Consider the following 40776-nt stretch of genomic DNA (forward strand, 5'->3'; position numbering starts at 1 on the left):
GCTAACCGATCTACCGGAGACCTCAACCTTTAGCGATCACCGCCACGCCGGGCCCACCTCACCGCCCAACACGGCCCTTACGAAACACGGGCTAGAGCGACTCCCCCAGGTAGGCCTCTTGCACGGTGGGGTTGGCCATCACCGTCTCCGGGGTGTCGCAGGCCAGCAGCGCGCCGTGGTGCATGACGGCGATCCGGTCGGCCAGCTCCAGGATGACGTCCATGTGGTGCTCGACCATGAGCACCGACCGGCCGCTGTCGCCGGTGAGCGAGCGGATCACGGCGACCAGTTCGGGCACGTCCTCGGCGCTGACCCCGGCCATCGGCTCGTCGAGCAGCATGACCCGGGGCTCCCCGGCGAGCAGCAGGGCGATCTCCAGCTTCCGCTTCTCGCCGTGGGCGAGGGTGCCGGCCAGCGCCGTACCCCGGTGGGCGAGGCCGACCCGGTCGAGCGCCGCGTCGGCGGCGGCGGCGACCTCCCGGTCGGCCGCCGCCCGCCGCCACAGCTTCATCGAGCCCCCGCGGTGCGCCTGCACGGCGAGCCGCACGTTCTCCCGCACGCTGAGCGAACCGAAGACCGAGGATGCCTGGAAGGTACGGCCGAGGCCGAGACGGGCCCGCTTGTGCGGCGGCAGGTCGCCGATGTCCTGCCCGTCGAGGGTGATCCGTCCTTCCGTGGCCCGGCGCACGCCGGTGATCAGGTTGAACAGCGAGGTCTTGCCGGCGCCGTTGGGCCCGATGACGCCGAGGAACTCCCCGGGCGCCAGGTCGAGGTAGACGCTGTCGACGATGGCGACCTCACCGATCCGCCAGGTCAGACCGCGGGTGGCGAGCATCTGTTGTCAGCCCTTCATCGCCACGGCCGGCGGCGCGGTCTCGTCCCCGGTCAGCGCCTTCTGGGCGGTGGCGGTGAACGTGGTGCCGCTGCCGGTCAGCTTCGCCTGGAACATCGGCTGGAGCAGGGCGTGGTCCTCGGGGCGGATGGTCATCTTGCCCTTCACGCCGTCGAAGCTCCAGCCCTCCAGCGCGGTGACCATCTTCTCGACGTCGTCGCCACCCTCGGAGGCGGCGCGGACGACCATCTGCGCGGCGGCGAAGCCGTCCGGGTGGAACAGGTCCACGGTGCCCACCTTGGCCTTCAGCGCCTTCGCGGCCTCGTTGTCGGAGGCCCCGTCGAAGTAGTGCGACAGGAAGGAGATCTTGGCGCCGGCGGCGCCGAAGGTCGGCCACGAGGCCCGGATGTCCAGGCCGGTCACGACCGTCGTGGAGGAGAGCACGCCCTGCTGGTCGAGGGTCTGCCACATCGCCGGGGCGGTGGTGCCGGCCCAGGCGACGAAGAGCAGGTCCGGCTTGGCGGACTTGATCTGGCTGGCGAACGGGGTGAACTCGGTGGCGCTGGCCGGGGCCCGGACGCTGCTGACGGCCGCGCCTGCGCCGCCGATGACGGCCTTCACGGCGGCCTCGTTGGCGTCGCCGAAGGCGCCGTCCTGGGCGAAGACCACGACCTTCTTGCCGGCCGGGTCCCCGATGAACGACTTGGCGGTCACCACGTCCTGGTACGACTGCCGCCCGGAGCGGAACGTGTACTTGTTCGCGCCGGTGACCGCGTCGGTGGCGGCCGGGCCGGAGACGAAGAGGACCTTGTTCTGCGCGGCGATCGGGGCGACCTGGAGGGCCACGCCGGAGGCCGTCGAGCCAGCGATGATCTTGTTGCCCTTGCCGATCAGGTCCTTGGCCGCGGAGACGGCCTTCGCCGGGTCACCGGCGTCGTCGACCTCGGTGATCTCGATCGTCCGGTCGCCGACCTTGTTGGTGCCCTTGGTGGCGAAGTCGAGGCCGGCCTTGAACCCCTCGATGTACTGCTTGCCGTAGCTGGCGAGGGCTCCCGACTGGGAGTACACCAGGCCAACCTTGACCGGGGCGGTGCTGTCGCCGCCACCGGAGGCGGTTTCCTGCGGGCTGCCACAGGCCGTGGCGGCGAGCGCCGCGGCCATCATCGTGGCGGCGGAGAGGAACACCCGCCGCGTCGTCCGGACCGTCATTGCGACTCCACGTGAGGACTCGGAGGTAGGGAACTCGTTTGACGGCTCACGCTAGGAGTGACGTCACCCACGGGCTATGTGGCCGAAACACACAAGTAACGGGGGTGGGGTGGTCACCCGTACCAGCGGCCGGCGGGCGGCACGGCGGGGGCGGGGCACCGGTGGCGCCGCCCACCACCCTCGGCTCGCCGCGTGTGTCGGGCGCGGACACCGACAGGGACGAGCGACCTGAAATCCACCAAAAGGGACATAATCGGATTAGCAGCGACTTACCCTCTGCCGAGAGACACATCAACGTACGCAATTCGCAGGGGGAACATCGTGAGAGTTGGACTCGTCCGGCTGGTCGCCGTAAGTGTGGCGGCCGGTGCGATGCTGCTCGGAGCCGCCGGGACCGCCGGAGCCGCGCAGTCGCAACCGCAGCCGGGCACCACGACGATCAGCATCAACCCGGGCAACGTCCCCACCACGGCCGAGGAGGCCCCCCAGAACTGTGACCCGAACCTGGGCGGGGGGCCGTACGAGGGCCAGGACGTGTGGGTGTTCAACCTGCCCGACAACGACCGGGACTTCGTCTCCGTGACGGCCACCTTCAGCATCCCGAACGACGGCACCACGTCGGTCACCATCCCCGACGCCGAGGACAGCGCGATCGTGCGTCAGGGCACCAGCAATGCCTGGGTGATCCTGCCCGAGGGTTGGACGCTGATCAGCGCCACCGCGGTGGTCACCGGCGAGCCGGACCCGGAGCTCCAGTTCGTCCTCACGCACACCTGCGCGGCGAGCCCCAGCCCGACCGGCAGCCCGACCGGCAGCCCGACCGCCAGCCCGACGGTCAGCCCGACCGGCACGCCGACCGGCACGCCGACGGTCACGCCGACCAAGAGCGAGCTGCCCGTCACCGGCGCCTCGGGCCCCGGCAGCCTGCTTCCGATCACCGCGCTCGGGCTGGTCGCGGTCGCCCTGGGAACGTTCTTCCTGGTCGCACACCGCAGACGGAACACCACCGGCTGAACCCCGGCGCCACGGCGGCCGGGACGTCACGGCCCTGCCGCCACCGCGCCGGGAAATCGGCTCGGCGAAGGCGCCGCGCGACACGACTTGGGTGATGCGGGGCGGCTCCTCACGGGGCCGCCCCGCGCCGCGCGCCGACTCCTCACGGGCCGCCCCACGCGTGCGCCGACTCCTCACGGGGGGCGCCCCGCGCCGTGCGGGGGAAGCGCTAGGGCGGCACGTCCCCCGTCGACCCGCCGGTCCGGGGAGCGCCGCCGCTGCGGAACGCTCGCCGACGCGATGCTCGACGACGACCGGGTGCTCGTCTTCGGTAGCTCCCGCAAGATCTTGGCGAGAAATGGCCCCTGGAGGGGCCGCTTCCCGCCAAGATCTCGGGCGCGCAGGTGACGAGCGGCAGGGGCAGGCCCCGCGACTCCAGCCGGCCACAAGGGGCAGGCCCGGCGATGGCAACCGCGCGCGGGGCAGGCCCGGCGACGGCAGCCGGCCCGCCACCCGGGACAGGGTGACGGGCCGGGGAGCGGCGGACAGGGGTCAGCGCCCGGCGAGGCCCTCCCGGGCGGCGACGGCGGTGTCGGGGTGGTCGGTGAAGACGCCGTCCAGGCCGAGGCCGAGGAACAGCTCGTACTCGGCCTGGATGTCGCCCCGGGCGTTCGGGTCGGTGCCGATCCGGAGGTCGGCCGGCAGGAACTGGTTCTCGGCGCGGAACGTCCACGCGTGCACGACCAGCCGCTCCCGGTGCGCGTCCCGGACCAGGGTGGTCGGGGCGAGCAGCCGGCCGGCGGCGTCCCGCGGGACGATCAGGTTCTTGTTCGCGCCGACACCGTCGGCGTACGAGGCGATCCACTTCAGGCCGGCCGGTGTGGCCAGGTCCCGGTAGGTGCGGGCGTCGCCGGCGACGGTGAAGTCGTACGGCCGGCCGGTGGCGTCGAGGAGCTGGGCGAGCCGGACGTCGATCATCCCGTCGAGCCTGCGCAGGTTCGCCGTCTCGAACGACTGGACGATGACTGGCGAGTTCCGGTGGGTCAGCCTGTTGCGCCGCAGCACCTCGACCAGCGGCTCCTCCAGCGGCAGCCCGATGGAGGCGAAGTAGGTCGGGTGCTTGGTCTCCGGGTAGACGCCGATGGTGCGCCCCCGCGCCCGCCCCTCGGCGCGGGCCAGGTCGATGACCTCCTGGAGCGTGGGCACCTCGAAGCGGCCGTCGAACGCGGTGTTGGCGACCCGCACCTTCGGCAGCCGCTCCTTGGCCCGCAGCGTCTTCAGCTCGGCGAGGGTGAAGTCCTCGGTGAACCAGCCGGTGACCACGACGCCGTCGATGGTCTTCGTGGCCCGCCGGCCGGCGAACTCGGGGCGGGCGGCCACGTCGGTCGTACCGCTGATCTCGTTCTCGTGCCGGGCGACCAGCGCGCCGTCGCGGGTGGCGACCAGGTCCGGCTCGATGTAGTCCGCGCCCTGCCGGATCGCCAGCCGGTAGGCCTCCAGGGTGTGCTCCGGTCGGTAGCCGCTGGCGCCGCGGTGGCCGATCACGAGGGGACGGTCGGCGGCCCGGGCCCGCTCGGCGGCGGGTGTCGGGGCGGCCGACGCGGCCACGGTCGGCACGGCCACGGCGGCCGCGAGCAGGGCCCCGGCCACGCCGAGGGCGGAAAGGGTACGTCGCAACGCCGTCTCCTGTCGTCGTCGAGGAATCGGCCTCAGCAGACCGGGCCGGTTTGACGGCGAGTTGGTCGGCGCCTGACGCGGGGGTGAATCCTCGGGATGCCGGTTTCCACACCCGACTCGCGGCGGAAAAGGAAGATTGTCTGATGCGCCGGCTTCTTCGTCACCCCGTGCGGCTGGTGCCGTTCGGCTTCCTGGTGACGATCCTGCTCGGCACCGGGCTGCTCATGCTGCCCTGGACGACCAGCCAGCACCAGTACACGCCCTTCCTGACCGCCCTGTTCACCGCGACGTCCGCCGTCTCGGTCACCGGCATGTCGGTGGTGGACACCCCGAACTACTGGAACGAGTTCGGGCTGCTGATGATCACCGTGCTCACGCAGGTCGGCGGCCTCGGCATCGTCACCGGGGCCACCCTGGTGATCCTGGTGGTGGCCCGCCGGCTGGGGCTACGCAGCCGGCTGCTGGTGCAGGCCGAGACCGCCGAGTTCGGCATCGGCGACGTACGCCGGCTGCTGCTGCGCATCGCGGGCCTCGCGCTGGTCTGCGAGTCGATCATCACGGCCGTCCTGACGGCCCGGCTGTGGCTCAGCTACGACTACCCCTTCGCCCGGGCCCTCTGGATCAGCGTCTTCCACGCCGTCCAGGCCTTCAACAACGGCGGGTTCGCCCTCTACACCGAGAGCCTGATCGGCTTCTCCACCGACGGCTGGGTCATCCTGCCGCTGGCGATCGGCACCGTCATCGGCGGTCTCGGCTTCCCGGCACTGTTCGAGGCGGCCCGGGAGTGGCGCCGCCCGCGCCGCTGGGCGGTCGCCACCAAGCTCACCGTCTGGGGCAGCCTGGTGCTGCTGGTGGCGGGCTTCCTGGGGATGCTTGCCGTCGAGTGGGCCAACCCGCACACCCTGGGCATCTACGCCTGGCACGACAAGCTCCTCGTGGCGTTCGCCCAGGACGCGTTCATCCGCACCGGAGGCTTCAACGTCGTCGACGTCGAGGGCCTGGAGGAGGAGAGCTACCCGCTGGTCATCGCGCTGATGTTCATCGGCGGCGGCAGCGCCAGCACGGCCGGCGGGATCAAGGTGACGACGTTCTTCCTGCTCGCCTTCGTCATCTGGGCGGAGCTGCGGGGCGAGCCGGACGTGACGGTCGGGCACCGCCGGGTGGCCACGGCCAGCCAGCGGCAGGCGGTCACCGTGGCGCTGCTCAGCGTGGCGCTGGTGGCCTGCGGCACGGTGGTGCTCATCCTGCTCACCGAGGGGGTCCCCCTCTACGCGGCGCTGTTCGAGGTGACCTCGGCGCTCACCACCACCGGGCTCAGCGTCGGGGTCGCCGGGGCGCTGCCCGACAGCGGCCAGTTCGCCCTGATCGTCCTCATGTTCGTCGGCCGGATCGGGCCGCTGACCCTCGGGTCGGCGATCGCCCTGAACACCCGCCGGCGGCTGTACCGCTACCCGGAGGAGCAACCCATTGTCGGCTAGGAACACGGGCGGAGGCGGCGTCGTGGTGATCGGGCTGGGCCGGTTCGGATGCCACCTGGCCGGCTCGCTGGTCGCGCTCGACCACGAGGTGCTGGCCATCGACCGCAGCCCGGAGCAGGTGCAGCGCTGGTCGGCCCAGCTCGACCGGGTCGTGCAGGCCGACGCGACCGAGGAGGGGGCGCTACGCCAGCTCGGCGTGGCCGACTTCGCCCGGGCGGTGGTCGCGATCGGCGCCTCGGTGGAGGCCAGCGTGCTGACCGTGCTGGCGCTGGTCGAGCTGGGCGTGCCGCAGATCTGGGCGCGGGCCACCTCGGAGAAGCACGCGAAGATCCTGGGCTCGGTCGGCGCGCACCACGTGATCTTCCCCGAGGCGGAGACCGGCGAACGGGTGGCCCACCTGATCGTCAGCAGGATGCTCGACTTCATCGAGTTCGGCGACGACTTCGCCATCGCGAAGGTGTGCACCCCGGAGGCGATGGTGGGCCGGCCGCTGGCGGACCTCACCCCGACCGAGCGCTACGGGGTGCGGGTCGTCGGGGTGAAGCTGCCCGGCGAGCGCTTCCGGTACGCCACCGACGCCACCGTGGTCGCGCCCGGCAGCATGCTGATCATCGAGGGGAACATCGAGCAGGTGCAGCGCTTCGCGGCGCTCAGCTGAACGCGGCGGGCTCAGTCGTCATCGTCCTCGGCCCTTTCCGGGCTTGCCGCTTTTTTTCCACCACCCGGCCCCTTGCCCTTGCCGGAGTTGTCGGGCTTGGCCTTCGACCCGCCGGAGCCGCTCCCGGCGGTGCCGGCCTTCGCCTTCGGCGCCTTGACGGCCGGGGCCTTGACCGGGGCCTTCGTGGCCGGCGCCTTCGTGGTGGGCGCGGTGCTCGGCGCCGAACCGGCCACCCCGGCCACCTCCACCCCGCAGGTCTCGTCGCCGAGGCGGAACTCCACCGGCAGCGGATTGGCCCCGCTGTGGCGGCCGGTCAGGGTCAGCTTCTCCGACGCGCCGGGGGCCAGCCCACGCTGCGGGGCCTGCTCCACCAGCACCGTACGGCCCTCCTGGCGGACGGGCACGGGCACCGACTTCGTAACGGTCTGCTGGCCGGGGAAGGTGAAGCTCATCCGCCAGCCGCGCAGTTCCCGCTGGCCGGTGTTGGTCAGCGTCAGCTCGGCGTCGAAGTCCCTGCCCGAGTCCTTACGCAGCGTGTAGGCGACCCGGCAGGGCGCGGGCTGCTCGGCGCCCATCCGCGCCTGCGTCGGCTGGTCGATGCCGCCGCTGGCCGGGCTGCGGGAGGTCACCCCCCACAGGGCCGCGGTCACCGCCACCAGCCCGGCGGCGGCCACGCCCGCCTCGACCCGCCGGCGCCGGGCCGCCGCCCGCCGGTTGCGCGTACCCGAGAACGGCAGCGCGTCGGTGGCGGCGGACCAGGGCAGGATCGTGGTGCCGGCGCTGGCCAGCGCCGCCGGGTCCACGGGCCCGGCGGCCGGCGAGACGGGCACCGCCGCGATCATGCCGGCCGCCTCGGCGAGCGTCCGGGCGACCTCGGCGGTGCCGGGCCGGTCCTCGGGCCGCTTCGCCAGGCACCGGTGCACGAGCTCGCGCACGTCGTCGGGCAGCCCCGCCACCGGGGGCATCGGCTCCGGCTCGTTGTACATGTGGGCGCGCAGCATCTGGGTGGTGGTGCTCGCCTGCCAGGGCAGCCGGCCGGTGAGCATCCGGTAGAGCAGCAGGCCGACCGCGTAGACGTCGGTGGCCGGGGAGACCTGACCGTTGTCGAGCCGCTCCGGGGCGAGGTAGGCGGGCGTGCCGAGCAGGGCGCCGTCCGGGCCCTTCTCCTTCTCCCCCACCAGCGCGGAGATGCCGAAGTCGACGACCTTCACGCCGGTGGCGGTCAGCATGACGTTGCCCGGGGTGACGTCCCGGTGCACCACGCCGCGGGCGTGCGCGGTGGCCAGCGCCGAGGTCACCTCCGCGCCGATCGTCACCGCCTCGCGCCACGGCAGGCTGCCCCGGCGCAGCCGGCCGGTCAGCGACTCGCCGTCGACCAGCTCCATGACGACGTACGGCACGGTCAGGCCGACCTGCTCGGACTCGCCGTAGTCGTAGACGTTGGTGATGTTGGGGTGGCACAGCCGGGCCGCGGCCTGCGCCTCGATCCGGATGCGGTGCCGGAACGCGCGGTCGCTGGCCAGCCGGGACGCGAGCACCTTCACCGCCACCTGGCGGCCGAGCACCTCGTCGTAGCCCCGCCACACGACGGACATGCCGCCCGCGCCGAGCTGCTCGATCAGCCGGTACCGCTCACCCAGCAGTTGCGCGCCGTCCCTGATCGCTCCACCCATGAGGGTCGTTGTTGCCCGCCACCACCCCGGCTACACCTCGGCGGTCGGAATCGGTCAGCGATGTCACCCGATCAGGCGGTGGCGAGGAGCTGGTCCACGGGCGCGTAGTCGTCGGTCAGCACCAGCGCGTCGCCGACGAAGGCGGTCAGCTCGGCGCCCGCGAGCAGGCCGACCCGCTCCCGCCGCTCGGCCAGCCGGGCGCGGATCGCGTCCAGCGGCAGCGGGGCGTCGGAGGCGACGATGAGGAAGTTGGCGCCCTGCTGCCCGGCGAGCGCCGCAGCGGGCGCGACCAGCGCGACGTGCCGGAACTCGGCGGCGACGGTGGCCAGCTCGCTGCGGATGAAGCGCAGCGGCGGGTAGTCGATGACGTTCTGCACGTAGACGCCGCCGGGCCGGGTCACCCGGCGGACCTCGGCGGCCATCTCCCGGGTGGCCAGGTGCCAGGGCACCACCAGGTGCCCGAAGGCGTCGCCGACCACGAGGTCGCGGCTGTCGGTCGCCTCCCCCGCGACCAGCATCCGGGCGTCACCCACCACCGCCCGCAGGTCCGGGCCCTGGCGTACGCCCAGCTCGCGCTCGCCCAGCTCGACCAGCCCGCCGTCGATCTCGAACACCACGTTGTCGGTGCCGGGGCGGGTGGCGGTCAGGTAGCGGGGCACGGTGAACCCGCCGCCGCCCAGGTGCAGCGCGTCCAGCCGCTGCCCCTTCGGGGCCGTCACGTCGGCCACCGCCCCGATCCACCGGGTGTACGCGTACTCCAGGTGGGTGGGGTCGGCGAGGTCCACGTACGAGTGCTGGGCCGAGTTGAGCAGCAGGGTGCGACCGGAGCTCCGGCCGGGATCGGCCTCGACGCTGGCGCAGTGGTAGGCCGTCTCGATGTCACACGGGTTCGGGGCGACGGTGGTCAGCCCGGCGCCGACGAGACCGAGCACCGCCAGCGCCGCCCGGGCGCGGGCCGGGCCGGGCAGCTCCGCGCGGTCCTGGCGGCGCAGCCACACCCCGAGGCCGAGCCCGGTGAGCCCGAGCGCGGCGGCCAGCGCGAAAAGGATCACCGTGCTGGGCAGCGCCGCGACCAGCACGAAGCCGGTGCCCAGGGTGGCGGTGATCCCGCCGAGCGTGCCGATGCCGGAGAGCCGCCCGACCACCTGGCCGGTGCGCCGCAGGTCGGCGAGCTGGAGCTTGACGACCAGCGGGGTGACCGCCGCGAGCAGGGCCGCCGGCACGAAGACGGCGAGGGCGACGAGCAGCAGGATGGCCGTCGCCGCGCCGCCGCGCAGCACCTCGCCGGCGTACCGGACGACGGGCAGGGTGACCGCCGTGGCGATGCCGGCCAGCACCAGCGCCGGTGCCAGCAGGGTGCGCGGGTCGCGCCGGTCGGCCAGCCAGCCGCCCGACCACGCCCCGTACGCGATGGCCGCCAGCGCGATGCCGATGACCGAGCTGGTCACCTGGAGGGTCACCCCGACGTACGGGCCGACCAGCCGCAGGGCGACGGTCTCCAGCACCAGGACGGCGCCGCTGGAGAAGAAGACCAGGAACGCGGCGAGCGCGTTGGGCAGGGCCCGGGCGGTCGGCGGCGTCGGCCGGGCGGGCGGGACCGTGACGTCGGACGATGGGGAGCTCACCCGCGCGATGGTACGCAGGAAAGCTGGGCCGGCGGGTCAGTACATCGAGAGATGAACATGGTTCGTGTGGTCGGCGGCGGGGCTGCCGCTGCCGCTGTACGCCCGCCAGCCGGTGCCCGGGTGCCAGATCTGGCGGTACCAGATCACGTACAGCACGCCGAGGCGGCTCGCGTTGCGCACGTGCCAGGCGGCGAGGCTGTCCCCGTACGCCTTGTCCCCGCCGGTGGCGGTCTTGTCCTCGAACCCGCCGGCGGCGGCCGAGAAGTCGCAGGCCCGGCCCTTGGGGTGTTCGCCGGAGCCGCCGCTGCGGTAGCAGGAGACGTAGCGCTTGTAGCCGGCCGCCTGGGTCTGCTGGAGGGCGTTGAGCGTGCGCGGCGTGATGCAGCTGGAGGTGGTCGGGTCGTCGACCGAGCAGGACTCCGCCGGCCAGGAGCCGTCCGGGTTGCGCGGGGCCGGCCTCGCCGAGGAGGAGTTCCCGCCGCTGAAGCCGCCGCTGCTGCCCGAGCTGACCTCGGCGAGGGCCGCCTCGGCCTCCTTCTTCTTCTTCGCGATCACCGCGAGCTGCTTCTGCTGCTCCCGGACCTCGGTGTCGAGGGCGATCTTGGCCTGCCGGGCCTGCTCGCGCGCCTGGGTGAGGTCGCGCAGCCGCCGGCCGTCGCGCTGCGCCATCATGTCGAGGCTGGCCGCCCGCTCCAGGAACGCCTCGGGCGAGGCGCTGTTGAGCAGCATGGCCGTCGGCGTGAGCCGGCCCACCCGGTAGGACTGGGCGGCCACCTCGCCGACCTGCGCGGTCAGGTCGACCAGGCGCACCTCCAGCGCGGCCACCTCCCCCGTCAGCTGCTTCTGCCGGCGCTTGGAGTTGTCGAGCTTCGCCTTGGCCTCCAGGTGCGCCTTGGCGGTGGCCGCCAGGGCGTCCCGGAGCTTCTTGGTGCCGCCCTCGTTGGGTTCCGCGTACGCGGGAACGGCGCCGCCGAGGAGCAGCGCCACCGCGGCGAGCAGGGCGGCCACCGCGCGGCCGACAGGCCGCGCCGACAGGGCGGCCAGCGGGCGGCGGGCGGTCTCGGTCAGCGGGCGTCGGGCGGTCCGGGCCGACAGGGCGGTCAGCGGCCGACGACCGCCCCGCCCGATGGGCATGGTCCTGCGCACGAAAGCATCCTTTCGTCGGCCGCCGGGGGACAGCGCTGCGCGGCGGCGGCTTCCGCCGGGCGCCGGTCGGCGGCCTGCTGGCGGAGACCGGCGGTCAGGATACCGGACCGCGCGCTCCCGACCGGGCCCGCGACCGCCCTCCCCGGCGAGGATCGACGCAGCGTCGCATCGACCTCACTCAGCGCCCAGCAACGCCTCGCGCACCTGCGCCCACACCTGCTCGCTCGCCGCCACCAGCAGGCCGCTGCCCTCGTCGGTCGGGTGGTAGTCCGTGCCGTCGAAGCGGCGGGCCACCCCACCGGCCGCCCGGACGAGCAGGGCGCCGGGTGCGTGGTCCCAGGGCAGGGTGCGCCAGAACAGCACGAACTGCTGCTCGCCGGTGAGCACGTCCAGGTATTCCCGACCCGCGCAGTGCTGGCCGGGAAGCAGCTCGCCGAGCCGCGCGCCGCCGGCCTCGACCCGCGCCCTCGACGCCGGCGGCAGGAACCGCGACATCGCGGCGCCGCGCAGCGCGTCCATGGCCGGCGTGTCGTCGGTCGTACGCACCGGCCGGCCGTCCAGCCACGTCCCCTCGCCCGCCCGCGCGACGGCCAGCGTGCCGGCGAGCGGGTCGAGCACCCAGGCGGCGGCCGGCTCGCCGTCGGTCAGCAGCGCCACCATCAGGGCGAACGGCCGCCGGCCGGCAGCGAAGTTCGAGGTGCCGTCGACCGGGTCGACCAGCCACACGTCGCCGGAGCCGCGCAGGTGGCGCAGCAGGGCCGGGTCGTCGGCGACCCCCTCCTCGCCGACCACCACGGAGCCGGGGCGCAGCCGGCGCAGGCTCGCCGAGATCATCTCCTCGGCGCGGCGGTCGGCGACGGTGACCAGCTCGCCGGGCGCCTTCTCGGTGACGTCGTCGTCGTCCAGCTTGCGGAACAGCGGCAGCACGACCTGGTCGGCGGTCTCGCGCAGCAGCCCGCCGACGTCGTCGAGGAGGGTGTCAGCCACGCGGCGGCAACTTGACCACGCTGACGAAGAACTCGTCGATCTGCCGGACCACGGAGATGAACCGCTCGAAGTCCACCGGCTTGGTCACGTACGCGTTGGCGTGCAGCTGGTAGCTGCGCAGGATGTCCTCGTCGGCCTGGGAGGTGGTCAGCACCACGACGGGGATCCGGCAGAGCTGCTCGTCCTTCTTGATCTCCTCCAGCACCTCCCGCCCGTCCCGGCGGGGCAGGTTCAGGTCGAGCAGGACCAGGTCCGGGGTCACCGCGTCCGCGTACTGCCCCTCGCGCCGCAGGTAGGCCAGCGCCTCGGCCCCGTCGGAGACGACGGTCAGCCGGTTACGGAGCTTGTGCTCCTCGAACGCCTCCTGGGTCATCAACACGTCACCCGGATCGTCCTCGACCAGCAGGACCTCGATCGGGCTCTTACCGTCCGCCGGCGCGGTCATCCCACCGTCTCCCTCATGTCACCCGTTCTACCGCCTTCCGGCGCCCGGTCGGGGCCATCCGGGACGTCCGTCGTGTCGGGGCCACCGGCCTGCGCCGGCGCGCCCGCACCGCCGGCCGTCGACGCGCTGTCGACCTCGCCGCCGTCGCCGGTCGCCGGCCCGTCGGTGTCGCCGGCCGCCCCCTCCCCGTCCGCCGCGGCGGCGGCCGCCTCGACGTCCTCGGGGAGCGCGGGGAGGGTGAAGCGGATCGCCGTACCCACCTCGGTGCTGGTGTCCACCCAGACCCGACCGCCGTGGTATTCCACGATCTTCTTGACGATCGCCAGGCCGATCCCGGTGCCCGGGTACGCGTCCTTGGCGTGCAGCCGCTGGAAGATCACGAAGATCTTGTCGGCGAACTCCGGCTCGATGCCGATGCCGTTGTCCTGGCAGCTGATCTCCCACTCGTCGTCCACCAGCCGGGCCGACACGTGCACCTTCGGCGGCACGTCGGGCCGGCGGAACTTGATCGAGTTGCTGACCAGGTTCGCCAGCAGGTTGGTCAGCAGCGGCTCCTCGCCGCGGATGACCGGCATCTCGCCCCAGGTCAGCTCGGCGTCCGCGTACTGCCGGGCCGCCTCGGTCTGGCCGGCCACGTCGCCCATCACCTTGTTCATGTCCACCTCGGTGAAGCCGGTGGTGAGCCGGCCGATCCGGGAGAACGCGAGCAGGTCGTTGATCAGGCGCTGCATCCGCTGCGCGCCGTCCACCGCGAACGCGATGTACTGGTCGGCCCGCTCGTCGAGCTGCCCCGCGTAGCGGCGCTGGAGGAGCTGGCAGAAGCTCGCCACCTTGCGCAGCGGCTCCTGCAGGTCGTGCGAGGCGACGTACGCGAACTGCTCCAGGTCGCGGTTGGAGCGGGTGAGTTCCTCGGCCTGCTTCTGGAGCTGGCTGTTGACCCACTCGATCCGCTCGCGGGCCTCCCGCACCTCGTCCAGGTCCCTGGCGATCTTGCGCCGCATGGCGTCGACGTCGTCGGCGAGCCGGACGAACTCGGGCGGGCCGTCGCCGGTGATGCCGTGCCGGTAGTCGCCCTCGGCGACCTCGCGAACCTGGTCGGCGAGCCCGGTCAGCGGGCGGATGACCATCTTGTCCAGCGAGACCAGCAGCATGCTGCCGGCGATGACCACCACGGCGAGGGCGGTGATCAGCAGTACGACCAGCAGGTTGCTCGTCCGCCGGACGTCCTCGGCGCTCCGCTGCCGGACCTCGAAGATCTCGAACTGGAGACTGTCCAGCGACGTGCGGACCTCGTCGAACCGCTGGCGCGCCTGGTCGGTGATCAGCGCCTGACCGGCGGCGGTGCCGCTCTGCTCCGTCGTGGTGATCACCGGCACGGCCACCGCCTGCCGCCAGGCCTCTGCCCGCTCCTCCACGCCCCGCAGCCCCTCCCGGATTCCCGGGTAGTCGCCGAGCAGCCGCCGCATCGAGGCCACCAGGTCGCGCTCCCGTGCCCGGCCGGCGTCGTACGGGGCCAGGTCGGCGGGATCGCCGCTGACCGCGAAGCCGCGCACGGCGTTCTCCTGGTCCAGCAGCGCGTTCTGCACCTCCTGCGCCTGCACGCGCAGCGGGCCGGTCTTGTTCAGGATCGCGTCGATGTGCGTGCGGTTCTTCGCCGCCACGGCGACCGCGCCGCCGGCCAGGCCGACCAGGAGCACGGCGACGATCACGAGCAGCGTGACGACCCGCTGACGCAGCGTCCAGTCGCGTACGCCGGTCACCGGCCACCGCCCCGGCTGACCAGCAGCATGGCGACGTCGTCGGCCAGCGGCCCGCCGTTGATCTGCTCGGCGCTCCCGACCAGCCAGGCCGGCAGCTCCGCCAGCGGCACCTCCTTGCTCGCCGGGTCGGCGAGCAGGCCGCTCAGGCCGGGCACGTCGAGGCGCTCGTCGCCCTCGCCGACCCGCCCCTCGATCACGCCGTCGGTGTACATCAGCAGGGACCAGTCATCGGTGTCGAACTCCAGGTCGTAGGCGACGGGCCGGCGGGGTCGTACGCCGAGCAGCAGGCCGCCGGGCGCCGGGACCGGCACCACCTTGCCCCCCGCGAGCAGCAGCGGCGGGGGATGCCCGGCCAGCCGGACCGTGGCCCGGTTGGCGTCGAGGTCCAGCCGGGCGGTGGCGACGGTCGCGAAGATCTCCTGGAGCCGGCGCTCGCTCATCAGCACCTGCTCCAGCGCCGGCAGCACCTCGTCGTCGGGCACGCCGGCGAGGATCAGCGCCCGCCAGGCGACCCGCAGCTCCACGCCGAGGGCCGCCTCGTCGGCGCCGTGCCCGCAGACGTCGCCGACGATCAGCTCAAGCCGGTCGGGGCGGGTCTGCACCACGTCGAAGAAGTCGCCGCCGATCAGGGCGGCGTGCCGGCCCGGCCGGTAGAAGGTGTGCACCGCGACCTTGTCGGTGGTCATCAGCGGCTGCGGCAGCAGGCCCCGTTCGAGGCGGGCGGACTCGGCCTGGCGCAGCTCGACCTCGCGCAGCCGCCGCGCGTTCTCGTCGGCCCGCTTGCGCTCGACGGCGTAGCGCAGCGCCCGGGTCAGCAGCACCCCGTCGACCTGGCCCTTGACCAGGTAGTCCTGCGCGCCCTCGGCGACCGCGACGATGCCGAGGTGCTCGTCGGAGCGGCCGGTCAGCACGCAGACGGCGGCCCCGCTGGCCATCTCCAGCACCTGGCGCAGGCCGTCGATGCCCTGCGCATCGGGCAGCCCGAGGTCGAGCAGGACGCAGTCGACGCCCATCACCCGCTGCCGGGCCTCGCTGAGGCTGGTCGCCACCAGCAGGTCGATCATCGAGTTGGTCTCGGCGAGCAGCTCGCCGACCAGGAAGGCGTCGCCCTCGTCGTCCTCGACCAGCAGCACCCGCAGCCGCTCGCCCGGGGGCAGGTTGGGGTGCCTTCCCATGCCGCCGTGCGGGTACGGCACGACGGGGGAGCCGGCCGAGCCGGTTCCCCTGAGCGGCCGGGCCACCGCCGCGAGGCGCGGGAGATCGCTGGTGATGTCGGGCTCCTTCCGAGTGCCCTGCTGATCCTGTATTAGACAACGTTCGCACACAACACGACGGGCGCCGCCGGCGCGGGCATGGGCCGGATCACTGCCGGCGGGGCCGGTGCCGGCCGGGGGGAGTCGCCGGGACGGCCGGCCCGGTGCAGGATGATGCCACCCCTGGCCCCACCCCCCGAGGAGTTCCCGTGGGCGTACCCCCCACCCGCGCGGCCGACCGCGCGCTGGCCCGGCCCCGCCGCCGGCTGGCCGCCGCCGCGGCGGCGCTCGTCGCGCTCGCCGCCGTCGGCGCCGGCACCCTGCTCGACCTGCGCACCCCCGCGCCGCGACCGGCCGACGCGCCGCCGGGCGAGTTCAGCGCCGACCGGGCGTACGCGCACGTCGAGGTGGTCGCCGCACGCACGCACGTGGCCGGCAGCCCGGCCAACGACCAGGTCCGCGCCCACGTCGAGGGGGTGCTGCGCGGGCTGGGCCTGGAGACCGAGGTGCAGGACACCGTCGCGTCCGAGGCCGGTCAGCTCAGCGGGGCGGCCGGCGGGGCGACCCTGGCCCGGGTCCGCAACGTGGTGGCCCGGCTGCCCGGCACCGACCCGACCGGCAAGGTGTTCCTCGTCGCGCACTACGACTCGGTGCAGTCCGGGCCGGGCGGCAACGACGACGCCGCCGGCACCTCGGCGATCCTGGAGGTGGCCCGCGCGCTGGCCGCCGGCCCCCGGCCCCGCAACGACATCGTCTTCGTGCTCACCGACGCGGAGGAGGCGTGCCTGTGCGGGGCGTCGGCGTTCGCGTCCGGCCACCCGTTCGCGGCCGACGGCGGCGTGGTGCTCAACCTGGAGGCGCGCGGCTCCACCGGCCCGGTGATCATGTTCGAGACGTCGCGGGACAACGCCGCGCTGGTGGGCGCCTTCGGCCGGGCCGCGCCGCACCCGGTGGGCACCTCGTTCGCCGTGGAGATCTACCGCGCGCTGCCCAACGACACCGACTTCACCGCCTTCCTCGACAACGACTTCGTCGGGCTGAACTCGGCGTACATCGACGGCGGCGCGATCTACCACACCCCGCTGGACACCCCGGCCGCGTTGGACCGGGCCAGCCTTCAGCACCACGGCGACAACGCCCTCGGCCTGGCCCGCGAGTTCGGCCGGGTCGACCTGACGGCCCTGGACTCCGGGCACGACGCCACCTACTTCCCCGTCCCCGGCGGGCTCGTCCGCTACCCGGGCTGGCTGGTGCTGCCGCTGGCGCTGCTCGCGCTGGCCGCGGTGGCGGCCCTCGGCTGGCTCGCCCGGCGGCGGGGCCGTGTCACCACCGGCCGGCTCGCCGCCGGCTTCGGGCTGGCGCTGGTGCCGATCGTGGTCGCCCCGCTCGCCGCGCAACTACTCTGGGCGGCGGTCACCGCGCTGCGGCCCGGCTACGCCGAGCTGCTCGACCCGTACCGGCCGACCTGGTACCGGCTGGCCGTGGTGGCGCTCGCCGCCGCCGTCCTGTTCACCTGGTACGCGCTGACCCGCCGCCGGGTCGGCCCGGCCGCGCTGGCGATCGGCGGGCTGGGCTGGCTGGCCGTGCTCGGGGTGCTGTTCGCCGTGCTGGTGCCCGGCGGGGCGTACCTGGTCACCCTGCCGGCCCTGGCCGGCGCGCTGGCCGGGCTGGCCGCGCTGGGCGCGCGGATCGACGGGCCGTGGCCGGTGGTCGCGGCGACCCTGGCCGCCGCGGTGGCCGTGGTGATCCTGCTGCCCACGGTCGTCCTGCTCTTCCCGGCGCTCGGCATGGCGATGGGTGGGGTCGCCGCCCTGGTCGCCGTGCTGCTCGGCCTGGCCGCGCTGCCGGTGGTGGACCTGCTGCACCCGCAGGCCGGCGGCCAGCGGGGCATGGTCGCCGTGCGCGCGCGCCGGCTGGGCGCGCTGCCGGCCGGGGCCGCCGCGCTGGCCACGGCGGTGTTCGCCGCGACCGGGCTGGCCGTCGACCGCTTCGACGCCGCGCACCCCGCGCCCACCCACCTGATGTACGCCCTCGACGCCGGCACCGGGCAGGCCCGCTGGCTCAGCCGCGAGGAGGACCCGCAGCCCTGGACCGACGGCTACGTCGACGGGGTCGTCGAGGTCACCGACTTCCCCGGCATCGGCGACGCCGAGCTGCGCGCCGGCCCGGCGCAGGCGGCGGACCTGCCCGCGCCGAAGCTGGAGGTGCTCGCGGACGGCACCGCCGGCGCCGAGCGCACCCTGCGCCTGCGGCTCGTCCCGCAGCGGCAGGCCCGCCTGGTCACCCTGCACGTCGACGCGGCGACGGCGACGGTGCTGCGGGCGGAGGTGGCCGGCCGGCCGGTGCCGACGGAGGCCCGGGAGGGTCGCTGGGGCTTCGGACTGGTCTTCCACGCCCCGCCTCCGGAGGGCGTGGAGGTCACCCTGACCCTCGCTCCGAAGGCGGGGCAGGTGGCGCTGCGGGCGATGGACGCCAGCGACGGCCTGGACGCGCTGCCCGGCTTCCGCCCCCGCCCGCCCGGCGTGGGCGTCGTCGGATCGCACAGCTCGGAGATGCTGGCCGTCGCCCGCACCTATCCGCTGTGACGCGCCCGCCGGTGGCCACCCCGACGGGCGGCCACCGGCGGGCTCCCGGTTCCGGCGGTGGCTCCGGCGCCGACGTCCTCCCGCGTCGCCGCCGGACGGGCCGACGGACCGGTCAACCGGTCTTGCGGAGGCCGGCGTACTGCAGCGCGGTGAAGCCGGCGACCACGACCGCCTGCACGATCACCAGCGCGATGCCGAGGCCGGTCAACGGGAACCAGCCCGCGACGAGCAACTCCACGCTCGCGGCCACCCAGGCGATGTTGACCGCCATCACCACGACCACGGCGGCCGTGCTGATCGCCGGGCGCGAGGCGAGGAACAACAGGGCCGCGGCGAAGACGACCAGGAACGCACCCACCGGGTAGAGGAAGGCGGCGGGAAGGCCGAACATCTCGCCGAAGATCGCCGCGGCGAGGACGTAGACGATGCCGTTGGCGCCGGAGCCCACGGCATCCTGCTTGAGCGCGAAACGGAGCAGCTTGGCGTCGGCGGCGGCGGTCTGCACGGTGCTCGCGATGGTGGCCATCGGATGTCCCTTCGTGGTGCTGACTATCTGTCACCACGACGCTAGGCAGGTCCGCTCCCGGCCGAATCAGTCACCGTGACGGTAGGTTCCTGACGTGCTGCACGGACGAGCCGCCGAACAGGCGGAGATCGAACGGCTCCTCGCGGCGGCCCGGGCCGGCCGGAGCGGGGCCCTGGTCGTCCGGGGCCCGGCGGGGATCGGCAAGTCCGCGCTCCTCGACCACGCCGCCGGGCGCGCGGCGGGCATGCGGGTGCTGCGCGGCGCCGGCGTCGAGTCCGAGGCCACCCTGCCCTACGCCGCACTCCACCTGCTGCTGCGCCCCGGGCTGGACCGGATCCACGCGCTGCCCGACGCGCAGGCCCGCGCGCTCAACGGCGCCCTGGGGCTGGGCGACCTCGCTCCGGAGAGCCGGTTCCTGGTCGGGCTGGCCACGCTGAGCCTGCTCGCCGAACTCGCCGGGGACGGCGCGCTGCTCTGCCTCGTCGACGACGCGCAGTGGTTCGACCAGGCGTCCGTCGACGCGCTGCTGTTCGCCGCCCGCCGCCTGGAGGTCGAGGGCGTCGTCATGATCTTCGGTGCCCGCGCGGGCTTCCCGGCCGCCGGGCTGCCCGAACTGCGGCTCGGCGGGCTGGACGACGCGGCCGCCGCCGCGCTGCTCCCCGCCGGCCTTCCCCCGCAGGTGCGGGAGCGCCTCGTCGAGGAGTCGGACGGCAACCCCCTGGCGCTCATCGAACTGCCCGCCGCGCTCACCGCCGAACAGCGGGCCGGACGGCTGTCGCCGGTGGGCGCGATGCCCGTCGCCGACCGGGTCCAGGAGGCGTTCCAGGCCCGGATCGCCGCGCTTCCCGAGGCCGCGCGGACCGCGCTGCTGATCGCGGCGGCGGACGGCTCCGGCGAGCTGGAGACGCTGGTGGGTGCGGGCGCCTCCCTCGACGCCCTGGAGACGGCCGAGCGCGGGCGGCTGATCGAGGTGCGGGGCAGGAGCGTCGGCTTCCGCCATCCCCTGATCAGGGCCGCCGCCTACCAGGGTGCGCCGGTCACCCGCCGCCTCGCCGTACACCGGGCCCTCGCGGACGCCCTGACGCGCTCGGCGGCCACGGACGCGGCCGACCGGCGGGCGTGGCACCTGGCCGCCGCCGCGCTCGGTCCCGACGAGGACGTGGCACGGGAGCTGGAGGAGGCGGCGGAACGGGCCCGCACCCGGGGCGGCCACGTCGCGGTGGCGGACGCCTACGAGCGGGCCGCCGAGCTCACCGTCGATCCGGTGCGACGGTCCAGCCAGCTGGCCAACGCCGCCCTGGCGGCGAGTGACGCCGGCCTGATGGGTCGTGCCGCCGCGCTGGCCGACAGCGCCACACCGGACGCGGACGACCCCGACATGATCACCGCGCTGATCCAGGTACGCGCCCATCGCGAGTTCGAGCTGGGCACACCGCGCGCGGCGGGCAGGATCATCCTGGACGGCGTCCCCCGCGTGGCGGCCCGCTCCACCGAATGGGCCACCTGGCTGCTGGTGGAGGCCGTCCGCTGCGCCTGGTTCGCCGGTGACAGCCGGCTGGCGGAGGAGGCCGCGGCGGGCCTCCGCGCGCTCCCCGAGATCGACTCGCCGCTGGTCGGCGGGGCGCTCGGGCTGGCCCGCCTGCTGCACGGCGACGTCGGCGGTGGAATCAGGCTCATGGCCGAGGCGGTCGACGCACCCGCGCTCACCGGGCTGGCGGTACCCGGACTGACCTTCACCTCCGCCCTGTGCCTCCCGCTGGGCCGTTTCGGCCGGTACGAGGAGATCACCGAAGGCGTCGTGGCGGACTGCCGGCGGAGCGGCATGATGGGGTGGCTCGCCATCGCGCTGCGGGACCACGGCTTCGCCCAGGGGCTGCTCTGCCGGTACGGCCAGGCCAGGGCGACCCTGGGCGCGGGGCTGCGGCTGGCGACGGAGCTGGGTCACGAGCACGGGGTCCGCCAACTCACCTCCTCCCTGGCGTGGGTGCTCGCCCACCAGGGGGACGCGCCGGGGTGGCGGGCGAAGACCGAGGAGGGCGTGGCGAGGGCCGACCACCAGGGGCAGGTCCTCGCGGCGGCCGTCGGGCGCTGGGCACTCGGGCTGCTCGAACTCGGCCTGGGCCGGCCGGACGCCGCCCTCGACCAGCTGTCGGCCGTCCCGCCGACGGGCATCGGCGCCGTCTCGGCCGCGGACCAGGTCGAGGCGGCCGTCCGCAGCGGCCGGCCCGAGCGGGCGAAGGAGCCACTCGACCGCTACCTGACCTGGGCACGGCACGTCCGGCAGCCGTCGTCGGACGCCGTCGCCCTGCGCTGCCGTGCCCTCGTCGAGGAGGACGAAGCGCACTTCGTGGCTGCCGTACGCCTGCACGAGCAGGGCGTCCAGCCGTACGAGCAGGCGAGGACGCAGCTCGCGTACGGCGAGTGGCTACGCCGGGCGCGGCGGCGGGCGGACGCCCGCGCGCAGCTGCGGGGCGCGCTGGAGACCTTCGACCGCCTCGGTGCGGAGCTGTGGGCCGAGCGCGCCCGCGCGGAGCTGCGCGCGACGGGAGACGTGCCGGCGGCCCCGCGCAGGTCCGGCGACCCGCTCAGCGTGCTCACCCCGCAGGAACGCCAGGTCGTCCGGCTGGCGGCGAGCGGCGCCTCGAACCGCGACATCGCCGCTCAGCTCTTCCTCAGCCCTCGCACGGTCGGCTACCACCTCTACAAGGCGTTCCCCAAGCTGGGGGTCACCTCCCGGGCCCAGCTGGCCGCGATCGCCCCGCCCTCGGCGGGCCTACCGGGCTAGCGACGCGCCGGGCCGGCCGCGTCGACCGGGACCCGGTCGGCGCCGATGCGCCGGATCCGGTCGGTGCCCCACTCGCCGAGCGGCGCCAGGGCCGCGTTGAGGGAGACGCCGTCCTCGGTCAGGGAGTACTCGACCTTGGGCGGCACCTCGCGATAGACCTCGCGGTGCACCAGCCCGTCCTCCTCCATCTCCCGCAGGTGCTGGATCAGCATCTTCTCGCTGACGCCCGGCAGGCCGCGCCGCAGCTCGGCGAAGCGCCGGGTGCCGTGGTGGTGCAGCTCCCAGAGGATCAGCGACTTCCACTTGCCGGTCACCACGTCCATCGCCGCGTCGATGCCGCAGATGTAGGGACCGCGTCGCCCCGACGTCGCCATCCGCCCTCCCCGCCCTACTTACCGAAAGGTGAGTACCTGAGAAAATAGTCGGTACTGGCGCACTTTACCGCGCAGCGGCGACGATCCTCCCGTACCACCTGACACGAGGGGGATCCCGAAGATGACGACGGACGACAGCGGCCAGGTGAGCGTGCTCGGGCTGGGCGCGATGGGCAGCGCCCTCGCCGCCGCCCTGCTGCGCGCCGGACACGAGACGACGGTCTGGAACCGCTCGCCGGGCAGGGCGGACGACCTCGTCGCGCAGGGGGCGCGGGCCGCCGCCACGGCAGGCGACGCGGTCCGGGCGAGCCGGCTGGTGATCGCCTGCCTGCTGGATCACGCGTCGGTCCACGAGGTGCTCGACCCACTCGCCGGGGACCTGGCCGGCCGGACGCTGGTCAACGTGACCACGACGGCCCCCGACCAGTCCCGCGAGCTGGCCGCCTGGGCCGCCGAGGCGGGCATCGCGTACCTCGACGGCGGCATCATGGCCGTCCCGCAGATGATCGGCCAGCCCGGTTCGTCGATCCTCTACAGCGGGTCGGCCGACGCCTTCGAGGAGCACCGACCGGTGCTCGACGTCTGGGGCGACAGCACCTACTTTGGGGAGGACGCGGGGCTGGCGGCCCTCTACGACCTCGCCCTGCTCGCCGGCATGTACGTCATGTTCGCCGGGTTCCTGCACGGCGCCGCCATGGTCGCCCCGGCCGGCGTGCCGGCGACGAGGTTCGCCGCCATGGCCGCGCCCTGGCTGACCGCCATGACCGGCGCCTTCCACGAGTTCGCCGAGGTCGTCGACGGCGGGGACTACACCGTCGAGGGGCAGCAGAGCCTGGAGTTCTCCGACCTCGGCGACATCCTGACCGCCAGCGCCGAGCAGGGCGTCAGCACGGAGGTCGTCGACATGGTCCAGCGCCTCATCCGGCGCCAGATCGACGCCGGCCACGGGAAGGAGGGCTTCGCCCGGATCATCGAGAGCATCCGGCACCCCGGCTGACGACGCCGACGAACGGCGGACCCGGCGGGACGTTGGGCCCGGCAGGACGTTGGGCCCGGCAGGACGTTGGGCCCGGCGGGGCGGCGAACCTGGCAGAGCAGCGAGCCCGGCGGGACGACGAACCCGGCAGGCGAGGAGCGTTACTTCCAGCGGAAGTGTGAGAACCGGAGGCGATCAGCGCGTTGACCTGCGACGCAGCGCCGATCCAAGGACGCGGGAACAGATTGGGCACAACTCGGCCCATCACTGCGCTACCGCCATCCGAGCGCCAGATAGGGCCGCGTCGACCAGGTTCCGCGTTCGATCGATCGCCTCCGGCCACTCCCCCGCGTACGTGTTCAGGGTGATTATCGGCGTTGCATGCCCCAGCGCCATCTGAACCGTCTTCACGCTCGCTCCGCCGTGGATCAACAGTGTGGCGAAGTAGTGGCGCAGCCCGTGATAGCCGAACCCCTCGGGTACGCCATCAACCGCTTCCACGGCTTTCTTCCACGGGTACGCCCACCCAGTTCGCTGGATCGGGTTACCCCGACCGCTCGTGAACAGCAACTTCGCCTTGCGAGCCACAGGCTTACGCGGATTCGTCTCATCGACAACGTGCACGTCGGCCGGCGGGAATAGTTCGATGTGCCGGGCGAGCGCATCGGCGACCACCTGGCCCATCTCCACGGTCCGACGACTGGTCGCAGTCTTCGGCGGCGCGAGTCGTGGCGACTTGCCCGGCGGGGTGACCAACTGCTGGACAATCCGGATCTCCCGGCGCAGGAAGTCGACGTGCTCCAGCTCCAGGCCCCAAGCTTCGCCCTGACGCAGGCCGGCGCCGGCAGCCAGGTACACCAGCGCCCCGTACCGCTGCCGGCTCGGCTTGCCCGGTTCTGGCTTGACGTTGAACGCATCAGCGAGTGCGCGCACCTGCTGCGGCGTGGGAATGAACCGCTCCGCCCGCTCAATCTCTGGCAACCGAATGCCAACACACGGGCTACGGCCGATCATCCGGTCACGTGCCGCCGCCTCGAACATACCGACCAGCACGTGGTACACGACTCGCAGTGAGGATGGTGCGAGCACCTTCGCCCGGTCTTTCACCCACGCCTGAAGATGCGACGGACGTACCTGCGCGAGTTGCATCCGGCCAAGGATCGGCTCGACATGCACGCGAAGGGTCATCTCGATGCGCGCCGCCGTCGAGTCGCGATGCAACTGGTGCTTGCGCCACTGCTCTCCGTAGGCCGCCACGGTGACCTTGCCAGCGGCAGGATCGACGTACTGGCCCCGGAAGACATCGGCCCGAGTGTTTACGTCGAACTGGTCTGCGTCGGCCCTGCGTTCGAACAGCTTCTGCTTGGGCTGGCCGGCGTCATCGACGTATCGCACCCTCCAGCGCTTCCCCCGGCCGTGCCGCTTGGAGGCTAGCCGTTTGCCGTCCGAACCACGCTTGGTCAGATACCACAGATCATCGACGGGCATCTCAAGCAGCCTGCCTCTCAATGAGCCAGGCCCGGACGTTGGCGGGGTCGTAGCGCAGATGCCGCCCTACGCGAGACGCCAGCGGGCCGACGCGACGGTGGCGCCACTGATACAACGTGGCAATGGGCACGCCAAGGTAGGCCGATACCTCCTCGACGGTCCACAGCGGTTCGATTGCCTGCCTAGCCATTGGTCGTCAACTCCTCACTGATTGTCTGGGTCGTTACGCGGCAGCCGGCACAGTGCCGACGGAAGCGGTGCTGAGCTCGTGGGCGAGTTCTTCGCGGCCGGTGGTTCGTCGCTCGCGGGCCATGGCGGCGGCGGTGTTGGCGAGGAGGGCGTCTCCGGTGGTGTGCCAGCCGACGCCGGCGAAGGTTAGGGTGCCGACGATGAGGGTGGTGTCGTCGTCGTGGTGGTCGACGGGCTGGCCGCCGGCGGTGGGGTGCGCGTGGTCCTGGTCCTCGTGCCGGCGGAAGCTGACGCGGCTGTCTCGCAGAAGTCGGAACGTCACCGAGTAGCGGCGGCCCTTGGTCAGGAAGTGGCCGCCGAAGCCGAGCATGTGCGCCCACCGCCGCAGCCGGGCGTACGGGTTGGTGCTGCGCGGTTTCGTCGGTTCGGTGTCAAGGGCGGCTTGACGGTCGGCGACGCAGGTGGGGCAGGCGGCGTATCGGGTGTGGGTGCCGCAGTCGGGGCACTCCCAGGGGTCGACGAAGCCGGGCCGGGGTCGAGGGTCGCGGGGCCGGTCGAGCAGCGGCGTGGGGGTGCCGGTGGGTCGGCCGATGCGCCAGCAGGCGTCGATGAGGCGGGCGGTGTGGTCGCCGTCGGGGTCGGCGTAGTCCCCGATGGTGTCGGCGGTAAGGCGGGTGGAGGTGTGCCCGGTGGCCTCGGTGCTTTTGGTGGCGTATTTGGCAAGGTAGCCGGCGACCAGGCCGTCGGTGACCTCACCTTCGCCGGTGGTGCTGATTGGCCGCAGGTCGACCTGCTCGCCCCAGGCGATCGGCCAGCCGTCGGGCCGGTCGGGGTGTGCCGGGGTGTGGAAGGTGATCTGTGCGGCGGCGTGTTGGAGCGCGTCGACGAGGTCGGCGACGGTGAACCCGGCTGGCGGGGGGACGATTGCGTCGGGGTTGTCTGGGTTGACGCCGTCGAGGCGGGCGATGGCGTGGAAGTGGACCGCTCCCCGCGACTGGAGTTCGGCGACCTTCCCGGGCGACAGCCGGACCGGCGGGACCTTGCGGATGTTGCCGGAGGCGGTGACGACTTCGACGCGGGGGATGCCGCGGCGACGGGCGAGCTTAGCCAGGTGGCGTTGCGCGGCTTGCTTGGTGCGGTGCCACAGTTCCCCGGAGTAGAGGTTCCAGACGACCTGGTGGTCGTGGTCGTAGCAGTCCAAGCACAGCGGCCGGCCGAGGACGGCGTCACCGGACTCGTGGCGCGCCCAGCAGACAGCGGGGCGGCCGTGCTCGCAGACGCCGGCGTCGCGGCGGGCGTGGCAGGGCTCGGCGCGGCAGTCGCAGCGGCGGCGGTTGCCGCAGGTGTGCCGCTTGACGATCCGGACGTGGACCGGCCCGAAGGACGGTGCGGTGAAGGTGGCGAACACGGCCGGGTGCGAGGCGACGGTTTCGGGGACGCCCTTGCCGCCGACGAGGCCGGCGCGCAGAAGCTGGAACGCGTCGCGTTGGTAGGTGTGGGCGCAGGACGGGCAGACGGTGGCGCGGCGGTTGCCGCAGGCGGTGTAGATGGCGGCGTCGGGCATGCCGTCGGTGTGCCGCTGGTCCAGGACCCGGCCGGTCGAGGAGTCGACGGTGAGGAGTTGGCCGGCGAGGCGGATGGGGCGGGTGCAGCCGGCGGCGGCGCGGACGTGTTCCAGCCAGCCGAAGTAGTCCGGGCGGGTGGCGCGTTCGAAGGCGGACCCGGCGGCGGTGTAGGCGTAGACGGGTGGGGTGGTGTCGGCGTTCGAGCCCACACCCCGGGCCAAGGCGGTCTGGGGTGTGAGGTCCAGCGTCGACGCCATCAGGCCGGCACCTCGGGGGTGCGGGTGGTGATGGTGCGTTCGGTGACGATGACCCGGCAGGCGCCGCATTGGCGCTTGGCCGGCTCGTGCCGGTGGCAGGGGATCTGGGTGGTGGTGTTGCCGCAGCGGATGGTGACCGGTGCGCGGCAGGGTCCGCCGGGGGTGACGTCGATGAGCGTGCGGCGGGTGTCGTAGGGGTGCCCTTCGGGGTGGGCGGGGCAGGTGTGCTCGACGTGTTCGATGTCGACGAGGTGGATGGTCATCGGGCACCTCGGGCGATGGCGAGGAGTTGCCCGGCGACGGCCGGGGCGACGTCGAGCCGGTCGGCCAGCTCGGCGGTGGTGATGGGTGCTCCGGTGGCTTGTTCGTGCTGCACGGCAGCGAACCGCGCCATGGGCAGCAGGTGGGCAGGGACGTCGACCGGCTCAGAGGCCGGGGCGGTGACGGGTTCCGGCTCGACGACGGCCGGCGTAATGGTCGGCTCAGCCGCCGGGGCCGGCTCTGCGGCCGGTGTCGGGGCCGTTTCGGGTGCGGGGGTGATGGCAGCCGGCGGTGCCGGTTCGGTGGTGACCTGCTCGGCCACCTGGACGCGGATCGGCTCGACCGGCTCGGCGGCCGGCGTGGTGTCCTCCGACCGGGCCGGGGTCGGAGCGAGAACCAGCTTCACCAGGGCCATGAACGCCAGTGCCGGGACGGCGGACAGGAGCCATCCGGACGGGCCGGGTTTGGCGACCGCGAGTTGTGCGGCGAGGGAGAGGCCGGCGGCGGCGATGAGTAGGAACAGCGGGTAGCCGATCGGCGCGCCGGTGCGGCGGCGTCGGCGGATGGTGAGTAGGGCGGCGATGGGGACGAGTTCGGAGATGACGGCGTTGGCCCACCCGAACCATGCCCCGGTTCCGGCGGGTGAGTTGGTGAGGGTCCAGTCTTTGACGTGGGTGAAGGAGGCGGCTCCGGCGAAGCCGGCGACGGTGAGGAGGATGAGGACCAGGACGATGCCTTCCAGGCGAGGGCCGGTGGTGGGCTTCACTGCTGGTCACCGCCGTTCGGGTTGGGGGCGGTCCAGCCGCAGACGTCGCAGGTGTGGAAGCCGCAGTACTGGCAGCAGTCGCTGCGGTCGGTGGTGGTCAGCGCGGTGTGGTCGGCGCAGTAGTAGTCGCCGCAGGGGCAGGGGGCAGGGGCGGTCATTGGGGGCCTCCGTGGCAGTCGAGGCAGCAGCCGTAGCGGCGGGGGATGTAGTAGGGCTGGATCAGCCCGCAGACGCGGCAGGTGCGGCGGGCGCGGAGTGCTTTGGTGATGGCCTCCCGCTGGGCGGGCGTGGCGACGCGTTTGGGGGCGGCGAGGTCGAGGCGGTAGAGGTAGGCGACGCGTTTGCCGCGCCGCCAGAGGATCTGGGCGACCGGGTCGTGTCCTCCGGGTCGGAGGCCGGCGGCGCGCAGTTGCCGGTGGGTGGCCAGGCCGGCGGGTGCGGTTTGGTAGGGGAAGGTGGGGAACCCGTAGCGGGTGCCGGTCGGGTCGTAGAACTCGACGGCCAGACCGGTGGGAGCGTCGGCGAGGGCGGTCATGGCTGGCCTCCCCAGCGCTGCTGGGCGGCCTGACGGGAGATGCCGAGGCGGGAGCCGATTTCGGCCCAGGAGTAGCCGAAGGCCCGCAGCCCGATGACGGCGTCGGTGATGGCGTCGTCGAGGTTGGCCGACAGGGCGACCAGGTCGCGGAGGGCTTCGACGTCGCCGGTGGCGACACGGCGGCCGTGGGCGCGGATGATGCGCCGTGCGAAGGCGGCGAACTCGTCGTTCTCGACGACCTCCCGACGCCGCTGTATCGGGGGGACAGGCGTCAAGGACTTCTTGACGGTGCTCATCGGTTCTCGCCTCCCTGGGTGTGGAGGCGGTCCCACTCGTCAGCAGCCGCCAGGAGGGCGGTGATGACCTGCTCGGCGGTGCGGGTCGGGTCGTCGTTCCACGAGTAGGGCGAGGTGTGCTCGTCGAGCAGGTAGCCGTCTTCGTCGACGTGGAAGACGGGCGCGTAGTCGTCGAGGTGGTCGACGAGTGCGGCGATGGCGCGGTGGTAGGTGTCCTCGTCGGCCTGAGTGAGCAGGACCGGGTGAAGGAGAGGGCGGCCGGCGGCGGCCATGCCGATGGCCCCGACGGCGCAGGCCGGCGGGGTGAGGGTGTCGGTGGTGGTGTAGTAGGTGCCCTGGTGCCAGCCGTGCCGGCGCAGGTAGAGGGCAGCCATCCGCAGCAGGTCAGCGGGCGTGACCTGTACTGCGGTGGGTGGGTTGTGGGTAGCCTTCATGGCAGCCATGTCCTTTCGGTAGGGCTGGTTGGTGGTCGGCAGGACCAGCTCTGCTGGCAGGCGAGGCTCTGGTCCTGTCGGCCGGTTATTGGGTGCGCAGCCGCAGGTAGCGGCGGTGGCGGGTGTCGTTTGGTCCCATTTGGTGGGGTGCGGAGACGTAGACGAGCCGGCCCGTCTGGGCGGCGGCGTGGAGCATCACGGCGAGGTCTTCCGGGGTGCCGACGATCCACAGTTCGGTGTATTGGGCGGCCCGCTGGTTGCTGGCGCGGGCGTAGGCGCGTTCGCGGGTGGTCATACCGCTACCTCCAGGTCTGCGGTGGGGGCGGTGGTGGTGAGCGGGTTGGGTCGGCGGATCCAGGCGGCGTAGTCGGCGATGCCGGCGATCTGGCCGTCGGTGAGGTAGGCGACTTTGATGCGGCGGGGGACGCCGCCTTCGGCGATGAGGTAGGCCGCGCCTTGGTTGGTGGGCTGGATGTCGGTGGCGGAGTAGCCCTGCTCGGCCCAGCCGTGCCCGAGCACGATGTTCGAGCTGTTGGGGGTGGTGCAGCGGAACGCGGCCCGGTAGCCGAACAGGTCCCGCAGCGACGTCGGGATGATGTCGAACGACGGCCGCTGGGTCGCGGCCACGACGGGGATGCCGGCGGCGCGACCCCGGGCGACGAGGTCACGCAGGAGCGCGACGAACTCTTCCTGTTCCTGCTTCGATCCGACGGTCGCGGAGTAGAAGGCGATTTCGTCGACGAGGACGGTGATGACCGTCAAGTTGTCGAGGGCGGTCAGCTTGCGGCGCCCATGGGCGCGGAGCCAGGCGTAGCGGTTGTTCATCACCGTCTGGAGCCGCCGCAGGACGGCCAGGGCTTCGGTGATGTCGGGGCCGATGAACGCGTCGGCGCAGTCTTCCCACTGGCCCAGCTCGACGAGCTTGCCGTCGAGCAGCACGAGGCGGGAGTCGACGGACAGGGCGGCGTGGGCGGCGATGCAGTTCAAGAGGCCGGACTTGCCTCCGCCGGGTTCGCCGCCGGCGAGGAGGTTGCGGTAGGCAAGGGTGATGTAGACGGGCTGACCGAACTCGTCGATGCCGACGAAGATGGGGTCGAACATCGACAGGCCAGGCCCCACCGGAACCCCCGCAGCGGGGGCAGGTGCCGTGGTGGTCATGAGATGCCCTCCTTGGGCGAGAAGTGGGCGCGGGAAGCCACACGAACGAGCCGCAAGCAGCTCCCCGCGTCCGGTTGGTGGGGTGGGTTAGATCCAGTCGGAGACGTCGTCCTCGGGCGTCGAGGACGTAGCCGCGGGCTTGCTGCCGTTGGCGGTGGTGGCCGGCTTCTTCGCGGCCGGCTTGCCCTGGGTGGGCAGGGTGATGGTGGGTGCGTCGACGTCGGGCAGGTCCAGAGCCGTCGGCAGAACCGGCGTCGGCCGGTCGGCGGCCGGGGTGTCCGGGTTGATGACGTCGACCAGCGGGGAGCCCACGTTCGCGGTGAGGACTTCGCGGCGTTTGATGTCGAACCGCAGGTAGGCGGAGTTGCCGTCCGAGGCCCGCTCGACGAGGGCGGTGGAGGCGTGGCAGGCGACCGCGATGCGGTCCAGACGGCCTTCCAGGTCGGCCAGGGACAGGCCGGGGCGCAGGTAGATCCAGACCCGCTCGCCGACCGGAGTGGGCTTGGCCCACAGGATCAGCGGCAGGCTGCCGGACTGGTTGGCGATGATGAACTGCGCGAAACACATGCGCAGCCGGTGGCGGACCACGAAGCACCAGGACCAGGCGACCACGGCACGGCGGGTGACGGGGATGGCGGCGGGAACGCCGACGACCACAGCGACCACCACGAGGGTCACCGGGCCGGTGGTGTGGTTGACGAGCTGGGTCCAGAAGGTGATGGCGGCGGTGGTGAGCACGATCTCGGGAAGCCACCACCACAGCAGCCGCAGCACCGGCCACACACGAACGAGGACCCAGGCGATGCCGCCGGTTGGGACGCCGATGAGCGCACCAACGATGAGGGCGACGATGGGGTGCATGTAGGAAGCGGCCACCACGGCCGAAAGAAGGCCGACGATGACCGCCGTCAGGATGAACGCCAGGCGAGCTTTCCTGGCCGAAGAACGGTGAACCTTGGCCTCGATGACCGTCACCGTTCCGCTGCCGCGTCCAAAGGTGCGGCGAGGGCTAGACTTGGACATGACACGTCCTCCCAAGCGATTGGGGTGGATGGGTTGGAGAGCACGGGGTCGGCAGGTGTAGGAGCCAGTACCGGCCCCGCGCTCGATTTCCTGAGCTGACCGGGTGTCAGCGGTTACGCAGTTGCTGGGCGATCAGACCCATGCGGATGCGCTCGTCCTCGTCGAGGACGATGACCTCGTTGCCGGCGCGCTCCAGGTCGCGCTTCTGGCGGTCGATGTGCTTCGGGTCGGCCTTCACCTCGTGGGATCGGCCGTTCGGGTCGGTGGCGAAGATGAACTTGCGGGCCATGACGTGGCCTCCTTCGTGTACGCGGGGTTAGAGACAGGCGACGAGCAGGGCGGACACCCACAGGCACGCCGAGTGCAGGGACTGATCCGCCAGGTACATGCCGCAGATCGGCGACTGCCGGTCGGCGAAGTCGGGGCTGCCGGTGTGGATGAGCAGCCAACGCACCAGCCAGCGCCGGTCGAGCAGCGCGTGGGAGACAGCCGAGAAACCCAGGCCGACGCTCAGGCCGAGGGCGGAGACGGGCAGGTCCAGCGCGACGATGGTGATGGCCAGCATGACCACCACCACGAGGTGATAGGCCAGCACGTGACCCAGGAGATGACGCCAGCCGTGCCAGCCCGGCGCGGCCTTGTGAGCGGCTTGCTTGTCGGACTGGCCGAACACGTGATCGGCCACCTGATGGCCGGCGGAGAACGTCGCCGCGACCACGGCGAACACGACAGCGGAAATGAGCATGACAACCACTCCCAGCGTGTGGGCAGACGGGTTGGAAGGCAGGCAGGGCCGGCAGGCGTAGGAGCCAGTACCGGCCCCGCGCTCGAAACGTGGCTAGAACGTCCGAAGCGACTTCGCCACGACCCGGCGACCCGGCAGATCACGCGCGATCTCCCGCTTGGCCCAAAGGACGTGAATGTCGCACACCAGGTAGCTGTAGGTCGTGCCCTCGGCCTTGACCTCACGGTCGGCCCTGCCAGAGCAGACGGGGTGCTGGCACAACATGTGCATGACGAACCTCCCCTTTCACGAGACAGCGACGGCCAGGGGCCGGCAGGCATCAACGCCAAATGCCGGCCCCACAAGCCAGTCAGGAAGGGCAACCACGGGTTGCCAGGGCCGGGAGAGTAGGAGCCAGAAACACTCCCGGACCAGTCAGATCAGATCAGCGAACCATCAGGCCGCATCGGTCGAACAGACACCAGAGCTTCAGCAGCACAGTGAGCGATGAACCTACTTAGCCGCCGAGTTACCAGCCTTCGGCTTCAGCGAGATGGCGCGGAACGCGACGCCGTTACGCCCGTTGGTCGCCCACGGGATGGCCTCCAACTGCTCGACAGCGACGAGCTGTCCCACCGTCACGCCCGGCTTCTCACCCGCCGTGGTGATGGTGATGATCTCGCCGCCGGTCTCGTCGAGAACGAAGACCTGGGTGGACCACATGGGCCGGCCGGTGTTCTTCTCCGACCGCTGGTTGCCGTTCTGGTCGTTCTTCGGCTCCGGGTCCTTCGTCACCTGGACCTGCTTGCTCTGGGTGTCCACGTACAGCTTCACGAGATACCTCCTGGGTCTTGGGCCAGTTGTTGAGCTTGTCCCCGGTGGACTCTTGCTCGTGGCCTCTGTGGATAAGGCTCTCGAAAAGACGAGGACGGCCCGACCGATGGGCTGGACGACTATGGGACGTCTCGAATAACATCTACTCGTCCCTAGTCGTCCCTTGGGGAGGGTCCATGCCGAACGACCGGCTACGCGATGCGATCCTGCGCAACGGCCTCACGCCCGTCATGGTGGCCGACAAAATTGGAGTCGATCCCAAGACCGTCGAGCGATGGATCACCCAGGACCGCACGCCGTACCCACGTCACCGGCATGCCATCGCAGCGATGGTGCGGGAGGACGTGCCGTACCTGTGGCCAGACGCGGTGACCCCGGAGAAAGCGTCGAGGATCGGGCAGAGCGAATTGGTCCAGCTCTACTCCCGGCGCTCCTCGGTGCCGTATGAGCTATGGCACCGCCTGATTGAGCGGGCGGAGAAGCAGGTTGGCATCCTGGCCTACGCCGGCCTATTTCTCGTGGAGCAGGACCCAAGACTTATCGACACCTTGCGACAGAAGGCCGCCAACGGCGCCGAGGTGACAATCCTGCTCGGCGATCCCACCAGCCCGGCGATCGAGCGAAAAAGCGTCGAAGAGGGGGCGTCGGGGGTCATGGTTGCGAAGATCCGACAGGTTCAGCAGTACTACCAACGGCTCGACGGGGCACCGGGGGTGAAGGTGCTCTACCACGACACAACCTTGTACAACTCGATCTACCGTTTCGACGACGAGATGCTGGTCAACATGCATGTGTTCGGCTTTCCGGCACCACACGCGCCTGTGATGCACCTCCGCCGGCTCAACGGCGGAGATCTGTTCGGCACCTACGCTGACAGCTTTGACCGGGTCCTGTCCGCCTCCAGGCCACAGCCGAATCACGAGGTGGCAGCCTAGGAGCATGGCGAGAACCGAGCACTACCACGACCCGAACGCCCCGAAGGCCAACAGCATCGTCGTGGCGGTCTCCGTCTTCGTTCGTGACGAGCACGGCCGGGTGCTGCTCATCCAGCGAACCGACAACGGTCTGTGGTCTTTGCCCGGCGGCGGCCAGGAGATCGGCGAGTCAGTGGCGGAGACGGCGGTTCGGGAAACCCAGGAGGAGACCGGGGTCAGAGTCGACGTCACCGGAATGGTCGGGGTCTACTCCGACCCCGCTCACGTCGTCGCATACTCCGACGGCGAGGTGCGACAGCAGTTCTCGCTCTGCTTCCGTGCCGTACCGGCCGGCGGCGAGCTGACCCCGAGCGACGAGTCACGCCAGGTGCGGTGGGTGGCTCGCGACGAGCTGGGCGCGCTCAAGATTCACCCGTCGACCCTGCTGCGCATCACCCACGGCTACGAGGACCGTCCGCAGCCCTACATCGGCTGAGCAACACTGCCGGAAAGCCGGCGCTGGGTTCGTTGCACGGCGGCGACCATCTCCGGTTCCGCCCGGCGGATGAACCGGGTGACGAGGTGTTCCGGCCCATAGCGCGATCGGATTTCAGCCAGCCGCTCCAAGACCTCGAAGTCCTGCCCGTCCGGTCCTGTGGTCATATCTGAGAAGCAGAGCGCGTCAGTCACCGCGGTTTCCTCCCGAGGGAACTCAGTAGCCAGGACCTCGCCCAGCCCGCGCTCCTCCGCTTCCAGCCACGCGCACGAGTGGTGCGCCACAAGAGCGGCGATCCGCTCGTCGAACTGCTGACGGCGCAGCCAGCGGCCCCCATCGAGGGAGTGGAAGCCGGTATCGACCAATCCGGGGCTGTAGCCCACGTCGTGCAGCCATGCCGACGCCACCAGTACCGCGCGATCCTCTACCGGCACTGCTGCCCTGATCTTGTCCGCCTTGGCGGCGACCGCCTGGACGTGACTCCACCGGCGAGGCAGCGGGACTTCCAGCAGGCGTCGCGCAACTTCCCGGGCGGTATCGACGAGGGCGGCCATGCCGCCAGAGTACGGAGAGCCGCCGGACAGCACCATCCTGCGTCTATTCCCCGACGGACGAGGCCGGCCGGCTGCCGGCGATGTGGTTCAAAGTTTCTGTACGTCTTCAAGGCGGCCCGCAACGGGCCGCACGCGCCGCCGCCTGGGCGCGCGTCGGCCGCTGCCGCTGTCGCTCTGCGGCCGTCACGCCTGATGCCCGGCGGCTAGCGCGGACAGCGGGAAGCCCGGAGGGCCGCCGAAGAACGAAAGGCCGTTGACCGGTGAGGTGGTGGGCCGGCAGCCGGCCGGGGCGCGGCGGCCGTCGCCGCCGCGCCGTAGGGCGAGTCGCCGCCGGCCGTGGTGGGGATGCGGCGCGGAGTGTGCGGGGCCGCCCCTCCAAGGTCAAGGGCGCTTCGCGTCGCTGCGCGACGGCCCTACGGGCCGCCCTTGACCCCGGAGCCTCTGCGACCCCTCGGGCCGGCGTTGCCGGCAGGCCAGGGCCTGCCCGGGTTGCACGCGCCGCATCCCCACCACGGCCTCGTCGCGAAGGCTGCGGCACGTCAAGCCGTTGTTGACGTCCAAACGGATGGTTCCCCACCCTGGTACGTCCCCCCACAGTGGCCCGATCTAAGGCAGGATCAAGCCCTTGTAGCCACCTGTCGTTGAGGGGGAAACGTGACAGTCCCAGTGGGCACGCCGTCACAGCCTCGTGATCTTGCAGCCGCGATCTTTGCCGCACTCACTGAGGAGTTCTTTGACGCTGACGGGGCGCCTATTCCGTTCCAGCTCCGAGACAAACGAAACACGCAAGATGATCCGGTTGACGAGTTGGTAGGCGAGGTGCTTCGCCGCCGCCTTCCCGATGGGATCCTCGTCTTTTCGTCCGGCAAGCCCCTGGTCAGTCCAGACCTCGTTGTAGCTCGGCCTGAGGAAACCAAGCTGTTAATAGAGGGCGGCGCTGATCTAGATGCCAGACGGATCGTCGCAGTCGAGGTAAAGAAGGTCAATTCCGACGCCGCTGGCCGCGCCGCTCGCTCGACAGGCATTGACTACAATTCAACCCCGCCCTGTTCTACCGTCAAAGTCGAATCATCAACCGGCCGACTCCTGCGGGTCCCAGCATTTTACTTGTTCCTTCTCCTCTGCCCTGACGCTGAGAGAACGATAGTCCGCACTTTGGCTCTAGTTGCCGGAGCCGTCCTCAATGAAGACACTAATCTCTATGATGAAATCACTGGCATCAGGAAAAAGAGCATCGGCCTGGGCACTTTCGGTGATGGCTTGGACCGCCAGCGTCCCATGTTGGTATTCGCCAACCCATTGGGGTGGGATTGGCTGCATGGCAAGGCAACCCTGCTGCATCAGCGCGAAGACCTAGCTGACGAGCAGGACCTCGTACGGGTGCGCGAAGTCAAGCGATACGCCGCCGACGGATCTCCACACACCTTTTGGTGTTACCAGTCGAAGCATTCTGGAGCGAGTGTGTATGTAAAGGCAGTTGATCCCTTTCCCACTCCGAGTAAGAGAACGACCGAAACGACCCCTAGGGGCAGGTTCAGGATCGACCTTTAGGGCTTCGGGAGACAACACCTAGCTCATCACAAGCCTGCTGGGCGGCGTCGCTAGCCTCGGCCATGAGTTGATCGATACTTGCCGTGCAAGCCGGGCTAGTGTACGCCGCCATGACCGTCCCTCTTACGACGGACTGAACATCACTCCAGCCGACAGTTACCCCTGCCTCTTGGCATTCCCGAAGCTTGGTTACGACATCGGCGACGGTAGGAGCCCATCCAGGACTTGCCTTCCGGCACACAACGATGGCATCAAGGTTTGACGGGTTGGCAGCACCTGACTTTGGAGCTGCGACACTCATCTCGCCCTTGATCGGCTGAATGGCGGTTACGACGAGACCAGCGTTCCGTAGCGCCGCAACCATTGCAGCCCATCCCGCAGGGCGAGCTTGATGGAACGTGAAGGCAAGAAGACCATCATCTTTGAGGACGCGAGCGCACTCACGCCATACCGCCTCAATGGCCTTTGCGAAAACCGATGGATCGGCAGACTGCACCTCGCCAGGCATCCGAGTGGTGGTAAAGGTCGCCGGGTAGGACGAATACGGCCGAATCTCGCGGAGCCACGAGTGAAAGAAGTCAGCTAGTTCTGAGTAGTAAACGTTATCGAAGTACGGAGGATCGGTGACCACCAGGTCCACGATGCCGTCGTCTAGAGCCGTATGTGACGACGAACTAGAAGAGAGAAGGACCCGGCCCGACTGGTCGGGTCCGTCTTCTTGGCAGGCGTCTAGATTCGCACCGAATGACGGGGAGATCCCGGAAACTCGCCCAGTTTCAACCAGGTCGTATGGGGACTCCTTATATTCAAGCGCCCTCAGCAACCTGCTCTTAAAGAGAGTTGAAAAGGACCCCGATGAGGCAGGTGTTCCCCAAGGGTGAGCTTCAAGCGGCACGCGCTCTGGCTTGAGTACGTGATGCGAGAACATGTGCCGGACCGCGCCGGTACCTTCACCCTTGTACGAGCAAAACAGGTTGTTGAATTCGAGCACACCGGAGAACAGGGCTGCGAGGGCTTCCCGCTCCGGGCTTTGCGGAAGATCGCGGATAGCCGCCCCGAGCAAGCCCAGGCAATACAACTGGCGAGAGTTGAAAAACTGCTGCCAGGTCTTGTACCCCCACTTGATCGCCTGCCGAGTGTTGTGGCCATTTTCGAGCCTACCCGACGGCAAGACAAGCTTGTCCGCGTTGTCTCCTAGAAGTTGCTCCGAGCGGCGATACAACTCCAAGTCGAAGTCCGAGATTGCCTCATAGCGTCGGGTTCCGTCGCTTGCCAGCACCAGCTTGGCGTACATCCGCTGCTTGGGCGCCTGACCGTTCAGCGCCTCAATCACCTTCGTGCTGTGGCCGGCGGAGCAGGTCATAGTAGCGCCGGAGACAGGGCCTTGAAATGCTCCCGACCAGCCACAATCCGAACAGGCAAAGGAATCTTGGGCCGAGAGATCTACGGTAACAACCGCGTGGCACGAAGGGCAGGTTGCACGAGCAGTTGGGTACCGCCGGGGATAAGCATGCTGTGCAAATACGTAGCGAGTAAAGAGTTCGACCGCCGGCGCTTCATCAGGACACGACGGGCAGACGGCAGTGGAGACCCAGAAATAGTAGAGGACCGGCTCTCCAGCTTCCGTGACGTGCAGCGCGTCGATGTCGGCGCGGACCCGACCCTCTACTTCTCGGTATGCCGCTGCGAGAGCGTTCGGATCCCATTTCGCGAGCGCCTGGCGCTGCACCAAGGTTGCTACCGGGTTGATATCGTAACCGATCACCTGGCAGCCCATCTTTACTGCCTCAACGAGCGTTGTCCCAGAACCGGCGAACGGGTCCAGCACGGTCACTTCGGGGTGAAGTGTGAGGGAGCGGAAGGTGGCCTCTGCCTCCTCCCTCGAAGCGGTGAGAGCGGACGCCAGGATCCCCCGGAAGACGCTTCCCAGACGCTGGGCCCACCACTTGTGGGTGTGAGTTGCCGGGCGATGCACTTCCTTGCGCCAAGCCTCACGCTCGGCCGCGGCAGACACAAGACGCGTCGGGAAGTCCAGCTCAAGCGCGGTCGGAAGCATGAGACGCAGTCTTCCAGATGGCCTCGCCGCAGCGCGAGCGGGCACGCAGCCCTGGTGCGCCCAGCTCGGCAGACCGCCGAGATCGGTAGCCACGGTGCGGGCAGACGCAAGCGCACGACCTTCCCGAGCCTGGTGCAGTCCCCGTAAGCTCAGGCGTCGAGCGCCCGCTCTACAAGGGAGAGCGAGACAACGCGGAGGTTCAACATGTCGCTGGACGACCTTCCCACGTTGGTGGAAGGTGAGCAAATATCGTCGCACCAGATTAGAAGAGCCAGCATCGCAGGCGACGTATCAGACGAGGACCTGAACGAAAAGTACGTCCGCGGCGACGTCCGGATCGTTGTTGAACAAGCTCGCTACCCATTGAAGCAGGTCTCAGATCTAGTCAAGTCAGCCGACTACGACTTGCAGCCCGACTTCCAGCGGCGACCGCGATGGAGCAGGGAACAGCAGTCCAGGCTGATTGAGTCCTTCATAATGAATGTTCCTGTCCCGCCGGTCTTTTTATATGAAACGGAATACTCACGCTACGAGGTCATGGATGGGCGGCAACGGCTTACTGCAATCTCCGACTTCTATGAGGGTCGCTTTGAGCTCGAAGGGCTTGAGCATTGGGCCGAATTGAACGGCAGGCGCTACGACAGTCTTCCCGAGCAGGTGAGGCGCGGGATTGACAGGCGCTATCTGTCTTCGATCGTCCTCCTCCATGAGACTGCGAAGTCTCCAGAGCAGGCGGGACGACTGAAGCAACTAGTGTTCGAGCGCATCAACACTGGTGGCGAGGACCTGTCGCCGCAGGAAAAGAGGAATGCCCTCTTCCCAGGCGAACTGAATAAGCTCTGCATTCGTCTGGCCCGGCTGCCGTCACTTTGCCAGATGTGGGGCATCCCATCGCCAACCGAGGACGAAGATCTGGGTAATCCCAGCTGGCAGCCCCCTCCAGAACTGGCCGACCACCCGGCGTTCAAAAGGATGGAGGATGCCGAGCTCGTCCTACGCTTCTTCGCCCATCGCCAACGTCGTCAGCTCTGGCGTAGCGGGATGCGGCTCGACGAATACCTGAGCACCTACCTGCGGATCGGCAACCAGTTCCCGGCGCCAACTATCACCGCACTCGAGGAGGTGTTCACCGCTACCAGCGATCTGGCTTACGGTGTGCTCGGGAATTCTGCATTTTGGCTATATAGGGAGCGCAGGGGCGCTTGGAACTGGGTCGCACGTCCCACCCTGGTTGCATACGACTCGCTCATGTGGGCGTTCAGCCAATTGCTCGACAAGAAGGACGTCCTGCTAGACCGCGCCCAGAGAATCGACGACGACCTGGCGAGCTTCTACATGGCGAACTATGCGAAGTTTGATGGCCGGCGAGTCAACGCAAGTGACCTCCAAGCAAGGGACACGGCGGCCCTTGCTTACCTGCGCTCCTTTTGCGAGGGCTAGGTGGACCTTGCGACCCCGGTCTTGCAAGCGGATGAGGGATTCAAGGAGACGCGCCAGCTGATCCAAATGGCGGCACATCTGCTGGACCTTCGGAAAACCACAAGCGTGGCGTCGACAACCGCTGAACTTCGGACCATATTCCGGATCGCCGCCAGCAACGGCTGGCGGCGACAGGTGTACTCTGCTGTAATTGTTCAAGCCTACGCAACGCACGAGAGATTCGTGCGAGAGCTCGCGAAAGCCGTTGGCGATTTCCTTACCGAAACCTATGCGACTTACGACGATCTTCCTCAGCGGACCAAAGACGAGCACATGAAGCTGGCGGTCCGCCGACTTCAGGATGTCACCGAACGTGGGCATTCCAAGGACGCAGTGGACCCGCAGACCATTCTGAGTCGCCTAACCGCGTGCCTAGGCGGGGGACTGCAGTTGAACTTAGATGTGCTTGTACGCCATCCGGCAAACTACCGCAGCGGCGTCGTCGAGGAGGTCTTTGCGCGCTTTGACGTCGATGTTCGCACTTCCTCGTCGCGAGAAGATCTATCGGTACTCGTGGGTGGAGTACTGAATGGTGTACATGCCTCAGTCGAAAGCGTGGTGGACGACCTAGCCGACCGGCGCAACCAAATAGCCCATGGTGGACTAGTCGACGAGATCCTAGGGACAGAGGACTTGGCAGGCACCGTAGATGCGGTCGCTGGTTACGACTTTTGGCTGGCTCGCCATGTCGCACACAGGCTCCTGTCGGACCTGATAAACCGTAACGGCACTTGGCTTGCAGATGTCGAGCACACCTGGACCAACCAGGATACAGGAGTCCGCTCGATAGCAAGGCTAGTCGACGTGGCTGCCAGCCTCGCTCGAGGTGACGTCATCTATATCCTCTCCTCCCAGGCCGAAGGCGCTTCGTCATGTTCTGTTGTCAGCATCCAGGTGAGCAATGAGCCTGTTGAAGTAGCCAAGCCCGGCGAAGGCCCCTTCGGCGTCGACTTGGGTCATGTCGTCGCCAAGGGAGCGAGGATCTACACGTTAAGCGACAGGTGGAAGTCGCTAGCGAACGCCTTACGACGTGTCGCTGATCTGGCACCAACGTCCGAGCGAGAACCCATCACTGCCCCACAGCTTCCAGGCCCGCGCGAGCCCGAGGCACCGCACGGCGCTAGCCCGTGTTTCGTAAGGGCCGTGTTGGGCGGTGAGGTGGGCCCGGCGTGGCGGTGATCGCTAAAGGTTGAGGTCTCCGGTAGATCGGTTAG

40 protein-coding genes are annotated in these 40776 nt (G+C 70.6%); 11 read left to right on the forward strand and 29 right to left on the reverse strand.

Features of this window, described 5'->3' with window-relative positions:
• Positions 1–91: 91 nt before the first annotated feature.
• Together ACWENR_RS12745 and ACWENR_RS12750 are read right to left on the reverse strand one after the other, a co-directional pair.
• The gene (locus ACWENR_RS12745; protein WP_452277146.1) at positions 92–835 is read right to left on the reverse strand and encodes an ABC transporter ATP-binding protein; all 744 of its coding nucleotides are present in this window, start codon (positions 833–835) and stop codon (positions 92–94) included.
• Between the two features lie 6 nt (positions 836–841).
• The gene (locus ACWENR_RS12750) at positions 842–2041 is read right to left on the reverse strand and encodes a substrate-binding domain-containing protein (RefSeq protein ID WP_452277147.1); all 1200 of its coding nucleotides are present in this window, start codon (positions 2039–2041) and stop codon (positions 842–844) included.
• A gap of 321 nt (positions 2042–2362) precedes the next feature.
• Between ACWENR_RS12750 and ACWENR_RS12755 the strand changes: the two genes are divergently transcribed.
• Entirely contained in the window at positions 2363–3055 is a 693-nt protein-coding gene (locus ACWENR_RS12755) for a hypothetical protein (protein WP_452277148.1), read from the forward strand.
• Positions 3056–3586: 531 nt separating this feature from the next.
• Here the strand turns inward: ACWENR_RS12755 and ACWENR_RS12760 are convergent.
• On the reverse strand, positions 3587–4711 hold the full coding sequence (locus tag ACWENR_RS12760; protein ID WP_452277149.1) for a glycerophosphodiester phosphodiesterase: 1125 nt from the start codon (positions 4709–4711) through the stop codon (positions 3587–3589).
• Positions 4712–4854: 143 nt separating this feature from the next.
• On the opposite strand from ACWENR_RS12760, the gene ACWENR_RS12765 reads away from it, so the two are divergent.
• Both ACWENR_RS12765 and ACWENR_RS12770 read left to right on the forward strand, forming a co-directional pair.
• Positions 4855–6189, forward strand: a complete 1335-nt coding sequence (locus ACWENR_RS12765; protein WP_452277150.1) for a TrkH family potassium uptake protein — start codon at positions 4855–4857, stop codon at positions 6187–6189.
• A 25-nt stretch (positions 6190–6214) separates the two neighbouring features.
• The gene (locus tag ACWENR_RS12770) at positions 6215–6847 is read left to right on the forward strand and encodes a potassium channel family protein (RefSeq protein ID WP_452277181.1); all 633 of its coding nucleotides are present in this window, start codon (positions 6215–6217) and stop codon (positions 6845–6847) included.
• Positions 6848–6858: 11 nt separating this feature from the next.
• On the opposite strand, the gene ACWENR_RS12775 is transcribed toward ACWENR_RS12770, so the two are convergent.
• From ACWENR_RS12775 to ACWENR_RS12805, 7 genes are all read right to left on the reverse strand, one after another.
• Positions 6859–8520, reverse strand: coding sequence for a serine/threonine-protein kinase (locus ACWENR_RS12775; RefSeq protein ID WP_452277151.1), 1662 nt, complete (start codon positions 8518–8520; stop codon positions 6859–6861).
• A 71-nt stretch (positions 8521–8591) separates the two neighbouring features.
• Entirely contained in the window at positions 8592–10145 is a 1554-nt protein-coding gene (locus tag ACWENR_RS12780) for a fused MFS/spermidine synthase (protein WP_452277152.1), read from the reverse strand.
• A gap of 36 nt (positions 10146–10181) precedes the next feature.
• Positions 10182–11279 (reverse strand): coiled-coil domain-containing protein, encoded by a 1098-nt coding sequence (locus ACWENR_RS12785; protein ID WP_452277182.1) that lies wholly within the window; start codon positions 11277–11279, stop codon positions 10182–10184.
• 186 nt (positions 11280–11465) lie between these two features.
• Entirely contained in the window at positions 11466–12278 is an 813-nt protein-coding gene (locus ACWENR_RS12790; RefSeq protein ID WP_452277153.1) for an inositol monophosphatase family protein, read from the reverse strand.
• Positions 12271–12723 carry a response regulator gene (locus ACWENR_RS12795; RefSeq protein ID WP_091102297.1) on the reverse strand — a complete coding sequence of 151 codons (453 nt, stop codon included), beginning with the start codon at positions 12721–12723 and terminating at the stop codon, positions 12271–12273. The genes ACWENR_RS12790 and ACWENR_RS12795 overlap by 8 nt, the downstream gene beginning before the upstream one ends.
• Complete coding sequence (locus ACWENR_RS12800) at positions 12720–14483, reverse strand: sensor histidine kinase (RefSeq protein WP_452277154.1); 1764 nt, start codon at positions 14481–14483, stop codon at positions 12720–12722. Before ACWENR_RS12800 ends, ACWENR_RS12795 begins: the two co-directional genes overlap by 4 nt.
• Positions 14480–15658 carry a PP2C family protein-serine/threonine phosphatase gene (locus ACWENR_RS12805; protein ID WP_452277155.1) on the reverse strand — a complete coding sequence of 393 codons (1179 nt, stop codon included), beginning with the start codon at positions 15656–15658 and terminating at the stop codon, positions 14480–14482. The genes ACWENR_RS12800 and ACWENR_RS12805 overlap by 4 nt, the downstream gene beginning before the upstream one ends.
• A 287-nt stretch (positions 15659–15945) precedes the next feature.
• Between ACWENR_RS12805 and ACWENR_RS12810 the strand changes: the two genes are divergently transcribed.
• Positions 15946–18321, forward strand: coding sequence for a M28 family peptidase (locus ACWENR_RS12810; protein WP_452277156.1), 2376 nt, complete (start codon positions 15946–15948; stop codon positions 18319–18321).
• A 112-nt stretch (positions 18322–18433) separates the two neighbouring features.
• Here the strand turns inward: ACWENR_RS12810 and ACWENR_RS12815 are convergent, their stop codons facing one another.
• The gene (locus tag ACWENR_RS12815) at positions 18434–18847 is read right to left on the reverse strand and encodes a hypothetical protein (RefSeq protein ID WP_452277157.1); all 414 of its coding nucleotides are present in this window, start codon (positions 18845–18847) and stop codon (positions 18434–18436) included.
• 94 nt (positions 18848–18941) lie between these two features.
• Between ACWENR_RS12815 and ACWENR_RS12820 the strand changes: the two genes are divergently transcribed.
• Positions 18942–21632 carry a helix-turn-helix transcriptional regulator gene (locus ACWENR_RS12820; protein ID WP_452277158.1) on the forward strand — a complete coding sequence of 897 codons (2691 nt, stop codon included), beginning with the start codon at positions 18942–18944 and terminating at the stop codon, positions 21630–21632.
• Here ACWENR_RS12820 and ACWENR_RS12825 read toward each other — a convergent pair.
• Positions 21629–22006, reverse strand: a complete 378-nt coding sequence (locus tag ACWENR_RS12825) for a winged helix-turn-helix transcriptional regulator (RefSeq protein ID WP_452277159.1) — start codon at positions 22004–22006, stop codon at positions 21629–21631. The genes ACWENR_RS12820 and ACWENR_RS12825 overlap by 4 nt on opposite strands.
• Positions 22007–22127: 121 nt before the next feature.
• Between ACWENR_RS12825 and ACWENR_RS12830 the strand changes: the two genes are divergently transcribed.
• A complete protein-coding gene (locus ACWENR_RS12830) occupies positions 22128–23003 on the forward strand; it encodes an NAD(P)-dependent oxidoreductase (protein ID WP_452277160.1) in 876 nt (291 codons plus the stop codon).
• 243 nt (positions 23004–23246) lie between these two features.
• On the opposite strand, the gene ACWENR_RS12835 is transcribed toward ACWENR_RS12830, so the two are convergent.
• The 15 genes from ACWENR_RS12835 to ACWENR_RS12905 all read right to left on the reverse strand — a co-directional run bounded on the left by ACWENR_RS12835 (position 23247) and on the right by ACWENR_RS12905 (position 32512).
• Positions 23247–24470, reverse strand: a complete 1224-nt coding sequence (locus tag ACWENR_RS12835) for a tyrosine-type recombinase/integrase (protein WP_452277161.1) — start codon at positions 24468–24470, stop codon at positions 23247–23249.
• A gap of 1 nt (position 24471) precedes the next feature.
• Positions 24472–24660, reverse strand: a complete 189-nt coding sequence (locus ACWENR_RS12840) for a helix-turn-helix domain-containing protein (protein WP_452277162.1) — start codon at positions 24658–24660, stop codon at positions 24472–24474.
• A 33-nt stretch (positions 24661–24693) separates the two neighbouring features.
• Positions 24694–26481: a replication initiator gene (locus ACWENR_RS12845; protein WP_452277163.1), complete on the reverse strand. Its 1788-nt coding sequence runs from the start codon at positions 26479–26481 to the stop codon at positions 24694–24696.
• Positions 26481–26744, reverse strand: a complete 264-nt coding sequence (locus ACWENR_RS12850; protein ID WP_452277164.1) for a hypothetical protein — start codon at positions 26742–26744, stop codon at positions 26481–26483. The genes ACWENR_RS12845 and ACWENR_RS12850 overlap by 1 nt, the downstream gene beginning before the upstream one ends.
• Complete coding sequence (locus ACWENR_RS12855; protein ID WP_452277165.1) at positions 26741–27508, reverse strand: hypothetical protein; 768 nt, start codon at positions 27506–27508, stop codon at positions 26741–26743. Before ACWENR_RS12855 ends, ACWENR_RS12850 begins: the two co-directional genes overlap by 4 nt.
• The gene (locus ACWENR_RS12860; protein ID WP_452277166.1) at positions 27505–27666 is read right to left on the reverse strand and encodes a hypothetical protein; all 162 of its coding nucleotides are present in this window, start codon (positions 27664–27666) and stop codon (positions 27505–27507) included. Before ACWENR_RS12860 ends, ACWENR_RS12855 begins: the two co-directional genes overlap by 4 nt.
• Entirely contained in the window at positions 27663–28043 is a 381-nt protein-coding gene (locus ACWENR_RS12865; protein WP_452277167.1) for an RRQRL motif-containing zinc-binding protein, read from the reverse strand. The genes ACWENR_RS12860 and ACWENR_RS12865 overlap by 4 nt, the downstream gene beginning before the upstream one ends.
• Complete coding sequence (locus tag ACWENR_RS12870; RefSeq protein WP_452277168.1) at positions 28040–28339, reverse strand: hypothetical protein; 300 nt, start codon at positions 28337–28339, stop codon at positions 28040–28042. Before ACWENR_RS12870 ends, ACWENR_RS12865 begins: the two co-directional genes overlap by 4 nt.
• Positions 28336–28773, reverse strand: a complete 438-nt coding sequence (locus tag ACWENR_RS12875) for a DUF6197 family protein (protein WP_452277183.1) — start codon at positions 28771–28773, stop codon at positions 28336–28338. The genes ACWENR_RS12870 and ACWENR_RS12875 overlap by 4 nt, the downstream gene beginning before the upstream one ends.
• A gap of 85 nt (positions 28774–28858) precedes the next feature.
• The gene (locus ACWENR_RS12880) at positions 28859–29068 is read right to left on the reverse strand and encodes a hypothetical protein (protein ID WP_452277169.1); all 210 of its coding nucleotides are present in this window, start codon (positions 29066–29068) and stop codon (positions 28859–28861) included.
• The gene (locus ACWENR_RS12885) at positions 29065–29931 is read right to left on the reverse strand and encodes an FtsK/SpoIIIE domain-containing protein (RefSeq protein WP_452277170.1); all 867 of its coding nucleotides are present in this window, start codon (positions 29929–29931) and stop codon (positions 29065–29067) included. Before ACWENR_RS12885 ends, ACWENR_RS12880 begins: the two co-directional genes overlap by 4 nt.
• Before the next feature lie 87 nt (positions 29932–30018).
• Positions 30019–30954 (reverse strand): hypothetical protein, encoded by a 936-nt coding sequence (locus ACWENR_RS12890; RefSeq protein WP_452277171.1) that lies wholly within the window; start codon positions 30952–30954, stop codon positions 30019–30021.
• Positions 30955–31060: 106 nt separating this feature from the next.
• On the reverse strand, positions 31061–31243 hold the full coding sequence (locus ACWENR_RS12895; protein ID WP_452277172.1) for a hypothetical protein: 183 nt from the start codon (positions 31241–31243) through the stop codon (positions 31061–31063).
• Between the two features lie 27 nt (positions 31244–31270).
• Entirely contained in the window at positions 31271–31699 is a 429-nt protein-coding gene (locus ACWENR_RS12900; protein WP_452277173.1) for a DUF3307 domain-containing protein, read from the reverse strand.
• Between the two features lie 492 nt (positions 31700–32191).
• Complete coding sequence (locus ACWENR_RS12905) at positions 32192–32512, reverse strand: hypothetical protein (protein WP_363703437.1); 321 nt, start codon at positions 32510–32512, stop codon at positions 32192–32194.
• Between the two features lie 176 nt (positions 32513–32688).
• Between ACWENR_RS12905 and ACWENR_RS12910 the strand changes: the two genes are divergently transcribed.
• Both ACWENR_RS12910 and ACWENR_RS12915 read left to right on the forward strand, forming a co-directional pair.
• On the forward strand, positions 32689–33447 hold the full coding sequence (locus ACWENR_RS12910; protein ID WP_452277174.1) for an XRE family transcriptional regulator: 759 nt from the start codon (positions 32689–32691) through the stop codon (positions 33445–33447).
• 4 nt (positions 33448–33451) lie between these two features.
• Entirely contained in the window at positions 33452–33922 is a 471-nt protein-coding gene (locus ACWENR_RS12915) for an NUDIX domain-containing protein (protein WP_452277175.1), read from the forward strand.
• Here the strand turns inward: ACWENR_RS12915 and ACWENR_RS12920 are convergent.
• Positions 33910–34476 (reverse strand): HD domain-containing protein, encoded by a 567-nt coding sequence (locus ACWENR_RS12920; protein WP_452277176.1) that lies wholly within the window; start codon positions 34474–34476, stop codon positions 33910–33912. The genes ACWENR_RS12915 and ACWENR_RS12920 overlap by 13 nt on opposite strands.
• Before the next feature lie 654 nt (positions 34477–35130).
• Between ACWENR_RS12920 and ACWENR_RS12925 the strand changes: the two genes are divergently transcribed.
• Positions 35131–36027, forward strand: coding sequence for a hypothetical protein (locus ACWENR_RS12925; RefSeq protein WP_452277177.1), 897 nt, complete (start codon positions 35131–35133; stop codon positions 36025–36027).
• Here ACWENR_RS12925 and ACWENR_RS12930 read toward each other — a convergent pair.
• On the reverse strand, positions 36011–37861 hold the full coding sequence (locus tag ACWENR_RS12930) for a DNA methyltransferase (RefSeq protein WP_452277178.1): 1851 nt from the start codon (positions 37859–37861) through the stop codon (positions 36011–36013). The two genes, ACWENR_RS12925 and ACWENR_RS12930, sit on opposite strands and share 17 nt — an antisense overlap.
• A gap of 426 nt (positions 37862–38287) precedes the next feature.
• Here ACWENR_RS12930 and ACWENR_RS12935 point away from each other — a divergent pair, with 426 nt between their 5' ends.
• On the forward strand, positions 38288–39523 hold the full coding sequence (locus tag ACWENR_RS12935; RefSeq protein WP_452277179.1) for a DUF262 domain-containing protein: 1236 nt from the start codon (positions 38288–38290) through the stop codon (positions 39521–39523).
• A complete protein-coding gene (locus tag ACWENR_RS12940; protein ID WP_452277180.1) occupies positions 39524–40741 on the forward strand; it encodes an MAE_28990/MAE_18760 family HEPN-like nuclease in 1218 nt (405 codons plus the stop codon). It begins immediately after the preceding gene.
• Positions 40742–40776: the final 35 nt, after the last annotated feature.

It is taken from the genome of Micromonospora sp. NPDC004336, assembly GCF_053602615.1.

Excerpts from the sequence above, each read along its gene's own strand:
- ACWENR_RS12745 (WP_452277146.1), bottom strand. The coding sequence starts at position 835 with ATGCTCGCCACCCGCGGTCTGACCTGGCGGATCGGTGAGGTCGCCATC.
- ACWENR_RS12750 (WP_452277147.1), bottom strand. The coding sequence starts at position 2,041 with ATGACGGTCCGGACGACGCGGCGGGTGTTCCTCTCCGCCGCCACGATG.
- ACWENR_RS12765 (WP_452277150.1), top strand. The coding sequence starts at position 4,855 with ATGCGCCGGCTTCTTCGTCACCCCGTGCGGCTGGTGCCGTTCGGCTTC.
- ACWENR_RS12775 (WP_452277151.1), bottom strand. The coding sequence starts at position 8,520 with ATGGGTGGAGCGATCAGGGACGGCGCGCAACTGCTGGGTGAGCGGTAC.
- ACWENR_RS12785 (WP_452277182.1), bottom strand. The coding sequence starts at position 11,279 with ATGCCCATCGGGCGGGGCGGTCGTCGGCCGCTGACCGCCCTGTCGGCC.
- ACWENR_RS12795 (WP_091102297.1), bottom strand. The coding sequence starts at position 12,723 with ATGACCGCGCCGGCGGACGGTAAGAGCCCGATCGAGGTCCTGCTGGTC.
- ACWENR_RS12805 (WP_452277155.1), bottom strand. The coding sequence starts at position 15,658 with ATGGGAAGGCACCCCAACCTGCCCCCGGGCGAGCGGCTGCGGGTGCTG.
- ACWENR_RS12815 (WP_452277157.1), bottom strand. The coding sequence starts at position 18,847 with ATGGCCACCATCGCGAGCACCGTGCAGACCGCCGCCGCCGACGCCAAG.
- ACWENR_RS12825 (WP_452277159.1), bottom strand. The coding sequence starts at position 22,006 with ATGGCGACGTCGGGGCGACGCGGTCCCTACATCTGCGGCATCGACGCG.
- ACWENR_RS12830 (WP_452277160.1), top strand. The coding sequence starts at position 22,128 with ATGACGACGGACGACAGCGGCCAGGTGAGCGTGCTCGGGCTGGGCGCG.
- ACWENR_RS12835 (WP_452277161.1), bottom strand. The coding sequence starts at position 24,470 with ATGCCCGTCGATGATCTGTGGTATCTGACCAAGCGTGGTTCGGACGGC.
- ACWENR_RS12840 (WP_452277162.1), bottom strand. The coding sequence starts at position 24,660 with ATGGCTAGGCAGGCAATCGAACCGCTGTGGACCGTCGAGGAGGTATCG.
- ACWENR_RS12845 (WP_452277163.1), bottom strand. The coding sequence starts at position 26,481 with ATGGCGTCGACGCTGGACCTCACACCCCAGACCGCCTTGGCCCGGGGT.
- ACWENR_RS12850 (WP_452277164.1), bottom strand. The coding sequence starts at position 26,744 with ATGACCATCCACCTCGTCGACATCGAACACGTCGAGCACACCTGCCCC.
- ACWENR_RS12860 (WP_452277166.1), bottom strand. The coding sequence starts at position 27,666 with ATGACCGCCCCTGCCCCCTGCCCCTGCGGCGACTACTACTGCGCCGAC.
- ACWENR_RS12865 (WP_452277167.1), bottom strand. The coding sequence starts at position 28,043 with ATGACCGCCCTCGCCGACGCTCCCACCGGTCTGGCCGTCGAGTTCTAC.
- ACWENR_RS12870 (WP_452277168.1), bottom strand. The coding sequence starts at position 28,339 with ATGAGCACCGTCAAGAAGTCCTTGACGCCTGTCCCCCCGATACAGCGG.
- ACWENR_RS12875 (WP_452277183.1), bottom strand. The coding sequence starts at position 28,773 with ATGAAGGCTACCCACAACCCACCCACCGCAGTACAGGTCACGCCCGCT.
- ACWENR_RS12880 (WP_452277169.1), bottom strand. The coding sequence starts at position 29,068 with ATGACCACCCGCGAACGCGCCTACGCCCGCGCCAGCAACCAGCGGGCC.
- ACWENR_RS12885 (WP_452277170.1), bottom strand. The coding sequence starts at position 29,931 with ATGACCACCACGGCACCTGCCCCCGCTGCGGGGGTTCCGGTGGGGCCT.
- ACWENR_RS12890 (WP_452277171.1), bottom strand. The coding sequence starts at position 30,954 with ATGTCCAAGTCTAGCCCTCGCCGCACCTTTGGACGCGGCAGCGGAACG.
- ACWENR_RS12895 (WP_452277172.1), bottom strand. The coding sequence starts at position 31,243 with ATGGCCCGCAAGTTCATCTTCGCCACCGACCCGAACGGCCGATCCCAC.
- ACWENR_RS12900 (WP_452277173.1), bottom strand. The coding sequence starts at position 31,699 with ATGCTCATTTCCGCTGTCGTGTTCGCCGTGGTCGCGGCGACGTTCTCC.
- ACWENR_RS12910 (WP_452277174.1), top strand. The coding sequence starts at position 32,689 with ATGCCGAACGACCGGCTACGCGATGCGATCCTGCGCAACGGCCTCACG.
- ACWENR_RS12915 (WP_452277175.1), top strand. The coding sequence starts at position 33,452 with ATGGCGAGAACCGAGCACTACCACGACCCGAACGCCCCGAAGGCCAAC.
- ACWENR_RS12920 (WP_452277176.1), bottom strand. The coding sequence starts at position 34,476 with ATGGCCGCCCTCGTCGATACCGCCCGGGAAGTTGCGCGACGCCTGCTG.
- ACWENR_RS12935 (WP_452277179.1), top strand. The coding sequence starts at position 38,288 with ATGTCGCTGGACGACCTTCCCACGTTGGTGGAAGGTGAGCAAATATCG.